Consider the following 57,671-nt stretch of genomic DNA (forward strand, 5'->3'; position numbering starts at 1 on the left):
ACAGCAGGAATAGCTCCTGAAAAATAAAAAATCAAATTTTGAAATTCCAAATTCCAAGAGTTCTATGTTTAAAACAAAATTATCATTTTTTTTGAAACGAAATACTTTATCTTTGTCGCTATTAAAAATAAATTTATGAGTTTACGTCAGTATTTAACAAGCCGAGTTTTTTTCTTGCAATTGCTTGCTGCCGCTGCTATTATTGCGGCTATTGGTTATTTATTTATGCATTGGTTGACTTTTACGACTGATCACGGACACGAAATCGCGGTTCCGAATTTGTCTAAATTAACTGAAGAACAAGTAGAAGCAAAGCTAGATGAACTTGATTTGGACTATGTACTTTTGGATAGCGTTGATTATAGAAGTGAATTCCCAAAATATAGTGTTGTAGAACAAGATCCGCTGCCTGGAACGAAGGTAAAAGTGGGTAGAAAAATTTATATCAAGATTAATGCTTCTGGTTTTTCTTCTGTGAAAATTCCAGATTTGATCGAGAAAACGTATCGTGAGGCTGTGCCAACGCTTAAAGCTTTAGGTTTGGAGCCAGGAACGATTACGTATATTCCAAACCTTGGAAAAGATATGGTTTTGGAAATGCGTTTGAAAGGCAGAAACTTAAAAGTAGGAGACCGTGTGCTTAAAGCTTCAAAAATTGATTTGGTTTTAGGAGACGGAAAAGCAAGTTATGTAGATGAAAGTCAGGCAGCAGACAGTACTGCGGTACCTGCAGAAACCCCAAGTGATGAACAATAATATTGAAGAAAATTTAGATCTGGAAGACGAATTATTTGAGCACTACAGATTTGAAGTCCCTAAAGGTCAAGCGTTTTTACGTATTGACAAATATTTAATGTATTTGATTCCGAATGCCACGCGTAATAAAATTCAGAACGCGGCAACTAATGGAAACATTTTTGTGAATGATATTCCAGTAAAATCAAATTATAAAGTTAAGCCTTTTGATGTGATAACGGTTATGTTGTCGCATCCTCCGTTTGAAAATCATATTCTTCCTGAAGATATTCCGCTGAATATTGTTTACGAAGATGACGCTCTTTTATTGATTAATAAAGAGCCAGGGATGGTTGTGCACCCAGGTCACGGAAATTATACTGGGACTTTGGTAAATGCTTTGGCACATCATTTTGATAACCTGCCAATGAATAGCAGCGAGCGTCCAGGTTTGGTTCACCGAATTGATAAAGACACTTCTGGTCTTTTGGTTGTAGCTAAAACAGAGGCTGCAATGACGCATTTGGCGAAACAGTTTGAAGCTAAAACGACTGAACGTGAATATATTGCTTTGGTTTGGGGAAATGTTACTGCAGATAGCGGTACCATTGAAGGCAACCTAGCAAGACATTTAAAAGACCGCATGCAAATGGCTGTTTTTGCAGATCCAGAGATCGGAAAACCTGCAATTACGCATTATAAAGTTTTGGAGCGTTTTGGTTATGTAACTCTTATTTCTTGCAAGTTGGAAACGGGTAGAACGCACCAGATTCGCGCGCACATGAAACATATCGGACATCCGTTATTTAATGACGAACGTTACGGAGGTCATTTGATTTTGAAAGGAACGACTTTTACGAAATACAAACAGTTTATTGAGAATTGTTTTAAAGCTTTGCCACGTCAGGCGCTACATGCTAAAACGCTTGGTTTTGTTCATCCAAATACCGGTGAATTAATGCGTTTTGATACGGAATTGCCAGATGATTTTAAAGAATGTATTGAGAAATGGCGCAATTATGTGAAAACGCATAATACGGATGAGGAGGAATAATAATTAGATAATTTGTTAATTAGGAAATTTGTTAATTTTAGATACACAAAAAATCAAGCTCCATTTTGGAGCTTGATTTTCTTTTTAGAGGTTCTATTATAAACTATAGCCCACGGTTTCAACCGTGAGGGAACGTATTGTGATTATCGATTGCGTCCCCAAGGTTGAACCGTGGGCTATGGTTGAAAAGGTTGTGTAAATTTTGAATTTAATGATTTTATTTTATAGAGATTTAATCGTTAAATCCGTTATTTTAACTTCTCCGTTGGTTATAAAACCTAGTTTTCCTTTTTGGTTTAGATTGCTTTTTTCAAGAGAACATTCTAAAGTTGTTTTATCATCTACAGAAAAGTATAATTGGCTGTTTACGACTTTGATTTTTACCGAATACCATTTGTTGTTTTGTAGTTGCATTGGTTTTTTAAACAAAGTTTTTCCACCTCTTTTTCCGTACGAATCGTCTTTTTTATCATAAACTCCGTCGCCAATTACAATGTTTTGGTCAATTTGATATAAATAGGTTCTAATGTATTTTCCTTTATCCAAATTGAGCATTATTTCAAATAAAGATTCGTTGGTCATATTGACTTTAAAATCGATTTCATAATTCTCTGGAAGCTGTTTTTTGGATATTAAAACTCCCCAAGGCGAAAGTGAACCTTTTCCTCTGATGGTGTCATTTTTTAAAATCCATTCTTTAGAATTAATCGTCCAATCTGATTTTAGTTCTTTTGAATGCTGTAAAATATATTCTTTTTTAGAAGTGGATATCGTGCTTGAACACGAACTTAAAATCAGTAAAAAAATAAATGTAATGCTTATTTGCTTTGTCATAATTTGGTATCGTTCCGGTATTCCGTAGATATGCTTTGCGGTCTATAGATAAATTATCTAATTAACTTATTTTAATTCAATTCTGAATGGTATTTTATTTTTCCGATAGATCCCGTTTCTGAAGGTAAAAGTTCGAAGATAGAAGTAGGAGCGAGGCCTTGTTCTATTCTATGCGAAACGTAAATAATGCTCACATTTGTTTCCTGTTTTATGGTATTAATTAATTGAATCACTAAATCTACGTTTTCGTCATCTAAACCTTCAACTGGTTCGTCTAGAATTAACAATGGCGGATGTTTTAAAACGGCGCGTACAATTAATGCGACACGCTGCTGTCCGATTGAAAGATCAATAAAACGTTTTTTTCTTAAATGCGTCATCTCGATCATTTCCAGCCATTGGTTTACGATGTTTTTTTGATGCGTAGTTGGCTCCGTGTATAATCCGATAGAATCGAAGAAACCTGATAGAATCATTTGTTCTAGCGTATGACCCTTTTGAAATAAATCGGTCATAGAAGTGGTGAAGATTCCAATTTGCTTTTTGATTTCCCAAACGCTTTCTCCGGTTCCTTTTTTTCTCCCGAACAAAAATAAATTCTGTCCAAAACCTTTTGGATTATCTCCAGTAATTAAAGAAAGAATAGTACTTTTTCCAGAACCGTTTGGACCAATTAGCTGCCAGAATTCACCTTGTTTGATTGTCCAAGAAATGTTGTTTAGAATTTTTCTTTCCTCGTAGCTTACCGAAACATCTTCGAGTTTTATTAATACACTTTCGTGAAAGGAATGCGGTTCTGCAGGTTTTGGGATTACAGCGGTATTTAAGGTTTTAAAATGATTTTCCGTTTTTATAAATGGGTACAATTCAAACGTGTTGTCTTTTATTAAAGCTTTATTCGGAACAAAATCCAATATATCAACAGTACGATTCAGTAATTGAATAATGGCGATAGAATCGGTTAATTTTTGTAATGATTCTGCCAAAACAACTCTTGAAGCCTGATCGAGATGATCAAAAGGATTGTCGAAAATAATGAAATCAGGTTTTTGCTCTATACAGTAACGTAAAAACTCTTTTTTGCGTTCTCCAGAAGAAAAAGTTCGTAATTGTCTGTTTAAAGTTGAAGATTCAACACTGTCGTATTGAAATTCTTTTTCAATGAATTTTTCAATCGCAATATCTGAAAAAAGAATTCCTTTCAGATTATTAAAAACGGCTAATTCACCTTTTGCCTGTCCGTTTAATATATTGTCTATAAAAGCTTTTTTATTTACCTGATTTGATAAAAGGATATCCCAATGTTGCATTTTTTTTATTTATGTTGAATCTTAGTTTAATTAAAAATTGAGAATTAAAAATTAAAAATATTTTGTCTGCGTTATATTTTTTGCCAGATCAATAGCATTAAAGATTTAAAATAATTTTTAATTCTCAATTTTTAATTTTTTAATTTTTTTTCACTGCTATTTCACGGTCATTTCTAGACCATTCGCTCCACGATCCCACATATAATTTCGGAATTGGAAGTCCGGCGTAATCCATTGCTAATAAGGTATGGCAAGCTGTAACACCAGATCCGCAATGAACAATTGTATTTTCTGGTTTTATATCTCCAATTACGGTTTTGAATTTTTGAGCCAATTCCTCTGCGGATTTAAATAATCCGTTTTCGTCTAAATTTTCGGTAAAAGGAACATTGATGGCACCAGGAATATGTCCTGCGATGAGATCCAGCGGTTCTGTCAAGCCATCATAACGGTTTTTATCACGAACATCGATTACGACATTTTGATCACTTTTACGCGCTTTTTCGACTTCTTCAATATCTGCTAAAAGAAGTTGCCATTCCTGCGAAGGATAGGCTATTTCTTCAAAAGTTTGAATTCCAGAATTGGTTGGAAAACCAGCTTGAATTGCAGCTTGATAACCGCCGTTTAAAACTTGAATTTTCTCATGCCCAATGGCGCGCATCATCCACCAGAATCGTGCAGCGAAATTAGACCCGTTTTTATCATCGTAAACCACAACATGATCTGAAGGAGAAATTCCTAAAGCAGAAAGTGTTTTGGCAAATTCTTCAGGAGAAGGCAAAGGATGTCTTCCGCCATTGACAGGATTTTCTGGAATTTTGGCTAAATCACGGTTTAAATCAACAAAGCGAGCATCTTTTAAATGTTCTTTTTGATAGGTTTCAAAAGCATTTGCACCAGCTCGAGCATCAATTAAAATGATTTCAGATGAATCTTGAAGTCTTAACAATCCCTCAACGTTTATAATAGATGAAAATGTAGTAAGCATATTATTTTTTATAGTTTATTTTCAGTAATTAATCGGCAAATGTTTGACTGTAAAAAAGCGAAAAAGTATTATTTGTTTTGTCGTATTTCAGACATTCCCAATTGTTGTATGCAGAACTTGTTGAAATGCAAATTGTGTTTTCTAAATTTGTTTTGGAAGCTTTCTTTGAAAAACATCCTTCCTCCAATAAAAAGTTTTCATCTTTTGAGATATCAGTAATCATAACTGGTATAAATTCTAGAAAATATTCTGGATTTATGGTAATAGCATCTTCATTTGTAACTAAATGGTCAACCGCAAATCGATAATCAAGTGTTCCAAAAGAATAGCCGTTACAATTTGCATCTTCTAAATCATTTTTAACTTTAAGATCTTTATAAAGCTCAGCATATGTATTTGTGGCTGCATTGAAAAACAATATTTTAGTTCTGTTATCTTTCACATCATAAACTATAAAAATATAATCTTCGCTATTTTTTTGAAATATATTGCCTTTTGCAAAAGAGATTAGCTCATAGTTAGTGTTGGTTTTGAAAAATTGATTCTGTTTCTCATTTAGTTTTGCTGTGATTTTAGCGCTAATATTCGAGAAAAGATTATTCGCAGAAAGCTTTTTTAAGCTTTCTCTTGTATTTAAAATTCTATCTGTAAATTGAGGATCGTCATAAACTGAGATTTGATAATGAGTTGCATCGGCAGTTTTGTCCGTTTTCTTTACTTCGGTGCTTTCGTGTATTATTTTTTTTTGACTGCTAGATTTCACTTGCTCTTTGGAGTTGCAGGAAAATAAAGCTAGTGTAATGAGAACGAAAATAATTTTGTCTTTCATGAAAAAAGTAATGTGTTTATTTTGCGTAAATGTTTATTTTTTCTTTGAATTTCCAAGCCAAAGCAAGGCGTTCAAAATTAACTGACTTTGTGTTTTGTTTTCAAATGTGTACGATAAGGTTTTGTTGGTTCCGCCTTCATAATCAATGTCATTGTGCCCCATATTTACATACAGCATTTTATATTTTTTATTGGTCCAAACAACAGGATAATACCCGCTGTGCCAAATTTCATGAGCTTTTGGACCCGTTCCTAAAGGAAAACTGGATTCGTCAATAGCCAGTAAAATCTCAATATCTGGATTTTTGGTTAAATCATTTGACCATCTGTACCATTCGTTTGGAGCAGAAGTAAAAGTTTTAGGCAGATTTTTGGTTACTGGATGCTGATTTTCTACTCTTAAAACTGCCGAAGTTGGTCGCCAAGTATTGCTTCCGTATTCGCCAGAGCCTAAGAAAGTATTGTGATACCAGTTCCAATCTTGCGGATAGCTCGAATCATTTAAAGCAAATGCTGAAAAATGGAATCCGATGAAACCGCCACCATTTTCCATGTATTTCTTGAAAGCTTCGCGCTGTTCTTTTTTCTCAGGACGGGTGTCTAAAAACAAAACAACCTGATATTTTGCCAAAAATTGTGCGTTTAAATTGTCCCAATTGCTGGTAGAATCGTATTGAAAATGATTTTCTTCTGCTACTTTTGGAAAGTATTTATTGGCTTCATGCACAAAACTGATATGCGCCTGATCATTTTTTGCGGTATAAAAAGCAATAACTTTAAATTTTGGATTTTCTTTTTTCTTCTGCGAAAAGCCAAAAAGAGAAAATAGTAAAATGAAAACTAAAATGCTTCTTTTAAAAAGGGTTTGGTGGTTTTGGTTAGAAATAGTCATGAATACTCGAGAATTAGCTAGGAATTTTTTCGATTAAAATTTCATGCTCCGATTTATCAAAATAAGTGCAAGTCATTTCGACAATATCAACTCTCCATTTTGCAATTCCGCATTGTGCGCAATGATTGCAGAAAGTCATATAATCGGTTTCTCCGTGCTGATGTTTTACCAAAAGTTCGATAAAAAGTTCTTTGTTTGGAAAATCAGCTACTTTAATTTCAGCATATTTTTCTTCTGCTTCTGCAGTAAAATTATTTAAACCGTAATAAACAACACTTCCGTTATGTACATAAGTATCGTATCCTTTTACTCCTAAAATGATTAAATCTTGAATGTAATTTGGAAAATCTGCTCCGCTTTTTACTTTTGAATGCGCTTCTTTTATTTGTTCGATTGTAAACATATTTATTTTAGATTTTAGATTGTTGATTTTTTTATAGCCACGAATTCACGAATTATTGAAATAAAATTCCTGAATTGCTTGGCCAGTCGCTGTCGCTCGAGTCGTGCTATCAATATTACTTCAAAAATACGATTAATGATTTTATAAATGAATCAAAAGATTCGATATGTGGCAAATGTCCTGTGTTTGGAATTTCTACCAGTTTTGAGTTTGGAATTGCTTTCTGTGTTTTTTTGCCCAATTCAGCGTAATTTCCCATTGTTTTTCTCACTTCTTCAGAGACCAAAGGTTTTCCTAAAGCTGTTTTATCTCTTGTTCCGATAATTAATAGCGTCGGGCATTTGATGTTTTGAAATTCATACAAAACAGGCTGTGTAAAAATCATATCGTACAAAAGAGCAGAATTCCAGGCAACACGGTCGTAATCTGGTGCGGTTGTCCATCCAGCGCCAAGTTCTGCCCATTTTTGATAATCGGCATTCCACTTTCCGTCATAATAATTCGCCATTTGGTATTTCTTGATGGCTTCGTAATTCTGTTTTAATTCCGATTCGTACCACCAGTCAACAGGTTTGTAAGGAACCACTAATTTCCAGTCTTCTAAACCAATCGGATTTTCTAAAACCAGTTTTTCAGTTGTTTCAGGATACATTAAGGCAAAGCATGTAGCTAGCATTCCGCCCATAGAATGTCCTAAAACAGTCGTTTTGCTAATTCCTAAATGATCTAAAAGCTTTTTGGTATTTTCTGCAAGCTGCTGAAAAGTGTATTGAAAATTATCTGGTTTTGTCGATTTTCCAAAACCAATCTGATCGGGAACAATGACACGGAAACCTTCTTTTGCTAAAGCTTTAATAGTCGTTTCCCAATAAGCGCCATTGAAATTTTTTCCGTGAAGTAAGACAATATTTTTCTGATTGTAGTTTTCTGGAATAATATCCATATAGGTCATTTTCAAGTATTGTCGCTGGGCGCTCAATTCGATAAAATGAACTGGAAATGGGTATTCGTAGTTACTTAAGTTAATATCCAATTCTTTTATATTTCCCTGCTGTCCAAAGCTTAAGCAAGGAATTAGTATAAATAATAGTTTCAGAATTTTCATTTTAGTGGCATTTGTTTTTATGATTTATAAAGTTAAACCGAACCACTTTTAAAACAAAGCCTAAAATCTTAAAGTTATCAGAAAAAAAGCGATTGAAAACATTTCATTGCTTTTAGTGTTAATAATCGATGATTTATTGAAATTTTATCGATTAAATGATAGTGATTGTGAAAATAATGCATTTTGACGAGTAATGTAGCACTTGAAAGAACTTCTTTTATTAACACGAAAAATGGCTGTAATTTAGTGCTAGAATGTTGTAAGCCTTAAAAAAATAGTATCATGAAAACACTACTTTTGCTCCTGCTCACTGTCCCCACATTTGCCCAAGAACTCAATACTTTTGATTTCGCCGTTATAAACTCAACCTTAATTTCTCCAAATATCGATCTCGACAAAGGCCGGAGTGTTGTTGCGGCAAACAAAGATCAATATTCGGCTTATTTTCAGTATGCTCTTACGATGTGTGAAGACGACATAATTTTTGGCGCTGGAATCGATAAGTCTGAAATTGACCGAACTTATGTTGGTTATATCGGAAAAATTTGCGAGAAATTCAGAGCCACAATTGGCATAGGTTATGTAGATTCTAGAAGCGGTTATGAGGGAACTTTTACAGGTTTTAGCATCTCATGGCATTTCTCTGAAAACACTTATCTTGGCGGAAATCTAGAAAACTTGCATTCGTCAATAATTGATTATGAAACCGACGAAAGTTTTGATTATTACAAAAAACTGGTTCCCAAAGTTTTTGGGAGTTATGAAATAATCCCAAATGTGATCGCTTTTGGACAGCTGAGTTCGAGAGTAAATGACATTGCGTTAAAATATCAGGTTCACCGATTTTCAGCTGGAGGATTTTATTCTGGACATTCAGTAGGCGGTATCTTCGGAACTGTAAATGTCGGGCGATTTGCCATTTCCTGCAGTACAACTTTCGAAAAAGTAAATTTTGGATTAAAGTTTCAATAAGAAAATCAACTGAACTTTTGTTTAGAAAAAAATCCCAAAAACAAGATTTATATGTTTTTGGGATTTTTTATAAAGTTGAAAAGAATGTTGTTTTATAATCCAACAAAATCATCGCTTTTTGGAAAAATGCTCAAAGCTTGAATTGCGATTTCTGGAGTTGGAGAAGCTAGCTTTCTTAATTTAGTGTCCATCCAAGCACCGTCAACCGTAATTGTTGCGCAAAGTGTATCGTCTTCTCTTCTAAACTCATGAACGATAGACCAGCGAGAAGCATCGGCTTTCATTTTTGAAGTTTTGGTATGAATGAATATTTTATCTGAAAGTTTTAATTCTTTTCTGAAAACGCATTCTTCTCTAAACAAAACAGGGCCAAAACCTTGTGTCTGCATTACTTTTAAAGTTAAACCTAATTCTTCTAGAATTTCGATACGATGCTGTGCACCAAAATCGTAATAGGCACTGTGACGAACGTGAAAATTAGGATCAAGGTCAGACCAGCGAAATGATATTTCTTTTGTAAATGAAGCCATTTTTAATATTGTATTTTATTGAAAAACCGAAATTACGAATAAAAAATATACGATTAGCATAAAACTACTATGCGTGCATAATTTTTTTGTTTTCCGAAATACAAATAGATTGGCGAATAAACTATTTCGAAAGCAATTTTTTAATTTCGTTTGCGATGTTGTCTAAGTTTCCTTCCGCATTTCCTACGGCGACATATTTTATAACTCCGTTTTGATCGATTAAAAAGTTCTTAGGAATTGCATTTTTAGCATATTGATTCCATATAATTTCATTTTGATCAATTCCGAAATTAAAATCTAAACCGTCTTTTTTTAATTTCGTTACTTTTTTAGCAACTTGAGCTTCAGTTTCTCCGCTTGAAATAGCTAAAAACACAAAATTATCATTTTTAAAAGGCTCTAAAATTTTTGATGGAATATCGTAAAACTCCTGTAAGCATGGCGCGCACCAAGTTGCCCAGAAATTTACCAAAACTACTTTTCCTTTTAAATCAGAAAGTTTTACTTCTTTTCCGTCTACAAGTTTTAAAGTAAAGTCTTTTGCTTTATCATTTACATTTAAGAGAAATTGCTCTTCTTTTGGTTGAGGTTTTTGCTCTATTGCAATAGCAGTATTTTTCTTGTCGTTTTCGATTTTTTCCTGCTCCGTAAAAACTTCAATGACCATTATAAATTCTCTATCGCCAATTTTATCGCCAAATTTTTGAGCCAATTTATCGCGTTCTTCTTGGCTAACGCCTTTGTTCATTGATTTGACATAACCTTCATTGCCATATTTCATAACTTGATCCATTGTGGCAATTTCGTTGTTGATGATAATAACGGTTTCAGGTTTTTTTGCGACTGCGTTTTGGGCATAAAAAAGTTGCGTTGCGAATAGAATCGCAAGAGAAATGATTTTTTTCATGTGATTGATTTTTGATTGTTTAATGATTGATGATGATTGTAAAGATATGTAATTAAGTTTTCATAGTTTCATTTTAGATAATTCAACTTCCAGTTTATCAAAGTTTTCTTCATTTTTATCCACAACATAAGGTTTCAATTTCTGGCATTCTTCTTCAGTTTCAAAAAGCATTTTAAAAACCACTTTGGTCTGATTTTCGGCGACGATTTCAAAAGTGGTTGAGATTTGAAAAAGCGGTTTTGAATGACGTTTCCAAGCAATAAGATTTGGTTTTTCTATTTTGATGAATTCAACATCATTTTCATAATTTCCTTTTTCGGTACCGTGCATCGTAAAAGTCCATTTTCCGCCTTCGCGAAAGTCAAACTCGTGAAAAGTATTGGTAAAACCTTTTGGTCCCCACCAATTTTTTAAATGTTCGGGCGTGCTCCAGGCTTTAAAAACAAGTTCTTGTGGGAAATTTAAAACCCGAGTAGTTACAATTTCTGAATCTGGTGTTATGGTAAGAATAGCTGAAGTCATTTCTCTATAGTTTTAATTGAATTTCAACGAAATGAGTAAAGTTACATTCTTTTTCGGTTAGTTGGAATTATCTTTTATTTGCTTTTTTTCTTCTATCTCATTTATTTTTTTTACGATAAAAGGCAATGTTAATCCTTGCCCGATTAAGGTAAGAAGCACTACTGCAACAGAAATAAATATTATGGCATTTCTGAGCGGAAAAGGAGTTCCGTCTTCGAGAAATCTCGGTAGTCCGATCGCGATAGCTAAAGATACAATGCCTCGCATTCCAGACCAGCTTATAATTAGACTATTTCCAAAATCAAGAAGAGCATGTTCGCTTACTCTTCTTTTTCCTTTTTTAGTACTTTGAAAGGCTTTTTGCAAATTGATTTTTTGCAGATAGACTCTGGCCATTCTGATTAAAAGCGCAACAATGGTAATTATAAGTGCGTAACCAATATAAGGAAGAATCATGTCGTTGTCGATATCTTTGAGAATGTAGCGAAAGTTGAGTCCAATTAATATAAAGATTAATCCGTTTAATAGAAAAACGATAACATCCCAAAGTCCTTTTGATTGGTTTTTAAGGCTTTCTGGGAATATTTTTTTGCTGAATCGAGAAATCGCCAATCCTAATATTACCACAGCAATTACTCCAGAAACATGTAGATGTTCGGCGATAAGATAAGTTACAAAAGGCATTAAAAGCATAAAACTAATGGTGACTTCGGGTTTGTTTTTTACTCGAGCTAAAATAAAAGATAGAATTTTTGACATTACAAATCCGACAAGGAATCCGCCACCAAGCAATAACACAAATTCTAAAGCCGCTTTCCAGATTATAAAAGCTGCGCCCATTACAGCAGCAACCGCAAATCGATAGGCAACTAGTGCAGATGCATCGTTAATAAGACTTTCTCCTTCGAGAATGGTTATTGTTTTATGAGATATTTTGAGCCCTTTGGTTATGCTAATGGCAGCGACAGCATCGGTTGCTGAAAGTATGGATCCTAAAACGAAAGCTAACGGCCAAGTCATTTCAGGAATTAAATAATAGGCCGCTACCGCTATCCCAACCGTTGTTAGGAAAACAAGCCAAATGGCCAATGTAGTGATGGTATGAAGGTTTGTTTTGAAATCTTTGGACGAAATATTAAATGAGGCATCATATAATAACGGAGGTAGAAATAATAAGAAAATAATTTCGGGATTTATTTCGATTTCTGCCATAGTTGGTATAAAACCAATTTCGACACCAACAATAACCAAAAGAATAGGATAGGGGAGTTTTAGCTTGTCTGCAAATGCGGATAAGCCTATTACAACAGTTAGAATAAAAATGATGATGCTGTAGTTTTCCATTATTTCGACTTTTATTATATGAAAAGCTTTTGATTTGTTTGTATTTGCTAATGTTTCTTGGGTTGTTTACTATTTATCAAACATTTTGTCCGTTGCGTGTTGTATTATAAAGTATTTCGTAAGGGACCCATCGTCTTTTTTCATTTCTAAGATGTCAAGAAAATATCCGTTTTTATCTCTACCAGAACCCATTGTCCCAATTGAGCCACCTAAAATATATCTTATCAAAGTTTGTCCATCTATTGGACTAAGCACAAAACAGGGACGTTCTGTAGTCCCATCTCCGCTCCACATTATTGAATTGATAATTTTTATTGTTTTTTCTTTGTGGATTAAAACATCTGTTTTATTTAGTTTCATGTAAGCAAATCCTTTTTCCATAAGCGCAGTAAAGTCTACAGGATTTGTTTTTAAGAGTTTATCACATTTAATTACAGCTTTCTCATATTGTTTGTCGGAAATAAGAGCTAAAATTTCTCTTTCCTTATAAATTGTTTCATATGGCTTGTAATTTTTGTTATCTGTAAAACCAATTTGTAAGGCAACAATATCTTTGTTTGTCAAAGTGCTGTCATTGGCATTAAATCTTTCTAATAACTTAGGGTAAAAGTACTCGCTACTTTTGTCTTTACTTTTTTTTAGTAAATCTTTAAAGTCGTTGTGATAGTCAAAGTCCTGCCCAAAAGAAGAATTTGTTATAATCAATGAAAAAAAAGCCATTAGAATTCTCAAAAGCCCTTTATAATTTATTGGCATAATTTCTTAAGTTTCGTTATCTAAAGTTGTTGTCCAAATACAAACATTCACTTTTATCTCAGCTCGTCCTTCGATGGAGCAAAGTTTGTGTTTGTTTTAAAATCAAATATATGTTTATTTATTATTACTAAATTATATGGACTTTAATTTGTTGGGTATTTTCGTAATAAAGTGATTTTTTAATGTTCTTATGAAAATGATTACCCTAGCCCTGATGGGAGCGGCATCCTTTTTCCTGCTCCTTTAGCAGGGAAAAGATATAGCGTACAGCAGGAATCAGCTCCTAAAATGACAGCTAAAGTACTGATATGCCATACCTGACAGGTCTTAAAAATGTCATGTTGTCAGATGGTTTTGAGGGCTCAGACAGTAAAACTGACAAATTCTATTGGTTTTTTATATTGGCACAAAGATTGACTTATGCCACCTGAGTTATTAAATTTAAATCAAAATTAAATATATAAAAAATGGGTAAAATAATCGGAATTGACTTAGGTACGACGAACTCTTGTGTTTCTGTAATGGAAGGTAACGAAGCAGTTGTTATCCCTAACGCAGAAGGAAAAAGAACTACACCATCTATCATCGCTTTTGTTGAAGGTGGAGAAATTAAAGTAGGTGATCCTGCAAAAAGACAAGCAGTAACTAACCCTACAAAAACGATTGCTTCTATTAAACGTTTTATGGGACACACTTTTGCTGAAACTCAAGAAGAAGCAAAAAGAGTTCCTTACAGTGTTGTAAAAGGTGACAACAATACTCCACGTGTGGATATTGACGGTCGTTTATACACTGCTCAAGAATTGTCTGCTATGACACTTCAAAAAATGAAAAAAACTGCTGAAGACTATTTAGGTCAAACAGTAACTGAGGCAGTTATTACAGTTCCTGCTTACTTTAACGATGCTCAGCGTCAAGCTACAAAAGAAGCTGGTGAAATCGCTGGTCTTAAAGTTATGCGTATCATCAACGAGCCAACTGCTGCTGCACTTGCTTACGGATTAGATAAAAAAGGAAATGATCAAAAAATTGCTGTTTACGATTTAGGTGGAGGTACTTTTGATATCTCTGTTCTTGAATTAGGAGACGGTGTATTTGAAGTATTATCTACAAACGGTGATACTCACTTAGGTGGTGATGATTTTGACCAAGTTATTATTGACTGGTTAGCTGACGAATTCAAAACTGAAGAAGGTATTGATTTACGTTTAGACCCAATGTCATTACAGCGTTTGAAAGAAGCTGCTGAGAAAGCTAAGATTGAATTATCTTCTTCTGCAGAAACTGAAATCAACTTGCCTTACGTAACTGCTACTGCTTCTGGACCAAAACACTTAGTGAAAAAATTATCTAGAGCTAAATTTGAGCAATTATCTGATGCATTAGTAAAACGTTCTATGGAGCCAGTTGCTAAAGCATTAAAAGATGCAGGTTTATCTACATCTGATATCGACGAAGTTATCCTTGTAGGAGGTTCTACTCGTATGCCAAGAATCGCTGACGAAGTAGAGAAATTCTTCGGTAAAAAAGCTTCTAAAGGTGTTAACCCTGATGAGGTTGTGGCTATTGGAGCTGCTATTCAAGGTGGAGTTTTATCTGGAGATGTAAAAGATGTATTGTTACTTGACGTAACTCCTCTTTCTTTAGGTATCGAAACTATGGGTGGTGTATTGACTAAATTAATCGAGTCTAACACAACTATCCCAACTAAAAAATCTCAAGTATTCTCTACTGCTGCAGATTCTCAACCATCTGTTGAAATCCACGTATTACAAGGAGAAAGAGCAATGGCTGCTGATAACAAAACTATCGGTCGTTTCCACTTAGATGGTATTCCACCAGCACCAAGAGGAGTTCCTCAAATCGAAGTAACTTTCGATATTGATGCTAACGGTATCATCAAAGTTTCTGCAACTGATAAAGGAACTGGAAAATCTCACGATATCCGTATCGAAGCTTCTTCTGGTTTAACAGCTGAAGAAATCGAAAAAATGAAAAAAGATGCTGAAGCTAATGCTGATGCAGATAGAATCGCTAAAGAAAGAGCTGAGAAATTGAACGAAGCTGACAGTACTATCTTCCAAACTGAATCTCAATTGAAAGAGTTAGGAGATAAATTGACAGACGATCAAAAAACAGCTATCGAATATGCTTTAACTGAATTGAGAATGGCTCACCAATCTCAAGATCTTGAGGCAATCCAAAAAGGATTAGACAATGTAAATGCAGCTTGGAAAACAGCTACAGAAGCAATGTACGCTCAAGGTGGTGAAGGACAGCAAGCTGCTCCACAACAAGAGCAGTCTTCTGGAGATAACGTGGAAGACGTTGAATTCGAAGAAGTTAAGTAATTCTTTAGTGCTAAGCAATTAGTACAAAAGTATTAAGATAGAAAACCGAGTCAGAAATGACTCGGTTTTTTTGTGCTAATTTTTTATATCAATTAGACCTAATACTATTTAATTTTTTGAAATGAGGTTTTCCGTATATTTTTTAAAGTTTTTACTATTTATTTTGTCGCAACTAAAATCAAAAATAAAACCTATGAAAAAACTATTAAGTATTGGATTATTATCATTATCAGTATTGTTTGCAAGTTGCAGTAGTGATGAAAGTGAAGAAAACAGCTTGGATGGCTCAGTTACAGCTACTGTAAATGGAAATGCATGGAAAGCTACAAAAATTACCAGCGTTACTTTAATAAAAGTTTCAGGTGGCGGTCAGCGTTTTGATATAAATGTTGAAGATAAGTCGCAAATGATTCTATTAGCCTGCGAAAGTGAATTAACAGCAAAAGATGCTATGCCGCTCAAAGAATATACTTTTACAGATGAGGATAATGATGTTGATACTCCAATAGTAAATAGTGATGCATTATTTCTAAATTATTATTTAGTAGACGGAAATTCTTATGGTGAGCATTTTCCTAAAACAGGAAAAATAACAATTACAGCTATGGATCCTGAGAAGAAAACAGTTTCTGGTACATTTAGTTTTAAAGCGGAGAAAGTGGGCGCTTTGCAAACTAAAATTGTAACCCCAGAAGTTTTCGAAGTTACAAACGGAGTTTTTAAAAATTTGCCTTATACTGTTTATGCACAATAAATAACAGAAAAATTTTACAGTAAACCGAGTCAGAAATGACTCGGTTTTTTTATGCCAATTAAATTTTAATGTAGAGACGCACCGCAGTGTGTCTAACGTCAGTTTTTTCACAAACTGACAATTGTCATTTCTTGTTCAAATTCTTTTTCGTAATATTACTATTGTAAATTTCCATGAATGAGAAAGATCAAATATAAGAAAGGGCGCAAGCTGCAACCCATTACTTTAGAGTATACTGGCACGCACAAAGATCACGAAACTGAGATGCAACTTTTTGTCTATAATGACGAAGATATTGTCGAATACGATAAGTTTACAGTTTTGGCTTTAAATTCTTGTTTTGATTATACTAAAAACAATTGGCTAAACATTCATGGACTTCATGATATCAATCTTCTTAAAACGATCGGCGCACATTTCAAATTAGATGATTTTCTTCTTGCCGATATTTTAAACACCACCAAAAGGACTAAATTAGAAGAACAGCATGATGTTTTGTTCTTCAATATAAAATCACTTCTTCCTTCTGAGTATTCAGATAATATTAGTGTAGAACAATTAAGTTTTATTTTGAAAGACGGAATCTTAATTTCCTTTCAAGAAAAACGAAGCGATTTCTTTACGCACATTCGGGAGCGTTTGCGTACGCATGCAGGAATTGTCAGAACCAAAAAGGTAGATTATCTTCTGTATTTGCTTTTGGATGCTGTAATGGAAAATTTCTACATTACGTTGGAAGATGAAGAAGATAAAGTAGAAGAATTGATTAATTTGACTAAACAGGGAGCAAAGCCTGTTATTTTAGAAAAAATTGAAAATCACCGAGATAATCTAAATTTTCTAAAACGTTCCATTGTGCCACTTCGAGACTCGCTTTATTATTTGAAAACGAAAAAAGATGACGACGAAGATAATGGGCTAATTCAGAAAGAAACATTCAATTTCTTTATCAGACTGCATCAAAAAAGTTTGGAGCTTTTGGATCAGATCGAATCAGATATGAGCGCATTAGAAAGCGCTTCCAACTTTTATTTTTCGGAGCAAAGCCGGAAAATGAACGAAATCATGAAAACGCTGACTATCATTTCGGCAATATTTATTCCGCTCACCTTTATTGTGGGAGTATACGGAATGAACTTTGAGAACATGCCAGAACTCAAAACGCAAAATGGCTATTTTGTGGTCATGGGTGTCATGTTTTTGCTGGTAATAGGACTAATCATCTATTTTAAAAAACGACGCTGGTTTTAGCACTGTTTCGCAGTTTTAGAATTTGATTTTTGTAAATTTGTTATTTAGAATAAATATAAATAATTATGAGTAAAGCAATATATATAGCCACTAGTGATCACAATAGCGGTAAATCGATTATTACGCTCGGTTTAATGAGTATCTTAATTGGTAAAACAGCCAAAGTAGGGTATTTTAGGCCTATTATCGAAGACTTTGTTGATGGTGAGGTAGACAATCATATTGAGACGGTTTTATCGTATTTTAACTTGGATATTAAGTTTGAAGATGCCTATGCAATCACCAAAAGCAGACTGATCAAGAAAAAGAACAAAGGTAAAATAGGAGAGGTTCTCGATTTAATTATCGAAAAATATAAAAAACTAGAAGAACGCTTCGATTTTGTTTTGGTTGAAGGAACAAGTTTTACGGGAGAAGGAACTTCGATCGAATTAGATTTGAACGTTTTAATTGCTAAAAACCTTGGAATTCCGACCATAATTGTAGGTTCAGGAGTTGGTAAAACCTTAGAAGAACTTTTAGACAGTTTGTATTTGGTTTACGATTCTTTCAAAGTAAAAGAGGTTGAAGTTTTATCGGTTTTTGCCAATAAAGTACAGCCAGAAAATATTGAGCTGGTTACAAATAGCTTGCAAAAAAGTCTGCCATCCAATGTATTGATCAATACAATTCCGCTTATTTCGAGTCTGAACAATCCGACCATGCAAGAAATTGTAAACGAATTGAATGCAAAAGTTTTGTTTGGAGAGAATTACCTAAATAATGAAATTGGACATTACAGCGTAGGAGCAATGCAATTGCATAATTATTTGGTGCATTTGCATGACAATGCTTTAGTAATTACTCCAGGAGACCGTTCTGACATTATTTTAGGAGCTTTACAAGCTAATGAATCGGCTAATTATCCAACCATTTCAGGAATTATCCTGACGGGAAATATTGTTCCAGAAGAAAGTATTTTAAAGCTTATCGAAGGACTTTCAGCCATTGTGCCAATTATTGCTGTTGATGGCGGAACGTATCACATTACAAATAAAATTGGCTCTATCAAATCGGAGATTTATGCTAATAATACCCATAAAATTGAAACCTCGATAACAACCTTCGAAAAATACGTGGATAATGATGCCTTATCAGAAAGATTAATCACTTTCCAAGCAGAAGGTATGACGCCAAAAATGTTTCAATACAATATGGTTAAAAGGGCTAAACAGCATAGAAAACATATTGTTCTTCCAGAAGGAAATGATGATCGAATTATCACGGCGGCATCAAGATTGCTTGATATGGATGTGGTGGACATCTCAATCATTGGAGACAAAAAACAAATTGAAAGTAAAGTTTTAGAATTGGGAATTACTCTTGATTTTTCTAAAGTAAATATCATTAATCCAAAAGAATCTGAACTTTATGAGGATTATGCCAATACGTATTATGAGCTTAGAAAAGCGAAAAACGTAAGTATCACAATGGCAAGAGATTTAATGGAAGATGTTTCCTATTTCGGAACGATGATGGTGTACAAAGGGCACGCAGACGGAATGGTTTCTGGCGCGGCGCACACGACTCAGCATACCATTTTACCAGCATTACAATTCATTAAAACGAAACCAAATTCATCTGTAGTTTCTTCGGTATTTTTCATGTGTTTAGAAGACAGAGTTTCTGTTTTTGGAGATTGCGCTATTAATCCGAACCCTACGGCAGAACAGTTGGCAGAAATTGCAATTTCTTCTGCAGAATCGAGTTTAGCATTCGGAATTGAACCAAAAATTGCGATGCTTTCGTATTCTTCTGGTTCATCTGGAAAAGGTGATGAAGTAGATAAAGTAAGAACAGCAACTGCAATTGTAAAAGAAAAAAGACCAGACTTAAAAATCGAAGGACCAATTCAATATGATGCGGCAGTTGATTTAAGCGTCGGAAAAAGCAAAATGCCAGATTCAGAAGTCGCGGGACAAGCAAGCGTACTTATTTTTCCTGATTTAAATACAGGAAATAATACGTATAAAGCCGTTCAAAGAGAAACTGGAGCTTTGGCAATTGGGCCAATGCTACAAGGCTTAAACAAGCCAGTAAACGACTTAAGCCGTGGCTGTACAGTTGACGATATTATCAATACAGTTGTAATTACGGCTATCCAAGCTCAGGGAATGTAGTTAATTATGAATTATAAATTATGAATTTGTTTGCTGTGAAATTGCTTTATTTCATTTTGAATTCGTAATATAAAATAAAAAAAGTTTGAGTTTTTGAGGAAACTCAGCACCTTAGAAACTTAGCATCTTAGAACCTTTTAATAAAAAAATGAAAATACTAATTATAAACTCAGGAAGTTCTTCAATTAAATATCAATTAATGGTAATGCCAGAAAACGAAGTAATTTGTTCTGGAATGATTGACCGAATTGGTTTAGAAACTTCAAATATTACTTTTAAAACCGCTAATGCTTCATACGAAGAATTGCTTCCAATTCCGAGTCATAAAGTAGGCTTACAGAAAGTAGCCACTATGCTTTTGGATAACGAAAGAGGAGTAATTAAATCGACTTCAGAAATTACTGCTGTTGGACATCGTGTAGTGCATGGAGGAAGCGATTTTAGCGATACGGTAAAAATCGATGATAAAGTAAAAGAAAAAATCAAACAGCTTTTTGAACTTGCGCCTTTGCATAATCCTGCCAATTTAGAAGGAATTAATGTGGCTGAGGAAATTTTTAGTTCTGCAGAACAAATTGCCGTTTTTGATACCGCTTTTCACCAGACAATGCCAGAGGTAGCGTATAAATATGCTATTCCGAATTATCTTTTGACTGAAAATAAAGTGCGTGTTTACGGTTTTCACGGAACGAGCCACAAATATGTTTCTGAAAAAGCAATTAATTATTTAAAGGACAATTCTAAAATAATTACCATTCACTTAGGAAATGGCTGCAGTATGGCTGCCGTTAAAGATGGAAAATGTATTGATACCTCGATGGGGTTTTCGCCTTCAAATGGCTTAATTATGGGAACTCGTGCTGGTGATATTGATCAGTCTGTTATTTTTTATATGATTAAAAATTTAGGATATACTCCAGATGAAGTAAATGCAGTTTTATTGAAGCAAAGCGGTATGCTTGGTCTTACAGGTTACAGCGACTTGCGCGATATTGAAGCAGAGGCCGAAAAAGGAAATAAAGACTGTCAGCTTGCATTACAAATGAATGCCTACAGAATTAGAAAAACCATTGGTGCTTATGCGGCTGCGTTAAACGGATTGGATGCCATTATTTTTACTGCCGGAATTGGAGAGAATTCTTCTTTTATGCGTAAACTGATTTGTACCGATTTGAATTATTTCGGAATTGAAATTGACGTGGAAAAAAATCAAATCCGTTCTAAAGAATTAAGAGAAATCAATACAGAAAAATCTATTGTAAAGGTTTTGGTTGTTCCGACAGATGAGGAATATGAAATTGCAAATCAGGTTTATCATTTATTAGAAGTTTAATTTCTAAAATAATATTTTCAAACCAATGGCAAAAATCATTGCATTAGTGTTATTCTCGATATTTCTTTTTCTTTCGTTAGTTCATTTTTATTGGGCTTTTGGAGGAAAATGGGGCGCAGAAGGAGTTTATCCAACTCCAGATGCAGAGACTCCGCCTAAGAATCCTGGAATAGTGCCAACATTGATTGTTGCCATTGGTTTATTTGCTTTTGCTGTTTTTTATTTAATAAAAGTCAGAATCATTTTACTTGAACTACCTCTTTGGCTTCAAAATTATGGTCTTTGGGTTTTAACTTCAATATTTGCTATAAGGGCAATTGGAGATTTTAAATATCTTGGTTTTTCAAAAAAATAAAAAACACTAGATTCGGACAAAATGATACTAAATATTTTGCTCCATTGTGTTTGGTAATCAGTATTCTAACATGTTTAGTTATACTATTAAACTAAATGCCTTCTCGTTTTTTACAGTAGAAAATTAAATATTTGTGAGTATCTTTGGGTTTAAAAACGAATATCTTGAAATCGATACTTTTTAAATCAGTTTTCTTCTTTTTCATCGCTTTACAACTTCAAGCACAAGAATTACTTCCATTTGTCGAAAATTACAGCAAATCAGATTATCAGGGAGATAATCAGATCTGGAATGTAGCTCAGGGAAATGATAATGCCATGTATTTTGCCAATAACCATTATTTGCTTCGCTACGACGGAGTAAAATGGGAAAAATATACGCTTCCGAACAAAACCATCATTCGCTCTATTCTAATTGAAGGCGATAAAATCTATTCTGGTTCTTATAAAGAATTTGGCTATTGGTACAGAAAAGACGGAACGATGCATTACGTTTCTATTACCAAAAATCTAAGATTATTTGACGAAAAAGACAACGAAGAAATCTGGAAAATATTCCGATTTAATGGTTCTCTTTATTTCCAGTCTTTTAATGATGTTTTTATTTACAACGGAAAAACAATTAAGAAAATTAAATTTCCTTTTCTTATATCGTATTGTTTCGGTGTAGATAAAGATTTATATGTTGCTTCTGTTAGAGACGGAATTTTTAAAATGAATAGTAAATATATTGCCAATCCAAAAGGATGGAATGTTTTAAAAAATACGGTTGTTCATGCTATAGAAAAGTATCAAAACAAGACTTACATTTTCACACAGAAAAAAGGAGTTTTTATTGTAGAAAAAAATGGATTAAAAAGTTGGGATAATCCAATAAACGAAACTTTAAAATCAGCTACGGTCAATGTGGCAAAATTCATCAAGAACGAAAAACTGATTATTGGAACTGGAAATCGCGGAATTTTCATTTTAGACTTAAAAAATAATTCATTTAAAAATATCGAACGTGATAATGTTTTAATGAATAATTCAGTCCTAAGTATAGGTTTGGATAAAGAAAACGATTTGTGGGTTGGTCTGGATAATGGTATTGCACATGTTGAGGTTAATTCTCCAATTTCATTCTTTTATGATAATTCTGGACTTTTAGGTTCTGTTTATGCTGTGGCTTCTATCAATAAAGGTTACTTAATTGCGTCAAATCATGGAATTTTTGAATACAGCGCTGGAAAATTTAATATGATGCCTAATACGCAAGGGCAGGGCTGGAATATTTCTTCCATTGACGGAAAATATATTATTGGTCATAACGATGGTACTTTTTCGTATGAAAATAATACTTTAAATAAAATAAATGGTGTCAGCGGTGGCTGGAATATGGCAAAAAGCAGTATCAATAATACTTATTTTCAGTCCACTTACAGCGGTATTTTGGTTTATGATGATCCTTCCAATATGTCTCATTATAAAATCATAAAAGATCTAGCCAAACCTATAAAATATGTTGCTCAAAACAAAAAAAATGAAATCTGGGCAGCTGATAATTATAGAGGTCTGTATCGTGTTTTGCTGGACGATAATTATAATACGCTAAAAGTTGAAAATGTTACGCAGCAGAGCAAAATAATCAATGATTTCGGAATTAAGATTTTTGAATTTAGAAAAGAAATACTTTTTCTCATTAATAATACTTGGTACACCTACAATTCTATAGCTAGTAAATTGGAAGAAAATGAATTGTTTAATGCCAATTTCAAAAACGTAACAGATGTCGTTTCTATAGACGAAGATCATTTTATGGTTTTGCAAAACGGAATCTTGTATCATATTTATGCAGAGGGAAACAAATTTGTCTGGAATATTATTCAGGAGAAATATTATAAAGGAAAATTGATTAATGAGAATCTAAGAATTTTCAAGAAGGACAATTATTATTTATTTAATCTAGATGACGGATTTATTTCGCTTAAGCTCGAATATGAAAACAAACAGAATTCAGGAGTAAAGATTGAAGCATTTAGTAATGATAATTTGATTGCGAGTGAAGAGAAAATTAAATTCAATACCGAATTAAAGATTAATGTCATTTCTGGAATTTACGGAGCGAGCAGACCAAATCTATTTTACAAACTCGATAAAGAAAAAGAATTTATTCCAATTTCTGACGGATTGATCGTTTTGAACAATTTAAGCAGCGGTTATCATACGGTAGAAATCTTCAAACACGATGGAGCAACTTATGATAAAGTTTCTTCATATAAGTTTAAAGTTGCAGAACCGTGGTATTTTTCTTTTTGGATGATTCTGCTGTATCTTCTTGTTGTTGGAGCTATTTTATTTTTCTATTATAAATGGAATAAGCTTCGTTATATGCAAAAACTAAAATTGCAAGGTGAAGAATTAAAGCATCAAAGAGAAATTCTCGAAATGGAGCTGAAGAAAGAAAACGAACTTAACATCCAAGAATACGAAAAACATATTTTAGAATTAGAACTGCAGGCAAAATCATCAGAAGTTGCAGGCAAATCGTTATCAATCGCAAAACAAACCGAAATGATTGATAAAATTCAAGGTATTCTGGAAACCGAAAAAGATTTTAGCAAACTTAAAAACGAAATTAGAAAAGCAATTAAGATTAATGAAGTGAATAAACACGAATGGGAAACATTTGAAACTAATTTGAATCAAATTCACAACGAGTTTATCATTAATCTTTCTAAAAAATATCCACACCTAACTCCAAAGGATATTAAACTGTGTGTTTATCTTAAAATGAACCTTTCTTCTAAAGAAATTGCTCCTATGATGAATATCTCTTTTAGAGGCGTAGAATTGCATAGATATCGCCTTAGAAAGAAGCTAAACCTTACTCAGGACGAAAACCTGTCAAAGTTTTTATTAAGTCTGTAAGATTTGATTTTATTTTTTACAGATTTTATATTTTTCGATATCATTTATTATATAATTGAAATACATCATTACTACATCATAACGATATGTTAAAGGATTTTTGTTAACATTTATTGAGTTGATAATCATTATAATAAAGTTAAATTTTAACACAATGATGTAGCTATGCTGTAGTGGTAATTGATGTACTACAACGTTGTAATTGCTTAATTTGGCTCTACTAACTTAAACGATTACGTACTGTATGAAAAATTTTATTTTTAGCTTTTTAGCACTCTTGCTGCTGCCTACATATATGATGGGGCAAGCGCAAGCAATCAAAGGAAAAGTAGTTGACAGTAATGGAATGGGAGTTCCAGGAGCAATAATCGCTTCAGCTGACGCTAGGGCAACTGCAGACGCAGATTTCGACGGAAACTTTACTATTAACGCAAAACCTGGAGACATCTTAAAAGTTTCTATGTTAGGTTTTGATTCGGTTTCTGTGCCGGCTACTGCCGCACCAATGACTATTACTTTAAAAGAATCAGGCGACACTGCCTTAAAAGAAGTAGTTGTAATTGGGTACGGTACAAGAAAGAAAATTGATAATACTTCGGCGGTAAGCTCAATTAAGTCCGAAGAAATTACCAAAATGAAGGTGTTAAATGCTTCGCAAGCTATTCAAGGTAAAGCAGCGGGTGTTCAGGTTTCTACTTCAGACGCACCAGGAAGTACACCATCAGTTGTGATCAGGGGAGCAGGTACAGCATTAGGAGGAAGAAATCCTTTATATGTTGTAGACGGTATGCCTACTGAAAACATTAACAACATTAACACTAATGATATTACATCTTATGAAGTTTTAAAAGATGCTTCTGCATTAGCTATTTATGGTACTAGAGGTGCAAATGGTGTAATTATGATTACAACCAAAGGCGGTAAAGGAAAACTTACTGTAGATGTTGAAAGTTTTGCAGGAGTTCGAACTCCATTAAAAACTGTAAAAATGGCAAATAGTGACGAGTATATTCGTTATAGTAATGCCGCTTACAATGCAGATTTCCCACAAGGTAGATTCTCTGCTAATCAGCCTTATAACACAGATTGGCTAGATGCAATTACAAGAACTGGATCTTATACTCAGAACAATATTTCGGTTTCTGGATCTTCTGAAAATGTAAAATACTTTTTTAGTGTTGGAAATTATGAAGAAAAAGGAATTTTGAATGGATCTGATTATGGCCGTACTACTTTTAGAAATAACAATGAGTTCAAACTTTCAGAAAAAGTAAAATTGACTCAAAATTTCAGTGTAAGTAGTATTAAAAATACACCAATGCCTTTGAGTGCATTTACTAATGCTTACAGACAGTCTCCATTAGTTCCTGTGCGTTATGCAGATGGAAAATATGGTGTGCCATTTGTTTCAAATGGAGTAGTATCAAACACTGGAGCATCATTTAATAATGTTGGAAATCCAGTAGCTCAATTAGATTATACAGATGAGCAGCAACAAAGTGTTATTTTACAAGGAGGTTTAAAATTAGATTGGGATATTATTAAGTCATTAAAATTTACATCTCAATTTAATGGAGAATTTTATACTTACAAACAGTACAATTATGTAGATAACTTAGCTCTTTGGTTATCAGCAGATCCTACTCGTATCGCATCAGGGTACCCTTCAGATTTGAATAAAAATACTTTGACAAGAGGTAGAGACCAATATTTTAACTGGAATTTATCTAACTATTTTACTTATAATAAAGTTTTTGCAGAAATTCATGATGTTGAGGTTACTGCTGGTATCGAAGCTAACGTACAAGGTACAAGAGAGAAATTAACGATTGATAGAAAAAATGTAAATCCAAATTCTAACTATTGGTCATTAAAAGATGTAAATACAGTAAGTACTGTAACAGGTTATAAAGATGAAGCACTAAACCAAAGAAGATTGGCATCTTATTTCGCTCGTTTCCAATATAAATTAATGGATAAATACTTGCTTACAGGTACAGTAAGACGTGACGGTTCTTCTCAATTTGCTGAAGACAAACGTTGGGGAACATTCCCATCAGTTGGTTTAGGATGGGTAATTTCAAAAGAAAGTTTCTTAAGCAATGTTGAGACAATAAATTTATTAAAACTTAGAGGATCTTGGGGTAGATTAGGAAATCAAAATGTACCTCTTAATACTCAATTATTAACTTCAGGATTAGATTATTCAGGTTTAGGATCTGGTACTACAGTTAATTCTCAAGTAGACCCTAATTTATCTTGGGAAATCGTAGAAGAACTTTCTGGAGGTTTTGATTTTGAATTATTGGACAGCAGATTAAAAGGATCTTTTGATGTGTACGATAAAAACACAACAAATACAATTTTAAATGTTAAGCCTTATTCATCTTCAGGAATTACAGTTGCTACACCAGCACACGTTGGAGAAGTATCTAACAAAGGTTATGAAATCGCATTACGTTGGGATGATAAAATCAATGATAATTTAAGCTACTGGGTAGGAGGGAATTTCTCTCATAATAAAAATGAACTTACTAGCCTTAAAAATGTTCAGTTAAATCCAATTATTGGAGGAAGTTTAGGAAATGGTCAAAACACTAAACTGCTTGATAATACATCTGTAGGTCAGCCATTAGGTAGTTTCTACATGTATGAGTATGCAGGTGTTGATCCAACAAATGGTCAAATGCTATACTACAAAGCAGATGGTTCTAAAGTTGCTCAAGCAGGATTAGACGAACTAAAAGACAAAAAATATGTAGGTTCTCTTTTACCAACTTCTACTTACGGAGTTACTTTAGGATTGAACTACAAAAACATAGATTTCTCTGTTGATGGTTACGGAACAGGAGGAGCAAAAGTTTACAATGGAAAAAAAGCACAAAGATTTGGAGGAGAAAATGTAGAAGCTTCTATGGCTAATGGTTTTTGGACACCTACAAATACAACATCTTCAATTCCAGCACCATCAAACTTGACTCCTTATGCGTCAACGTACTATTTGGAATCTGCTGATTTCTTTAGAATCAATAACATTACTTTAGGATATAAACTTCCATTAAGTGAAAACAGCTTTATTAGCTATTGCAGATTATATGTAAATGCAATTAACCCATTTATTACGCAAAAATTCTCTGGATTTTCACCAGATGTTGTGTCTGATGGTAAGTTAGTTGAAGGTACTCAAGGTGTTGAGTTAGATGCTTACCCATCGTTGAGATCATTTGTTATTGGTGCAAATTTAAAATTTTAATATTATGAAAAGATTATATATATCAATGTTTGTACTTTCTGGGCTATTATTATCAGGATGTTCAGATGACTTTTTGAATGTAGAGCCAACAGAAGCTATTCCTGCTGATCCAGCTTTGGTAAATAGCGATGAAGGTGCTAAAGGTTTTGTAACCGCAATTTACAATCAATTTTTAGGATGGGAAATGTCTTCTTTTGGATGGAATGCCGTTTCAAGTATTATCTCAGATGATGCAGATAAAGGTTCAGATCCTGGAGATGCAGGTGGAGATAAAGATATTATCGATGCTTTAACATACAATGCTTCAACTGCTTCATTTCAATCTACTTGGAATGCTAATTATGCAGGAATTAACAGATGTAATCAGGCATTGGCAATGTTTCCTAAATTAGATCAGGTAACACCAGCTTTAAAAGACAGATTAATCGGTGAATCTAAGTTCCTTAGAGCTTTTATGTATTTTACTTTAGTAAAAGGATACGGAGGAGTTCCTATTGTGGATCATTTAGCTACGGTTCCAATTTCTGAGGAAGATAGAAAAATGCAATTGACTCGTAAATCAGTAGCAGAAGTTTATGCTTTTATCGAACAAGACTTAAATGATGCTATCGCTGCTTTGCCTTTAAAATCAGCATATACTGGAGTAGATGTTGTAAGAGTTTCTAAAGGTTCAGCATATGCTTTATTAGCAAAAGTGAATTTATACCAGAAAAAATGGCAGGCAGTTATAGACAACTGTGATAAAGTAACAGGTTATTCTTTAGTTTCTGATTATTCTCTTCAGTTTAAAAAAGAAGGCGAATTTGGTCCGGAATCAATTTTCGAAATTAATGGAGTAGGTTCTACTTCTAGTCCTGGATTTGGAATTGGAAACTACACTGTATCTCAAGCACCTCGTGGAGCTGGAGGATGGGGTTGGGGATTCAACACACCAACTAAAGGTTTAGCAGATGCTTATGAAGAAGGAGATGTTAGAAAAAATGCTACAATTATTTTCAGAGGTTCAGTTTTATATGATGGTAGAGAAGTTCCAGAAACAGTAGCAAATCCGAGATACAATTATAAAGCATATTCATCATCTTTTTACAATCAAGAATTTACAGATACAAATCTTAGATATTTGAGATATGCTGAAGTTATATTAATGAAAGCAGAAGCTTTGAATGAATTAGGACAAACTTCAGAGGCTATTCCTTTAGTAAACCAAATTCGTCACAGAGCAGGTTTAGGAGATACTCCTTTTACTTCTCAAACAGATGTTAGAAAAGCAATTTATAAAGAAAGAAGATTAGAGTTTGCTTTTGAGCATGACAGATGGTTTGATATCGTTAGAACAGGACAAGCACAAGCTGCTATGGCTGCAGATGGTAAAACATTTATTGTTGGAAAACATGAATTATGGCCTATACCAACTACATTCATAAGAGAAGCAAATGGGCTTTCTGAACAAAACCCAGGCGGTTATTAATCAAAAATCTTAAAAATCACTTCCCTTCAGATTTTCTGGAGGGAGTGATTATTTACTAAAACCTTAAACTTTTATAATGATTAGAATTTCAGTTTTATTTTTAGCTTTTGCTTTTTTTAGCTGTGGAAAGAATGCTGATAAGGCGAAAGAAAATGTGGAGGAAAATACTTCTGGCGTTGCTGCATTAACAGATGAACAGCTTTTAGATGCTGTTCAAAAACAAACTTTTAAATACTTCTGGGATTATGCAGAACCAAATTCTGGATTAGCCAGAGAACGTTACCATCCAGATGGGGTTTATCCTGAAAACGATTCTAATATCGTAACAACAGGCGGCTCAGGTTTTGGATTAATGGCACTTGTTTCTGGAATGTCACAAGGTTATATTACAAAAGAACAAGGAGTAGAAAGACTTAACAAAATTGCAGATTTTTTAGGCAAAGCAGATCGTTTTCACGGAGCATGGTCACATTGGATTGACGGAAATACAGGAAAGGTAAAACCTTTTGGAACCAAGGATAATGGAGGAGATTTAGTCGAAACCTCATTTTTGGTTGCGGGAATGATTACCGTTCGTGAATATCTTAAAGATGGTTCTGAAAAAGAAAAAGCAATTGCTCAAAAATTTGACGAACTTTGGAAAGGAGTTGACTGGCAATGGTATACCAACAACAAAAATGTTTTATACTGGCACTGGTCTCCTAATTATGCTTGGCAGATGGATTTTGCTCTGCAAGGATATAACGAATGTCTTATTACTTATGTAATGGCTGCATCTTCTCCAACCCATACAATCGATGCAAAAGCGTATCATGAAGGATGGGCTAGAAGTGGAGGTATAGTTTCTTCAAAAACAAAATATAATCTCCCACTTATTTTAAAACACAATGGGGCAGAAGAATTTGGAGGTCCGTTATTCTGGGCGCATTATTCTTATGTAGGTTTAGATCCAGACCAATTGAGTGATAAATATGCTAACTATTGGGATTTAAATGTTAATCAGACTAAAATCAATTACCAGTATTGTGTTGAAAATCCAAAGAAAATTGCTGGTTATGGCCCTGAATATTGGGGATTAACAGCATCATATTCAAGAAATCCTGACGGTTCTATTGGGTACAATGCACACATGCCAAGTAACGATCAAGGTGTGATTTCACCAACAGCTGCTATAAGTTCGATTGTCTATACGCCAAAAGAATCGATGACATTTATCCGCAATTTATATGAAAATCATAAAGAAGAAACTTGGGGAAATGCAGGTTTTTATGATGCGCTTAGTTTAGGAAATAAATGGGTAGCAAAACGCTATTTAGCAATCGATCAAGGTCCTGAAGTGGTAATGATTGAGAATTACAGAACAGGATTGTTATGGAAACTGTTTATGAATGCACCCGAAGTAAAACAAGGTTTAACAAAACTTGGATTTAAATCTGGGAAATACGGAATCTAAGTTTCTATGAAAAATAAATTAGCCTTTATATTTCTGTTATTTTCTATCGTTGTTTTTGGGCAGAGTGAAACAACGGGAAAAATAAATACAGTTATAATGTCTAAATATGAGCTTGGATATGTTTTGCATCGTCCAGCGAATGTTAAAGAGAAAAAGCCGTTAATCGTTTTTATTTCGGGAGATGGAGAAAAAGGAACCGATCTGGAAAAAGTAAAAATTAATGGCCCTTTAAAATATTTAAAAACACACCAATTAGACGCTTATGTTTTGGCTCCACAATGCAAAGAAGACGAAAATTGGGATATAGAATCCATTTATCAGCTGATTGTAAAAATTCAGAAAGAAAATAAAATTGATTCAGAAAGAATATATGTTACTGGTTTGAGCTCAGGAGGTTGGGCTTCTTGGAATTTGGCTTTTGCACATCCAGATCTATTTGCCGCAAATGTACCTGTCGCTGGCTTTGTAGATTTGATTCAGTTAGAAAAAACTTGTGAAATAGCCAATATTCCAACCAGAATCTACCACGGACTTTTAGACGATGTGGTTAGTGTAAATTATGCAATCGCGATTTATAAGGAATTGAAAAAATGCAATGCAAAAGATGTAAAGCTGACCATTTTTGATGATGCGAATCACGACAGCTGGACAAGAGTTTATGATAATGCAGCAATCTACGAATGGATGTTGCAGCAGAAGAAAACGAATACAAACAAATAAATAGAATAGAATGAAAAACAAATTAGTCTTACTTTTTTTAGGATGCGCTGTTTTGGGTTATGCTCAAAAAAAGCCTGCTAAAAACACAGTAAAAATTAAACCAAAGTCTGAATTTGTGGCGGAGTTGATGTCAAAAATGACTTTAGACGAGAAATTGGGCCAGTTAAATTTGCCAACATCTGGAGATATTACAACAGGACAGGCAAACAGCTCAAATGTGGCAAAAAATATTGCTGAAGGAAAAGTGGGTGGTTTGTTTAACATTAAATCTGTTCAAAAAATTAAAGAAGTGCAGAAAATTGCGGTTGAAAAAAGCCGTTTAAAAATTCCGTTGCTTTTTGGTATGGATGTTATTCACGGTTACGAAACAACGTTCCCAATTCCGTTAGGATTATCTTGTACTTGGGATATGGGCTTAATCGAAAGAAGTGCTCAAATCGCTGCTAAAGAAGCAAGTGCAGACGGAATCAACTGGACATTCTCTCCAATGGTTGACATTTCTCGTGACCCAAGATGGGGAAGAGTTTCTGAAGGTTCTGGAGAAGATCCATATTTAGGAAGCCAAATTGCAAAAGCAATGGTAAACGGTTACCAACAACGCGATCTTTCTAAAAACAATTCAATTCTAGCGTGTGTGAAGCACTTCGCTTTATACGGAGCTCCAGAAGGAGGGCGTGACTACAACACAGTAGACATGAGCCACATTAGAATGTTTAATGACTATTTTCCTCCTTACAAAGCAGCAGTTGATGCAGGTGTAGGTTCTGTAATGGCCTCTTTCAACGAAGTTGACGGAATTCCAGCAACAGGAAACAAATGGTTAATGACAGATGTTTTAAGAAAACAATGGGGTTTTAAAGGATTTGTGGTAACAGATTTTACAGGTATTCCTGAAATGATTCCTCACGGAATGGGTGATCTTCAAGACGTTTCGGCTTTAGCTTTAAATGCTGGTGTTGAGATGGATATGGTTGGAGAAGGTTTCTTAGGTACTTTGAAAAAATCTTTAGACGAAGGAAGAGTAAAAATCGAAACAATCGACAATGCTGTGAAACTTATCTTAGAAGCGAAATACGATTTAGGATTATTCCAAGATCCATACAAATACTGTGATGAAAAAAGAGCTAAAACGGAGATTTTCACAACAGACAGCAGAAAAGAAGCACGTTCAATTGCAGCTCAATCCTTAGTTTTATTGAAAAATCAAAACCAATTATTGCCACTTAAAAAATCTGGAACTATTGGTTTAATCGGACCATTGGCAGATGCAAAAGAAAACATGCCGGGAACTTGGTCTGTGGCTACAAAAATGGAAAATGCCGTTTCATTATTGAGAGGTATTAAAGAAGTTGCAGGGGCTGGAACGAAAGTTTTATATGCTAAAGGAAGTAATTTAGATTACGATGAAACTTTTGAAACAAACGCAACAATGTTTGGAAAAACATTACACCGTGATGCTCGTACAAAAGAGGAATTATTGGCAGAAGCTTTAAAAGTTGCTGAACAATCAGATGTAATTGTGGCAGCTTTAGGAGAATCTGCAGAAATGAGCGGAGAATCTAGCAGCCGTACGAATTTAGAAATTCCACAAGCACAAAAAGATTTATTGAATGCTTTATTGAAAACAGGAAAACCTGTTGTATTAGTTTTATTCGACGGACGTCCGCTAGTAATTACTGACGAAGAAAAAACAGTTCCTGCTATTTTAAATGCATGGTTTGCTGGTACAGAAGCAGGTTACGCTATTGCTGATGTATTATTTGGAGATGTAAATCCTTCAGGAAAATTAACTTCAACTTTCCCAAGAAGTGTTGGACAATTACCAATTTATTATGCACATAAAAACACTGGAAGACCGCTTGAAAATAAAGAAGGAAAATTCGAAAAATTCAGATCAAATTATATTGACGAAAGAAACGAGCCTTTATTCCCATTCGGATTCGGTTTAAGTTACACCACTTTTGATTATTCAAACTTGAAAATTTCTTCAGATAAAATGAATGCATCTGGAAAATTGAAAGTAACAGTTGATGTAGCCAACACTGGAAATTTTGACGGAAAAGAAACAGTTCAATTATACATTAGAGATTTAGTTGGTTCAGTAACAAGACCAGTGAGAGAGCTAAAAGGTTTCCAAAAAATAGCACTTAAAAAAGGTGAAAAACAAACCGTAAGTTTTGACATTACTGTTGAAGATTTAAAATTCTACAACTCTGATTTACAATTTGTAGCAGAGCCAGGGCAGTTTGATATTTTCGTTGGAGGAAATTCAAATGCCGATAAGAAAGTTAGTTTTGAGTTAACTAAATAGTTGGTTTATTTGATTAGTGAAAAGCCCTTCATTTGGAGGGCTTTTTTTCTAAAATGGATGACCTTTTTGTAATTTTTTAACTACGATTATTATGAATACGTTGAAAATATTTACCGCTGTATGTCTGATTGTTTTTTCATACAGTAATGCACAAAAAAATGCTATCGTAGCACATCGCGGAGCTTGGAAAAAGAATAATCTGCCAGAAAACTCGATTGCGGCTTTAAGACATGCAATCGATCTTAAATTGCCGGGTTCAGAATTTGATGTTTGGAGAACTGCAGACGATTCGCTTGTTATTAATCACGATGCACATTATAACAAACTGCTTATTGAAGAAACAAATTATGCAGATTTGATAAAATTTAAACTTTCTAACGGAGAGAAACTTCCAACCCTTCATGAATATATTTCAGAAGGAATGCGAAACAACAAACACACACTTTTGGTTTGCGAAATCAAACCTTCAGAAATCAGTAAAGAAAGAGGACAAAAAACGGGTGTAGCAGCAGTCGAAACCATTAAAAAATTAAAAGCCAATAAAAATACCTGCTACATCAGTTTTGATTATGATATTCTAAAGAAAATCAGATCCATAGATTCTAAAACTTCCTTGCAATATTTGGAAGGAAACAAATCTCCAAAAGAAGTTAAAGCAGATAAAATTAATGGAGTTGATTATCATTATTCTGTCTTTCAAAAGCATCCAGAATGGATAAAAGAAGCAAAAGACAACAAAGTTATTTTAAACGCTTGGACGGTTAATGATGCCAAAGATATGGATTGGATTATTGAACATAAATTCAACTACATTACCACAAACGAACCCGAACTTTTGAAGGAAAGAAAAGAGCTTAAAAAGTAATTTTTTTCAAAACTTAACTAAAGAAATCTAACCATGAAGAATATATTTAAACAAATTAAGCCATTTGTAATGTTTTCGATGCTTTTCGGAAGCAGTCTTATGGCGCAAAATTCTGGTAAAACAGAATGGTTTGATCCTAGCAGACCAGCAACAACTTATTGTAATCCGATCAATATCGGATACAATTTTACGACTCACAATCACAACGGAATTCCAGAATCGCGCCGTTCAAGTGCCGATCCGGTTATTATAACTTACAAAGGCGAATACTATTTATTTGCTACCAATCAGGCAGGTTTCTTTTGGAGTAAAGATATGTCAGATTGGAATTTCGTTTACGGAAGTTTCCAAAGACAGCCAGGCGACGACGATCAGTGCGCTCCAGCGGCTTGGGTTGTAAACGATACTTTATTTTATGTGGGTTCGACTTGGAAAAGAGATCATCCGATTTGGAAAACAGCAGATCCAAAATCAGGAAGATGGACACGTCATGTAGATAAAGCAATGCTGCCAACTTGGGATCCAGCAATTTTTCAAGACGACGATAAAAAAGTATATATGTACTACGGTTCAAGCGGAAAATTGCCATTAGTAGGAGTTGAGGTTGATTATAAAACTTGGCTTCCAAAAGGAAATCAAGCCGATTACGCAACATTGTACAAAGCGACTGAAGTAGAAGATATTCAGCGTCCTTACGGGCAGATCAAAGAAGTTGCTATTCTTGATCCTTCAGCTCACGGATGGGAACGTTTTGGACCAAACAATGATATGGAGCCTGCACCGTGGGGCAACTTCATTGAAGGGGCTTGGATGACCAAACACAACGGAAAATACTACATGCAATATGGCGCGCCAGCAACCGAATTTAAAGGTTATGCAAACGGTGTTCACGTTGGAGATAATCCGCTAGGACCCTTTACGTACCAAAAACACAATCCGATGTCGTATAAACCAGGCGGATTTGTAATTGGAGCTGGACACGGAAATACTTTTGCAGATAATTATGGCAATTATTGGAACACAGGAACGTGTAAAATCTCTATAAAAGACCGTTTTGAGCGTCGCATTGATATGTTTCCTGCAGGATTTGACAAAGATGATGTCATGTATTCAATTACTGCTTACGGTGATTTTCCTATCGTATTGCCAACTAGCGAGCGCGATCAGACCAAAGGCGCTTCATCTGGATGGATGCTGCTTTCGTACAAAAAGCCTGTAACAGTTTCTTCTTCTGAAGAATGTATGGAAGTAGAAACGCATAGAATGGATCATGGCGGTAAAAAAGTGTATGAGAAATTCTGTTATGGCTCCGAAAATCTTACAGACGAAAACATTCAAACCTATTGGTCTGCCAAAACTGCTAATCCAGGAGAATGGCTTCAAATGGATTTAGGAAGATCAATGGAAATCAATGCTCTTCAGATCAATTACGCAGATCATAAAGCTACACAGTTTAATAAAGCAATGGATATTTATTATCAGTACAAAATATTTATGTCTGATGATGCCCAAAACTGGACGTTGGTTGTAGATAAATCTAAAAACGATAAAGATGCGCCTCACGATTATGTAGAGCTTTCAAAACCATTTAAAGCACGTTACATTAAAATGGAAAACATTCATAATGCGTCTGGATTATTTGCGATTTCAGATTTCAGAGTTTTCGGAAACGGATTGGCAGCAAAACCAAAAGCAGTTGCTTCTTTTAAAGTAGACAGAAATAAAACTGATTCTAGAAATGCTATGATTTCGTGGAAAAAACAAGCGGATGCAATTGGTTATAATATTTATTACGGAATTGCTCCAGACAAATTGTACAACAGCATTATGGTTTATGGCGATAATACTTATGACTTTAGAGGTTTAGATAAAGGCACAAAGTATTATTTTACAATAGAACCTTTTAATGAAAACGGAATCGGAACAAAAAATAAGATTATAGAAGTAAAATAATCTTTATTTATTGAATATATAAAAGCTCTAATTGCAAATTGAAGAATTTGCAATTAGAGCTTTTTTTTGAGAAAAGGTTGAAGAAAAAGCGCTCTAACTGTCAGGAATTTTGTTCCTTTGTGAACGTGCCCAAAGCACTATAAACTCCAAAATTACTATCAAAACTATGAAAAAAACGATTCTTTTAACTGCTTTAGTTTTAAACGGATTGACATCTTTTGCACAGTCAAATGATGAAAAAAACATCAAATTATTTTACAAAAAAGCTTTAACCGAAGCAAAATGTTACACTTGGCTAGAATATTTGTCTAATGACATCGGTGCTCGTTTATCTGGATCTAAAGGAGCAGAACAAGCAGTGGATTATACTAAAAGACAATTGGAAGGTTTAGGACTTGACAAAGTTTACCTGCAAGAAGTTATGGTTCCTCATTGGATTAGAGGAGAAAAAGAGACAGCTTATATTCTTGACGGAAAAGTGAAAACCAATGTGCCTATTTGCGCATTGGGAGGTTCTGTTGCAACACCAAAAACAGGACTTACAGCAGAAATTATAGAAGTTCAAGGAATTAAAGAATTAGCTGAATTAGGAGCAGATAAAGTAAAAGGAAAAATTGTTTTCTACAACAGACCAATGAATCCTGAAAATATTGAAACTTTTACTTCTTACGGAGCTTGCGTTGACCAAAGATATGCAGGAGCAAAAGAAGCGGCAAAATTAGGAGCTGTAGGAACAATTGTTCGTTCTATGAATTTACGTTTAGACGATTTTCCACATACAGGTGCGCAAAGTTACGGTGACTTGCCAAAAGAACAATATATTCCAACAGCAGCAATCAGTACAAATGGCGCAGAATTGTTGAGCAAATCTTTAAAAGTAAATCCAGCTTTAAAATTTTATTTCAAACAATCTTGTGAGACTTTGCCAGATGCTTTGTCTTATAACGTAATTGGCGAATTGACAGGAAGTGTAACTCCAGAAAACATTATGGTTGTTGGCGGACATTTAGATTCTTGGGATTTAGCAGACGGTTCTCACGATGATGGAGCAGGAGTAGTGCAAAGTATGGAAGTAATCCGTATTTTGAAAAACTTAAACTACAAACCTAAAAATACCATTCGTGTTGTTTTGTTTATGAACGAAGAGAATGGCGGAAGAGGCGGTGCTAAATATGAAGAAGTTTCAAAACAAAAGAAAGAGAATCACATTTTTGCACTAGAAAGCGATTCAGGCGGATTTTCTCCAAGAGGATTTTCAATTGAAGCTGACGATGCTAATTTGAAAAAAATACAAGGTTACAAAGACCTTTTTGAGCCTTATTTAGTGCACAGTTTTACAATCGGTCACGCAGGTTCAGATATTAGCCATTTGACGTCTCAAGCTATTGTTAAAGCTGGTTTAAAACCAGATTCTCAGCGTTATTTCGATTATCACCACGCAGCAAACGATACTTTTGATGCTATTAATAAAAGAGAGTTAGAGCTTGGTGCAGCAACAATGACTACATTAATGTATTTATTAGACCAAAACGGAATCGAAATCAAAAAAGCGAATTAAAATTCTAACGATAAACAACGAAAAGCCATAAGTTTTACTTGTGGCTTTTTTGTTTGAATTCCGTAGGAATGATTCATTTTTGTAGCGACGTCCCGATAGCTATCGGGATTAATCCGTCTGAGGTGGGTGAATGTGCCAATTATGATTTCATCACAATCAAATAATAAAAAAATAGAATTGGAATATTAGAAAGTAAGATTAGAATTTTCATTCCAATATCTTTTCGGTGTTGAGGTAAATGAATAAACTTTTCCATTAAATGAAAAAACATGATTGTGTTGACAACAATGCCTGCCAAAGCAAATGGCCAAGCAATAACCAAAACCATGGCATTTCCATGTGAAAGAATGTAGAGCATAAATAAAAGTGTGCTGATGATAAAGGTTCCAACAGCTAATTCAATAGACTGTTTTTCTTCAAAAGGATTATGAATTGTTTTCATGATTTTTAAATTTTAAAAGTTTGCTGAATAGTTAGAATAGGCATCCAAAGCATTTTTGAAAAATCCATATAATGAAAAGAATGCGCTTGTTTTCCTCTTTTAAATTGCTGAATAAAGTAGCTCATTCGTTTCGGATAGAAAACAGTGCCAGTTAAAATGACCATAAACAAATACAAGCTTGTCTTTCCATTTCCAAGTAAATAATACTGCATTCCGATTTCTTCATAAACGGTTACGCCTGTGTTAGTCAAAACATGGATAATGTCGTGATCCTCCAGTTTTTCCTGAAGATCAAAATGATTTTTGTATAGAAAATTTCCCAGCCCAAATCCTAAAGTTCCCTCTGGATAATCCATTAAACTATCTTTGTCAATATTCCAAGGTTCATTTTTCTTGAAATATTTCTGATAGGGTTTTTTAGAGCATTCATACAGTTTTTCAATTAAATAGTCTCTCATATGTTAGTTTTAAAAGTTCTTTGAATTTCAAAGTTAAATAATAAATAAAAAAGCTAGAAATGATAAAGCAATCTAGCTTTTAAAATATATTAATAAGTATCTACTACGGTTTTCAAAATATCAGAATCGGCAATATCAGAAGGAGCAACCACTTTTTCTTCTAATGGTATATTGTTACCATAACGCTCTTTCAATATTTTCTGAACTCTCGGATCTGTTAAATTGAAATCTTTCAGCTCACGAAGCTTAGATAACTCAATTCCTGCCGCATTTTTATAGATTTTCCAGATCAATTCAGAGCAGTAAATTCTGTTATCCGTCCATTCAAAATAAGCATCATATTCTTTACCATCAAACTGCTGACTGTAGTCTTTCATTTTCTGCAAAACTTCAGGTTTTAAAACGCTTTCATCTTTCAATCGTTTCACCACATATTTGCTATCTCTTCCATGTTTAATCCAATCTTCAAGAGGTGTTAGTTTGACAGGCTGAACGGCTTCAAAAACAAACCATTTTCCGTTAATATCATAAATAATTCCACAATGAGAAAACTTCGAATTAGTTGCAATACGAACCGCTTCACATTGTTTAGATTCTGAAGTCTGAAAAATAAGATCGCCATCTTTAAACTTACTTGCTACCGTTTTTTCTGTTTTAGATCTACCAGTAAATGGATTATTAGGAAAAACTTTTATCGCAACAAATAGCGCACAGCCAAAACTCAAGATAAAAGTGATGATGGGAAATAGATATTTTTTGCTTTTCATAAAGTATAATTTAAAGTACTTTGAGTTACAAAGTAAATAATAAAAAAAATAGCTGCCAAATAAAATGACAGCTATTTTTATAAATATATTTTACGAAATATTAGATTCTAAAAATACCCCCAACAGCAATAATACGTTGGAAATAAGTAAAGTGTTGAGAAGCTTTATCCTCAGGACTTGTTGTAGTTTTAATATCCTGCATGTTAATGTAACCACCTTTTAACTCTCCTTGAAGATAGAAGTGTTTAAAAAAGGTAATGTTTAAACCTGCTTTTGCAGAAACACCGTAACCAGAAACGTGAAAATCATCATGACGTTCTTTACCTAAAAGCGTAGTGTTTGTTTTTGGATACAAAATACCAGCTCCTAATCCTTCAGTTAAATTAATTTGAACTTTATCAATATTTGGCAGTCCAAACCATTTTGAAATGTCATCAAATCTTGCCACTTCGGTATGAACGTAGTTTAAACCGTCAGTGTGCTCATACATTAAAAAAGCAGGACCATCTAAATTAATGTCACCTTTACCGTAACCGCCTTCCCTAGCACCACCTTGAGACATGTCTACAGGTCTGTTATTGTATTCCCCATTGTAGATTGACCCAGGATCATTTTCAGGCAAATTGATATTTCCGTTTACGTTTGCAATTTGATTCTGTGACATTACGTACTTCATGTGGTCTACACCAATTGAAACACTGTAATGATCACTGAAAAAGTAACCAAATCTCAAATTTGTTTGAGGAATAGTCATGTTAGCAGGATTTATATAGTCCACGTGCCAACCTTTTGGTTTGTCATGAGCTTGCATATTCTCAACTGTAAAGTTGTAATCTTTACCTCTAAAGTTTACATCAGATTTTGAGTAGCTTTCTCTATTTCCTCCCCACATTACAAAGAATTTTCCTTTATTGTGAGCAGCGTATTTTTGTACTGGTATTTCTTCCTGAGCAAATGTGTTTAGAGAAACACAAGCCAGTAAGAAAAATAAAATTTTTGTTTTCAAAGAACTTAGTATTATAATTTTTAGAATGCGTTAACTGTTTTTCTGATAGCAACTAACTTGTTCATTAAACCTTCAAAATAGTCTAAATGAAGCATATTAGCACCATCACTTTTTGCGTTAGCAGGATCAAAATGAGTTTCAATAAAAATCCCATCAACACCAACTGCAATTCCCGCCTTAGCAACGGTTTCGATCATGTCAGGTCTTCCTCCTGTAACTCCAGCAGTTTGATTCGGCTGTTGTAAAGAGTGCGTTACATCTAGAACCGTAGAAGCATATTGTTGCATAGTAGGAATTCCTCTAAAATCAACAATCATATCTTGGTAGCCAAACATAGTACCGCGATCTGTAACCATTACATTTTCGTTATTGCAATCTAATACCTTCTGAACAGCATGTTTCATACTCTCCGGACTCATAAATTGCCCTTTTTTCAAGTTTACTACTTTTCCTGTGTTGGCAGCTGCTACAACAAGATCAGTTTGGCGAACTAAAAATGCAGGAATTTGTAAAACGTCAACGTACTGTGCTGCCATGTCAGCATCTTCGTTTGTATGGATATCTGTAACTGTCGGAACATGAAAAGTTTCTGAAACTTTTCTTAAGATTTTTAAAGCTTTTTCGTCACCAATTCCAGAGAAACTATCAATTCTAGATCGGTTTGCTTTTTTAAAAGACCCTTTAAAAACATAAGGAATTTGAAGTTTGTCGGTAATACCAACTAATTTTTCAGCAATTCTCAATGCCATTTCTTCTCCTTCAATAGCGCAAGGCCCAGCAAGTAAAAAGAAATTTCCGCTTTCAGTATGCTTAATTTGTGGAATATTGTGTATGTTCATCATATGAATTTTTGGTAGTGCAAAGGTAGGTATGATTTATGAGTTTCAGATGAAGATTTAAGATTATTTTATGAAGCTATTCCTGCTATACGCTTCAATCTTTTTATCGTAATCCTTTTTTTCTTGGTCGTTGCAGGAGCTTACGTTGGTCGCTCTGCAACGACCAGAAAAAATAGGCTTTCTCAAAAAAGGATTTCCGCTCCTATCAGGGCTAGGAGTTTAGTGGAATTAAGAAAAATTAAGTTAATTGTTTTCTTTTAATCAAAATTAGCGTTCCAATTTCTTGTCTCTAAATCTCTTAATAAAAAATTGTACGACAATAGTCAGCAAAAGTAATAGTGCAGCCAAGAGATTTGCCGCTACAATAGGAAGCATAATCAAACCGCATCTGGTTTGAAATTCAGGATTAGCATTTATATTTTCTGATGCGATATAAACCGAAAGAAAAGATAACGGAATTTGAAGCAAAACAGTTGTGATGCTAATAGGAACGAATTTTAGGTTTGTCGTTTTATTAATCGCTTTAGTGCCCCAGATTATCTGAATCAATAAAGGAATTAGAAGTAATACAAAAGGAGATATTCCGTACATCGTAAATTTCATCGATTTTATTGTTTTAATCTCAATCCCATCGGAACCATTAAAATTCCTTTTTCATAAATATTCAAATACAGCTTCACAGGCTTTTTCTGTCCATCCCATTTTAATTCGTATACGTTCAAAAATCCGGCGCCCATATTGCTTCTTTTAGTTGGAAAAGGACAGCAGGTTTCTAATCTTTCGTAGGTTATTTTTTCACCATTTGGACCAGCCAATGCGTTTAAGAAACGTGTTTCATTTAAAGCCTCATTGTTCGTATTTTGAAAAAATATATTAATAGGATAATCTGGATCGTAACCGTACTTTTTATCTTTAGCAAATTGTGTTATAGCAAAAGTATTATCCTTCTTCAAAATCAAATCTGGTGCATTGTCATCCACATTTTTTAAAGTCGATTTTGTGCTTACGCAAGAAGAAACACTGATTAATAAAACAAATAAAAGAGCTATTTTTTTCATGGTTGTGGTTATTGCAAAAGTTAAACGGTTTGCTGTATTTTTTTCGGATTTAGTCTTAAAACACCAACTACAATCAGATATTGTGCCAGAAGATACGTTAGCATAATAAAAAAGGAACTTTTAGGAATTGGAGCATAAAATTTATTTACGGCCAAAATGCTGTCAGAAGCGATAAAGAAAATGGCGCCTAAAAACACAAGCTGATTGCCTGGTTTTTCCCAAACTAAAAATCCGTTAAAAGCAAATAAAAGCATAATTGAAATTACCGAAGCATAAATAGAAACAGGAATTTCAAGATCTCCCAAATAAGGCATTAAAACGGCTACCATTCCAATTAAATAGACAGCAATTAAGATGCTCCCCAATATAAAAACAGGTTTGTTTTGCTTTTTTCTGATTCTTTTCTGCCTATTAAAAAGAATGCAATAGATGACATGTGCCGTTAGAAAAAATACGAGTCCTAGAATAAAATAAATTTCGCCAAGATCTGTAAAAAGCAGAATAACATCTCCAAGCCATGAAAGTGCGAGCGCCGCCAATAAAATATTCTGACTTGGAAATTTTCTATAAAAATAAGCTCCAAATCCGATAATAGGTATCAGAATCGGTTTAAGAAAGAGATCAAAACGCTCGTAACCGCAAAGCAGAAGTATCAGGTAAACTATACTAAATGCGACATAGATTTTAAAAAAAGAGGAGTTTCTCATAATAGGGGTTATGAATTGATATATTGGTTTTGGTTGGTTTTAAATTCAAAATTGACAAAATAAAGTGTCATTAAAAAAGAGATGATCAGGTAGGTAAAAATAATATAATTACCAATTGGAATTACACGATTTAAACCAAACCAATCACCATAATAGCCTACAATGCAAATTACGATCGCTAATCGTATGCCTTCCCATAAAGGCGCAAACCTACTTTTGTCCATTAACTCTGTATAGCTATATATGGTTGCGAAAATAAAAAAGCCGTAGACAAAAATATTCGGAAGACCAATTTTTGCAATATTCTCAAACAGATAACTTACAAATAACAATGTTATTAAGACTTGGACAACAGACCAGTATATTAATCTTTGAGAATTTTGCGTGCCGTATTTTTCAAAATTAAAAACATCTTCAATTTTGTTGACAGGATACTTTTCCTCAAAATTTTCAGGACGCCAGCCTGTTGGTTTGAACCAAATGGTGAGTTTATCTTTCCATTTTGGTGCGCGCCACGCATCTTTTATCAATAAACTCAAATGCTGGAAATTTATTTTAATAGGGTTCCAAGTATTTGCAGGCCTTGTAATTCCGAAAACAGGAGGTACATGATCCAATTCTTCTTGGAAAGTGCCAAAAAGCTTGTCCCAAAAAATAAAAATCTGAGAATGATTCTTGTCTAAATATTCTGGATTTATAGCGTGATGCACTCGATGATGCGAAGGAGTTACCAGTATATGTTCAACAAATCCCATTTTTTTGATATGTTTCGTATGGTACCAAAACTGCAAAAATAAGTGAATAGGAAGTGTAATGGCAATTACCGAAGCAGGAACACCTAATAAAGCTGCTGGAATCAATAAAAACGTAAAAAGATTAACCAGACTTGCAATAGGTTGGCGCAATGCACAGGCCAAGTTAAATTCTTCGCTGCTGTGGTGTATGGCATGTTTGTTCCAAAGAAAATTAATCTGATGTGCCAGACGATGGCTCCAGTAGCCGTAAAAATCAATTACAAAAAAAGCGATGAAATAGGAGAGTACACTTGGTTCTAAATGCTGCAAAGCGATTTTGGAAACTAGCCATTCGTAAGAAAGAAAAGTTACGCTAAGTCCCAAAACATCTTTAACCGAATTGGTAATGCCAGAACTTATGCTGGATACGCTGTCTATTAATGGAGCGGTGTCGTTCTTTTTATAAATGCCATAAATTTTTTCAATAATAATCAAGGCTAAAAAAACCGGCATTGCAATAATTAATATTTTTCCGTATTCTTCCATAAAAAAAGCATTCTATTTTTTCCAAATATAGAATAAAATAGAATGCTTTTTAAATTATTTGCAATTAAACGATTTCGGCGCTAAGACCCGCTTCTAAAAGTTGTGTGCATTGAGGTTTAAGTTTTTCAATCGGGCCTGTTTTTACAGTGCATTTCCCGTTGTAATGTACAATCAAAGAACATTGCTCGGCTTGCTCAGCGGTGTGGCTGCAAACACGCATAAGAGTATCAATTACGTGATCAAAAGTATTTACATCATCATTGTATACAATGATCTCGTTATTAAAAGCAATGGCTTCTTTTTCGCGAACTCTTTCTCTTACTTTTTCTTTAGTACTCATATTATATGGTTTTTGTACTGAATTGATTATCAGTATCTAATTTACGTATTTTAAAGATACCCAGTTGTTTCTCTGAAGCTTTTTAACATAAGTTAAACCTTTCTCAACGCATGAAGCATCGATAAACGGAATGTCTTCTTCATAGAAACCGCTAAAAAGAATTATCCCTTTCGGATTTAAAGCATCAGCATACGCCTGCATATCATTCAATAAAATATTTCTGTTGATGTTAGCAATAATCAAATCGTATTTTTTCCCTGCCAACAAAGCCGCATCGCCCTCATAAACGCTGATATGTTTGCAATTATTGCGTTCCGCATTTTCAATTGAGTTCAAATAACACCAGTTGTCAATATCAATAGCGTCGATTGGTTCTGCGCCTTTCATCTCAGCCAAAATAGCTAAAATTGCCGTTCCGCAGCCCATATCAAGGGTTTTTAAGCCTTTTACGTCCATTTCTAATAAATGCTGAATCATCATGTGAGTGGTTTCATGATGGCCAGTACCGAAACTCATTTTTGGTTCAATTACAATATCAAACTCAGCATCCGTTTTTGGGTGAAAAGGAGCTCGAACATGGCATTTTCCGTCAACATCAATTGGTTCAAAGTTTTTTTCCCATTCTTCGTTCCAGTTGATCTGATCGATTTCTTCAATTGTATATTCAATTTTAAACTCCTCAGACTGTAAAATATAAATATCATCTAGAATATTCTCATCCCATAAATCTTTCTTCACAAAAGCTGAAATTCCGTTTTCTGTTTCTGTAAAACTTTCAAACGCTTTTTCGCCCAATTCCGCCACTAAAATTTCTGACCCAAGTTCTTTTGGCTCAATCGTAAAATGATATCCTAAATATATATTCGACATAAATAATTTTTTTGCAAAGATAAGAATAGAAAGTAAAAGTCTTTAGTTTTTTAAACCATATAAGTGATATAAGTAAATATAAATTCTCTTTGCTGTAAGAGCTATTTTGTTTATAGAACATATAAAAAAAGGCATAAAAAAAGCGTTCGAAGAACGCTTTTTTTATGGTAAAATCTAAAATCTAAAATCTAAAATCTAAAATCTAAAATCTAAAATCTAAAATCTAAAATCTAAAATCTAAAATCTAAAAATTAGATAGCCGTAACGATAGCTAAGAAATCGTCAGCTTTTAAAGCAGCGCCTCCAATTAAACCACCGTCTACGTCTGGTTTACCGAAAATTTCTTTAGCGTTTTCTGGTTTAACAGAACCACCGTATAAAATAGAAACTTCATCTGCGATATCAGCTCCAAAAGCTTTGCGGATAGTTTCTCTGATGAATTCGTGCATTTCTTGTGCTTGTTCTGGTGAAGCAGTTTCTCCAGTTCCGATAGCCCAAACTGGCTCGTATGCTAAAACAATTTTAGACCAAGATTCTTTTGCGATATGGAAAACTCCATCGCGCAATTGGTTTTCAACAATGTTGAAGTGATTATCAGACTGACGGTCTTTTAATTCTTCTCCAAAACAGAAAATAACTGTCATATCGTGTTTTAATGCAGTATCAACTTTATTTGCAATTAAAGCATCTGATTCGTGGAAAATAGCTCTACGCTCTGAGTGACCTAAAATTACTGTGTTTACACCAATGCTTGTTAACATGTCTGCAGAAATTTCTCCTGTAAATGCACCGCCTTCAGCTTGGTGAACGTTTTGAGCAGAAACTCCGATAGTTGTATTTTTTAATTTTGCAGCAGCAGCTTGTAAGTTTACAAAAGTTGGCGCTACAATTACTTGTGCATTTGTTTTTGCTGGAATTTTAGCAATTAATTCATTTAATAATTCTTCAGTTTGCGCTGCGTTTTTATGCATTTTCCAGTTTCCTGCAACAATCGATTTTCTCATTTTGGTAGTTTTATATTATTTTTTTGTTTTTTGTTTAAATTTTTAATTTCAACGAAATCTATTCAAAATTAAAATTGATTTTTGTCATTATCATTGAAGTTGTCATTGAAATTGATTTTTGACATTGACATTTTGATATTGAAAATTATTTTAATCCTTTTAAAGTTGCGTCGATTTTATCAAAATCAGTTTCAATCGCACGATATAAAACGATTTTTCCAGTTTTATCTACAACAATATATCTCGGAATCCAGTCTAAGTCTATCGCTTTTCCGAAAAGACCTTTCATTCCATCATTCATCATATAATGATCGCCTGTTTTCAATTCGTGTTTTTCGATTCCAGCTTTCCACTTTTCTGCCGTTTTATCAGCAGAAATAAATAAGTAAGAAACATCAGGATTGTTGGCTTGTAATTCTTTTAATTTTGGCATTGCTTTTACACAGTCACCACACCAAGAAGCCCAAACTTCGATAACCAAAGTTTTTCCTTTATATTTTTTTAAAATGTTTTTGAATGCAACTTGACTTCCATCAGAGGCTAATAATTTCTCAGATAAAGCTTCTTTAGAAAAAGCTGTTTTCTGAGCTTGCGAGCAAGAAAAAGTAATAAATGCAATTACTGCAAGGACTAATTGTTTCATATTTTAATTAAATTATATTTTTAGTAAGGTACTGAATTCACAAAGTTAAACAAACAAATGGAATGCCAATTGTAGATTAACAAAATTTGAACAGTCGATTATTTTGTAACAAATCGGCAGTTTTTGGTTGAAAAATCGGTATTGAAATCGTAATAGTTGAGGTGGAAAATGGTGTTTTTTTCTAGCGGAAGTATTTTAGAGATAAAAAAAAGATTAAAATTTTATTTTTAGATTAAAATTTTAATCAAAAAAACGTCAGACAGTAATGAAAAAAGTCTTCAATAATTTAAATTTCACTGAAGACTTTTTTGTGTTTTTTGAATGCTTAATTCAGTTCATAGTTTCCATTTGCCCATTTTTTACTTGAAACAATCCAAGCGTCGAGAGACTTATACAAAAATCCATGTTTAAGGCCTGTATTCAATTCAATTTGTTTGAAATGATTGATCTTTAGTTTTGAAAGTCCAAATTTAAATGGACTTTGCTGTTTGTTTTGTAAATGTAAGATTATATTTCAAATTTAAAAATTAAGGAATTGACTTCTTTTTGTTTGTCTGATTCCATGATTTTTAAATTATTTAATTTTTTATTAATTCTAACTTTAGAATTGATGTTAGTCTTTTTTTTAATTGATTTTGCAGTCATTTTTTTATTTTAAAGCTTCTTTAACTTGATTTTCTAAATCTAGAATTCCTTCATAATTTTGAAATTCTAACTCTTTTTGCGTCTTTTTTAATTCAGCTAGCAATACTAATATTAAATCGTAACCCTCAATTTCATAGCCAAACATATTTTGGTCAAAATTTAATCCAACAAGTAATCCGTCATTATCCATACCGACACACCAGTTTTCAATAAAATCATTTAATTGTATTTCTACTGGTTTATAATCTTCCCATCCATTTTTTGAACAAACTTTAGCTCTAATTTCTTCAGACCAAAAACAGATTATTTCAATTGGGTTTCCTTCTTCATCTTCAAGTTCGTTGGAAGCTGAGGTGGCAAACCCCATTTCATTTTTTAATCCATATACAATATTTGTTTCACAAACTTTTTTTATGAACTTTTCGTAATTTAATCTTACATCTATATGATTTTTAAACATTGCTTTTTGTCTTGTAGGTTAGTAAAAAAAAAAACTCCAATTCAAATGTAATTGAATTGGAGTTTTAAAGTTTTATATTTTGTGAGAAATTTTACAATTTCAAATCATCAGCATCATTATAATGCACTTTTTGAGCTATAGTTCCGTCGTGAACCACAACAATACTTGGATTGGCTCTTTCAACTGTTTTTAAAGCGGTTCCGTCACAGAAATAGAAATCAATATCTAACGCATAATTCTTTTTAGCTTTAGCAATTTCTTCAGCTCCAGAAGCCGTCATTCCAATTACTTTGTAACCTTTTGCTTTTGCATCTGCGGTAACTTTTGCCAATTTTTTCATTCCTTCAGGATTCGATAAATTCAAATCGTAAGTTACGTAGATTAACAATTTTGGTTCTTTTAATAATTCTTCTTTATAGTCAGAATCGTCTTTTGTCATCGTGAAATCGTGAATAGGAGGAATGTAGCCTTCAGTGATTACTTTGTCTTTACGATCAACGAAAGTTGCCCCTTCAGGAATATTCATTAAATCTTTTTCTGTAAATTCTTTATCTACACCATTTACTTTGTAGATAAAAATCATTTCTACAACCGATTTTGGAGCCCCTTCTGGAATTTCCATTCCTTTCTCGATGTTAGTTCCCACTTTGTACGGACGGAAATCTTTAATCGGATTATGGTTGATAACCCAAACAGCCATAAATACGCATAAAACTATGCTTATTAAAACAATAATGTTAGTTACAATTTTTGAAAATAAAGGTTTTACTAATTTTTTATTGATGAATAAAATCAAGATAAAGAAAAGTAAAACAACATCTTTGGTGAAAGACTGCCAAGGTGTTAAATGTAAGGCATCTCCAAAACAGCCGCAATCTTTTACTACGTCAAAATAAGCAGAATAGAAAGTAAGGAATGTAAAGAAAACAATCAGTAATAATAAAGCCCAAATAGTTAGTTTTGATTTATAGCCAACCAAAAGCATTACACCCAAAACAACTTCTAAAATCACTAGAAAAATGGCTAATCCTAAAGCCAAAGGCTCTAAAAACGGCATATTGAAAACAGGTTCACTAAAATATTCTGCGAGTTTATAAGAGAAACCAACTGGATCGTTTAGTTTTATTAATCCGGAAATGATAAATAATACACCGACAAATAAGCGGGAGAATTGAGTAATGATGTTTTTCATAAATATTGGAGTTAATAGAAATTCCAAAAATCAAATTCCAATATTAAGTTAGGATTGGAATTTGGAATTTAAATATTGGAATTTATTTATTGATGGGGTTTAGAATTAGGGCAAAAACAGAATAATTAATCATATCCTGATAATTGGCATCGATACCTTCAGAAACGATTGTTTTTCCTTTATTGTCTTCAATTTGCTTAACGCGAAGGATTTTCTGCAAGATCAAATCGGTTAAAGAACTAACGCGCATATCACGCCACGCTTCGCCGTAATCATGATTTTTGGCTTCCATTAAATCTTTGGTCAATTTTACTTTAGCATCGTATAATTCAGCTGCTTTTTCAACGTCGAGATCTGGCTGATCTGCAACTCCAAGTTCTAACTGAATTAAAGCCATGATCGAATAATTGATAATTCCGATAAATTCGCCTTTTTCATCTTCATCAACTTTACGGATTTCGTTTTCCTGTAAACTTCTGATTCTTTGCGCTTTTATAAAAATCTGATCGGTAAGCGATGGCAGTCTTAAAATTCTCCATGCGCTTCCGTAATCTGTCATTTTATTGATAAACAAGGTTCGGCAAACCGAAATTACATTATCAAATTCTTGAGAAGTATTCTTCATTTATTGCTGTATATTTGCTAAAATTTCTTCAAAAATAGGGATTATATTAAATAGTTTCAAGTTTCGGGTTTTCTTTGTTTCAAGTTTTTTCCAAACAAATTGTTAACGCTGTAACTGGAAACAATTTCAAATAGTTTCAAGCTTCAGGTTTCAAGTTCTTGAACTTGCGTAATCTGTGATAACTTTAAACATATAAAACTTGAAACTTGAAACAAATTAAAACTTGAAACAAAATGTTTATTAACTGTAAAGGCCGTTTGATCGATTTAGAAACCCCTAAAGTAATGGGAATTCTGAACGTGACACCAAATTCTTTCTTTGACGGCGGAAAATATAAAAACGAATCTGAGATTCTTTCGCAAGTAGAAAAAATGCTTTCTGAATGTGCTGATTTTATTGATATCGGAGCTTATTCAAGTAAACCAAGTGCTGAATTTGTAACTGAACAAGAAGAAATTGACCGAATTGTTCCAGCAATTGAATTGATTCTGAAGCATTTTCCAGAAACATTATTGTCGATTGATACTTTTAGGGCTGAAGTTGCGAAAGCAAGTATAGAAAGCGGTGCGGCGATTATAAATGATATTGCTGCGGGTGAACTGGACGAAAAAATGTTTGAGGTTATTGCCAAATACAACGTTCCGTATATCATGATGCACATGCGAGGCAATCCGCAGACGATGCAGAGCTTGACACAATATGATGATATGATAAAAGAAATGCTTTTTTATTTTTCTGAAAAAGTAGCAAAAGCAAGAAGTCTCGGAATCAACGATTTAATTCTTGATCCAGGTTTCGGTTTCGCCAAAACAACCGATCAGAATTACGAAGTCATGCAGAAAATGGAACTTTTTAATGTTTTAGAATTACCCGTTTTAGCAGGAATTTCAAGAAAATCAATGATTTATAAAGCTCTTGACATTACGCCACAAGAAGCTTTAAACGGAACAACATTTCTAAATACAATTGCGTTAACAAAAGGTGCAAAGATTCTTCGTGTTCATGATGTAAAAGAAGCGGTGGAATGTGTTACTTTGTTTGGTAAAATGAGTTATTAAACTTCTAGTATGTCATTGCGAGGAACGAAGCAACCTCATTAGCAAAATAAAACTGTGTGTCATCGCAGTGTGTTTGCTTCGTTCCTCGCAATTATATACTTTGTGTAGATTTTTTGTGTAAAAAAAAATATTAATTATGAAATACTTCAGTTTACTTGTAATTTGCCTATTATTCTCCTGCGGAAAAAAACAAGACGTTTTATTGCCAAAATCAAACTTGACCGTTGTAAAAGACGTTCAGGATCATTCTCCAATTTATATTTTCTTTAAAAAAGAAGGAAATGATACAATTGCCGATTTGAATCGAAAAAGTGCTATCATTTCGACAAACTGGATTTTTAATATCGATAAACGTTTGCCTTTGAAATTGGTAATGCCGCATGTAATTAAAATGCAGGAAAAGAAAAGAGCCGATAGCGCGCACAAAAACGAAAATGCTGAAAACTATTATTCGTATGCCGATTCTGTAGGAAAGAATTTAGCTTTTTTTCCTTTCACGAAAGTGTATTATAAAATGGAAAAGCCTACAGCAGGAAGTTTTGTTGTTTACTTTAAAAAAGGAGACGGGCAGGTTTTTATCGGAAATAAGAAAGTCTTAATATCACAAATATTACCCTATTTTTTTAGTTTAAAGTTTGAAAAAGTACCAGATTTGGTATTCTTATTCGATAAGGAAATGAGTTATCAGGAATATATGAAGTATAAAATTGTACTTCATAAATATGTGACTTTCAACCTTGATAAACTTCCAGTAGAATTTGTTTATTAGTCTTTAGTCCCTAGTACTTAGTGGTTAGCTCTTAGTTTTCTAGGGACTAAGGACTAAGTAACTAAGTGCTAAAAAACTATTGGTGATGATAAGGCTCATTTCGTAAAATCGTAAATCCGCGGTACAATTGTTCGATAAAGAACAAACGAACCATTTGATGTGAAAACGTCATTAGCGAAAGCGAAACTTTTCCTTGCGCTTTTTTATAAACAGTTTCGGAAAATCCGTAAGGTCCGCCGATTACAAAAACAAGAGTTTTAACCCCAGAATTCATTTTTTTCTGTAATTCTTCTGAAAAGCCAACGCTTGAGAATGTCTTTCCATTTTCGTCCAATAAAATAAGCTGATCGGTTGCGGAAAGTTTAGAAAGAATTAATTCGCCTTCTTTTTCTTTTTGCTGACTTTCAGATAAGTTTTTTACGTTTTTAATGTCTGGAATAATCTCCAAGTCAAATTTGATGTAAAAAGACAAACGCTTGGTATAATCGTCAATCAAAGTTTGAAGCGATTTATTGTCTGTTTTACCTATAGCGATAAGTTTGATATTCATTGTGTTTTTTTTTTAGCCACGGATTCACATTTTTTTAGCCACAAATTTCACAAATTAACACAAATTAAATCTGCCTAATCTGCAAAATCTGCGGGAGAATTTTTTAGCCACAGATTAAAAGGGATTTAAAAGGATTTTTTTTGTCACGAATTCCGCAAATTAATTTACTCAAAAAGTGGAATAAAAATTAGTGCAAATTTGTGAAATTCGTGGCAACTTTTAAAAATCCTTTAATCTGTATAATCTGTGGCAAAAAAAACTATTTATTATTCTCAAAAACCGTTTCAAAATGTTCTACAATTGGAAATGGTTCGTAATAATGATGTAAAATCTTTTTCCACTCCAAATACGCTTCCGAGGTTCTAAAACCAATTGTATGATCTTCTAGTGTATTCCAATCGACTAACAAAAGATATTTGTTTTCTACTTCCAAACATTTTTCCAAACGATGCCCTAAATATCCATCAATTGATGAAATATACTGGCTTGCTTTTGCAAAATCAGCTTCAAATTGAGAAGCTAATTCTGGTTTAACGAAAAGAAATGCGGCTTCTAAAATCATATTTGTTGGTTAAATTTATCTGCTAAATCCGCTAAATCTGCGGGAGAATTTTTAAGTTCTCGCAGATTTAGCAGATCGAGCAGATTTTATTTTTGTTTAAAAAATCAGCGATTATCAGCTTAAATCTGTATAATCTGCGTGAAACATTTTTGCACTTTAATTTTTAGAAAATTTAGCTTCAAAGTTTTTAAAACGATTATCCAATTCCTTTAGTAATTGCTTTTTTACCGAATCACCTTGAATAAAGCTGAAATTAATACTGTTGTAAACGTATTTTTTAATCGTTTCGTAATTTACGTCAGCATATCTTTTTGCTAGTAAAACATATTGCTCTGTCATGTTAGTTCTTAAAATTCCCGCATCGTCTGTGCTGATTACGACTGGAACATTGAATTCTTTGTAAAGCGTAAACGGATGTCTGTTTTCTTTTACTTTCAAAATGAATTCGTTGCTCGCTAAATTAATCTCAATCGGAATATTGTTTTTAGCCATATATTTCAGCAAATCGTATGAATTTGCTTCGTAAGCAATATCAACTCCGTGACCAATTCTGTTCGCACGTGCTACATAAATAGCGTCGTTAATATGCCAGGTCAATTCTTCTGGTTGAACCAATCCTAAAGTCAGTTCACCGGCATGGAGCGTATATTTTACATCAGGAAATTTAGAGTGACAGTACTTAAACATCACCATGTGCAGCCAATAATCTTTCATCGAATTTTCGCCATGTTCTGGAGAAACAATGTTAACTCCAGCAGTTAGTTTACTTTCGCTTGACGAAATAAAAGCAATCGTCAGGTTTTTAAACAAATCGACTGGTTCCATAAAACGAAGCACAAAGTTTTGGTAACGCATGGTGAATTTTTCGTCATCCATTTTCAAATCTTTATGCAGTTTTGCTAAGAAATTGTTGTTGAAATCTTCTGCATATTTTTTCGCATCTTTTTTCTGAAGCGCTTTATACAAATCGTCTAAAAGTTTCAAGACCGTTTTTTCGTCTTTCTGGTTTGCTGCTTCGCGTAGTTTTATATTGAAATCGCCTAAATCAGAAACATTCATATCGCACGGAATTGTCGATAATTGTGTTTCAATGTAACTTACATTTTCTGCAATAGCACGTTTTTTTAATTCCAATATTCCTTCTGCAAAATGGCCTTGAATTGTAGGTTCAAATTTCATGAAAGAATCAAAGAATAAATCGTCTGAAGGGACAGAACCATTGTAATCTTTAATAGACCAAGTTTGCATGATTTGCTGCTGATAATAGTCTAATTTACCTTGATTTTTTAGAGAAGAAAATTTTTCCCAAGTTCCATTTGAAGGTTTTGTTTTAGAAACTCCCAACGTTTCCAGATTTAAATAAAAGTCTTCTGCAATAGCTCTTTCTAAAAGTGGTTCTGCATAGACGGATCCTGAAAAATGGTGGTGTAAATCGCCTCCTTTTGGCATTTGCTGAAAGAAAGCAGTAAGGAGCGCTTCATTATTTCTGATTTTTTCTAAATAACCCCCAGCCGATTGAGAAAAGCCGATTTGAGCTATAAAAATGCAGAAAAGTGTAATTATTCTTGTCATACTCTAAGATTAAATTACGCGCAAATATACGATTTTTCTCTGAGGTTCAAAGTTACAAAGTTGCAAAGGGGCAAAGTTTATGATAAATGATTTTAGTGAATATAATTTTATCGTCGTTCTAATATTCATAGACGCACTGCAGTGCGCCTCTACAAGAAACCTTTGTCGCTTTGTTACTTTGAATCTTATTCCTTAATTAAGAAAGTACAAGGATTTAAAAGAAATAAAAACCACAAATTTCGCAAATTTTCACAAATTAATTTATTCATATCTAATTTGTGAAAATTTGCGAAATTTGCGGTTAAAAAAAATTGCTTGCTTTGCGTGAATTTAGGGAACCTTGTCTTTGCGAGCGATCGAAAAAACTTAGCACCTTAGCATCTCAGAACCTCAGAACCTTAGAAGCTTAGATTAAGAAAGCACGTCTCGAATTTCCTCCACCTTATCAAAAACGCTTTTCGCGAAAGGACAAAGCGGAATAATTTTTACATTATTTGCTCTGGCATAATCTACCGCTGCCATAACTAATTTTTTGCCGACACCTTTGCCGTTAAATTCTGGGCTAACTTCGGTGTGGTCAATAATAAATTTATCGTTTCCGGCCCAAGTATAAGTCATTTGTCCAGCTTGTTTGCCATCTTCTAAAGCTTCAAAATAGCCTTTTTTAGTATCGTTTATCTGTTGAATTTCCATAATTATATTAATGTCGTTTTAATTTCGATTGAATGCGTCAATGTTTTATGAATCGGACAGCTGTTGGCAATTGTTTCCAGTCTTTGTCTTTGGGTTTCGTCAACATCTCCAATCACTTCTATTTTTCTTGTAAATACCGATACGCTTCGTTCTGAATCTCTTTCAAAATCAATTTTTACATTAATTTCCTCGACGTTCCATTGTTTACGGTTAATGTACATTCGCAACGTAATTACGGTACAAGAAGCTAAAGAAGCTGCCAAAAGTTCAGTCGGATTTAAACCTAAATTTTTCCCGCCCAATTCTTGCGGTTCATCAGAAATTAGAATATTATCGCTAGCTGATTTAATTTCCGTTCGATACAAACGCGTATCTATTTTTGCTGAAACTGTATCCATAATTATTTAATTCTTGGTTCTGGTAAAGGAACGAATTCTGTTTCTCCTGGAACTTTTGGAAAAGTTTGGTTTGTCCAGTCGATTTTTGCTTTTTCGATTAATTCTTTATCAGAAGAAACAAAGTTCCAAAAGATAAAATGCTCTTCAGGAAATGGCTGTCCTCCAAAAATATAAACAGTAGAGTTTTCGGCCATTTCAAATTCGCAAAGCGTGCTGTCGTTGGTAATCAGAATTTGTCTCGGATCGTAAACATGTTCACCATTTTTAATGCTTCCTTCTAAGATATATAAACCGCTTTCGCCAAATAAATCCTTTCCAATATTGATTTTTTTGGCTTCTTTACTCTTGATTTCAATAAAATAAAGTGGACTATAAACAGGAACAGGAGATTTTTTTCCGAATGCTTCACCAGCAATCAATTTATATGAAACGCCGTCTTCTTCCCAAGCTGGAATATCTTCTGCTTCGACGTGTGTAAAATTAGGATCCATTTGTTCTAATTCCTTCGGAAGCGCCACCCAAATCTGCAATCCGTGCAGCATTTTATCTGAATGTCTTAAATATTCAGGAGTTCTTTCAGAATGCACTATTCCTTTTCCTGCTGTCATCCAGTTTACTGCGCCAGGTTTTATTTCGAGTTCAGTTCCTAAACTGTCGCGGTGCATAATACTTCCTTCAAACAAAAAAGTAAGCGTTGAAAGTCCGATATGCGGATGCGGCGGAACATCCATATTTTCGTGGTCACTCAAATGTGCTGGTCCCATGTGGTCGATAAAAACAAATGGCCCAACGGCTCTTTTTTCGCGGAAAGGCAATAATCTGCCTACCATAAAATTGCCAATGTTGGCAGCGCGTTCTTCGATAATTAAACTGATATTTGACATGTGGTATTATTTGATTTGAAAACAAAATTACAGCACCGATACTTGTCTGTAACTTAATTTAGATTAAGAAAAGTTGTTTTTGATTTATAAAAATAACGAAAATCGCTGACTATGTTTTAATTTAGAAAGACAAGATTTTTAAAATTAGGTATTTAAGGTGATTGAGTTACTTGATTTCTTCGATTTTAGTATATAAGAATACTTTTCCGGGTTTTGGATTTCCTTTAGTAGAAAAGTTTCTTGGAATTCCAAGATCCTTTTTGAAATATCCTTTTACACGTAATTTTAGAGGCAAAGTTTTTCCATCCCAAATTTTATTGGCATCCAATATTTTGTTATTTGCCCTTTCCAAATAAATGTTTTTTGTGTTTTTTTGATTTTCTATTTTCCATTGAGCACAAGGACAGTCTATGGCGGAGTAAGAAAGAATTAAAACTTCTTCTTTTTTAGTCTGAAAACTAAGAATAGATGTTAGAAAAACTAAACAAAAACTAATCTTGATAATTGATTTCTTTATTTCCATAAACAGATTCATTAAGAGATATTATTTAATCAACTCAAACTCCAAAACTTCACTTTCTGTTCCATTAATAATAATCGACAAATGATGAATTCCAGTATGAAAAACACGAGTTGTAATTAATTTAAAAGACTGGTTTCTTTCAATTTTGGTTAATTGGTTCGGATGATAGATTTTCTCACTGATTTTAAATACTTTTTTCGCCAAATGCCCTTTTGCTTTTTTGTAATGAACAGCATATTCTAAACGAACCGTTTTTGCTTCTTCATTCTTATTATTTAAGTAAAAATGAAACTGTAGATAATCTCCAATTTTTACTTTTGGCGTTTTAATTTCAAAAGAAGAAAGTTCAATATTCGTGCTTTCCAGACCATAATGGCTTAAAATTTCAGGATGTCCTTGTTTCAATAAAGTTCGGCAGCCATGTTTAATGATTGCGTCGGTTTCTTTGGT

56 protein-coding genes (1 of these 56 only partly in view) are annotated in these 57,671 nt (G+C 33.7%); 20 read left to right on the forward strand and 36 right to left on the reverse strand.

The window, feature by feature from the left end; translation table 11 throughout:
• Positions 1-135: 135 nt before the first annotated feature.
• Both Q9Q97_RS12675 and Q9Q97_RS12680 read left to right on the forward strand, forming a co-directional pair.
• On the forward strand, positions 136-756 hold the full coding sequence (locus Q9Q97_RS12675; RefSeq protein ID WP_306157539.1) for a PASTA domain-containing protein: 621 nt from the start codon (positions 136-138) through the stop codon (positions 754-756).
• Positions 746-1,789: an RluA family pseudouridine synthase gene (locus tag Q9Q97_RS12680; RefSeq protein WP_125719693.1), complete on the forward strand. Its 1,044-nt coding sequence runs from the start codon at positions 746-748 to the stop codon at positions 1,787-1,789. Before Q9Q97_RS12675 ends, Q9Q97_RS12680 begins: the two co-directional genes overlap by 11 nt.
• 222 nt (positions 1,790-2,011) lie before the next feature.
• Here Q9Q97_RS12680 and Q9Q97_RS12685 read toward each other — a convergent pair whose 3' ends face one another.
• The 7 genes from Q9Q97_RS12685 to Q9Q97_RS12715 form a co-directional block, all read right to left on the reverse strand.
• Complete coding sequence (locus tag Q9Q97_RS12685; RefSeq protein ID WP_306157541.1) at positions 2,012-2,623, reverse strand: family 16 glycoside hydrolase; 612 nt, start codon at positions 2,621-2,623, stop codon at positions 2,012-2,014.
• Positions 2,624-2,694: 71 nt separating this feature from the next.
• Positions 2,695-3,933, reverse strand: coding sequence for an ATP-binding cassette domain-containing protein (locus Q9Q97_RS12690; RefSeq protein ID WP_306157543.1), 1,239 nt, complete (start codon positions 3,931-3,933; stop codon positions 2,695-2,697).
• Between the two features lie 139 nt (positions 3,934-4,072).
• A complete protein-coding gene (locus tag Q9Q97_RS12695) occupies positions 4,073-4,924 on the reverse strand; it encodes a sulfurtransferase (protein ID WP_306157545.1) in 852 nt (283 codons plus the stop codon).
• A 28-nt stretch (positions 4,925-4,952) separates the two neighbouring features.
• Positions 4,953-5,753: a hypothetical protein gene (locus tag Q9Q97_RS12700; RefSeq protein WP_306157547.1), complete on the reverse strand. Its 801-nt coding sequence runs from the start codon at positions 5,751-5,753 to the stop codon at positions 4,953-4,955.
• 33 nt (positions 5,754-5,786) lie between these two features.
• Positions 5,787-6,644 carry a ThuA domain-containing protein gene (locus Q9Q97_RS12705; RefSeq protein WP_306157549.1) on the reverse strand — a complete coding sequence of 286 codons (858 nt, stop codon included), beginning with the start codon at positions 6,642-6,644 and terminating at the stop codon, positions 5,787-5,789.
• 13 nt (positions 6,645-6,657) lie between these two features.
• Positions 6,658-7,047 (reverse strand): DUF1398 domain-containing protein, encoded by a 390-nt coding sequence (locus Q9Q97_RS12710; RefSeq protein ID WP_306157551.1) that lies wholly within the window; start codon positions 7,045-7,047, stop codon positions 6,658-6,660.
• A gap of 115 nt (positions 7,048-7,162) precedes the next feature.
• Positions 7,163-8,152, reverse strand: coding sequence for an alpha/beta fold hydrolase (locus tag Q9Q97_RS12715; RefSeq protein WP_306157553.1), 990 nt, complete (start codon positions 8,150-8,152; stop codon positions 7,163-7,165).
• Positions 8,153-8,434: 282 nt separating this feature from the next.
• On the opposite strand from Q9Q97_RS12715, the gene Q9Q97_RS12720 reads away from it, so the two are divergent.
• Entirely contained in the window at positions 8,435-9,124 is a 690-nt protein-coding gene (locus Q9Q97_RS12720) for a hypothetical protein (RefSeq protein ID WP_306157555.1), read from the forward strand.
• A gap of 92 nt (positions 9,125-9,216) precedes the next feature.
• Here the strand turns inward: Q9Q97_RS12720 and Q9Q97_RS12725 are convergent, their stop codons facing one another.
• The 5 genes from Q9Q97_RS12725 to Q9Q97_RS12745 form a co-directional block, all read right to left on the reverse strand.
• Positions 9,217-9,654, reverse strand: coding sequence for a thioesterase family protein (locus Q9Q97_RS12725; protein WP_290969754.1), 438 nt, complete (start codon positions 9,652-9,654; stop codon positions 9,217-9,219).
• 121 nt (positions 9,655-9,775) lie between these two features.
• Positions 9,776-10,561, reverse strand: a complete 786-nt coding sequence (locus Q9Q97_RS12730; RefSeq protein WP_306157558.1) for a TlpA disulfide reductase family protein — start codon at positions 10,559-10,561, stop codon at positions 9,776-9,778.
• Positions 10,562-10,621: 60 nt separating this feature from the next.
• The gene (locus Q9Q97_RS12735; RefSeq protein ID WP_306157560.1) at positions 10,622-11,083 is read right to left on the reverse strand and encodes an SRPBCC family protein; all 462 of its coding nucleotides are present in this window, start codon (positions 11,081-11,083) and stop codon (positions 10,622-10,624) included.
• A gap of 57 nt (positions 11,084-11,140) precedes the next feature.
• Complete coding sequence (locus tag Q9Q97_RS12740; protein ID WP_306157562.1) at positions 11,141-12,427, reverse strand: Na+/H+ antiporter; 1,287 nt, start codon at positions 12,425-12,427, stop codon at positions 11,141-11,143.
• A gap of 69 nt (positions 12,428-12,496) precedes the next feature.
• Positions 12,497-13,183: a DUF4919 domain-containing protein gene (locus Q9Q97_RS12745; protein WP_306157564.1), complete on the reverse strand. Its 687-nt coding sequence runs from the start codon at positions 13,181-13,183 to the stop codon at positions 12,497-12,499.
• A gap of 467 nt (positions 13,184-13,650) precedes the next feature.
• Here Q9Q97_RS12745 and dnaK point away from each other — a divergent pair, with 467 nt between their 5' ends.
• The 15 genes from dnaK (at position 13,651) to Q9Q97_RS12820 (ending at position 37,876) form a co-directional block, all read left to right on the forward strand.
• Positions 13,651-15,534 carry a molecular chaperone DnaK gene (gene dnaK, locus Q9Q97_RS12750; protein ID WP_306157566.1) on the forward strand — a complete coding sequence of 628 codons (1,884 nt, stop codon included), beginning with the start codon at positions 13,651-13,653 and terminating at the stop codon, positions 15,532-15,534.
• Between the two features lie 193 nt (positions 15,535-15,727).
• Positions 15,728-16,288 carry a DUF6252 family protein gene (locus Q9Q97_RS12755; protein WP_306157568.1) on the forward strand — a complete coding sequence of 187 codons (561 nt, stop codon included), beginning with the start codon at positions 15,728-15,730 and terminating at the stop codon, positions 16,286-16,288.
• A 177-nt stretch (positions 16,289-16,465) separates the two neighbouring features.
• Positions 16,466-17,539: a magnesium/cobalt transporter CorA gene (gene corA / locus Q9Q97_RS12760; protein ID WP_306157570.1), complete on the forward strand. Its 1,074-nt coding sequence runs from the start codon at positions 16,466-16,468 to the stop codon at positions 17,537-17,539.
• A 65-nt stretch (positions 17,540-17,604) separates the two neighbouring features.
• Positions 17,605-19,698 (forward strand): phosphate acetyltransferase, encoded by a 2,094-nt coding sequence (pta, locus tag Q9Q97_RS12765; protein WP_306157572.1) that lies wholly within the window; start codon positions 17,605-17,607, stop codon positions 19,696-19,698.
• A gap of 148 nt (positions 19,699-19,846) precedes the next feature.
• Positions 19,847-21,031 carry an acetate/propionate family kinase gene (locus Q9Q97_RS12770; protein WP_306157573.1) on the forward strand — a complete coding sequence of 395 codons (1,185 nt, stop codon included), beginning with the start codon at positions 19,847-19,849 and terminating at the stop codon, positions 21,029-21,031.
• Positions 21,032-21,056: 25 nt separating this feature from the next.
• Positions 21,057-21,386 carry a DUF3995 domain-containing protein gene (locus Q9Q97_RS12775; RefSeq protein WP_306157575.1) on the forward strand — a complete coding sequence of 110 codons (330 nt, stop codon included), beginning with the start codon at positions 21,057-21,059 and terminating at the stop codon, positions 21,384-21,386.
• 164 nt (positions 21,387-21,550) lie between these two features.
• The gene (locus tag Q9Q97_RS12780; protein WP_306157577.1) at positions 21,551-24,295 is read left to right on the forward strand and encodes a LuxR C-terminal-related transcriptional regulator; all 2,745 of its coding nucleotides are present in this window, start codon (positions 21,551-21,553) and stop codon (positions 24,293-24,295) included.
• 244 nt (positions 24,296-24,539) lie between these two features.
• Entirely contained in the window at positions 24,540-27,548 is a 3,009-nt protein-coding gene (locus Q9Q97_RS12785) for a SusC/RagA family TonB-linked outer membrane protein (RefSeq protein ID WP_306157579.1), read from the forward strand.
• 4 nt (positions 27,549-27,552) lie between these two features.
• Positions 27,553-29,016: a RagB/SusD family nutrient uptake outer membrane protein gene (locus tag Q9Q97_RS12790; protein ID WP_306157581.1), complete on the forward strand. Its 1,464-nt coding sequence runs from the start codon at positions 27,553-27,555 to the stop codon at positions 29,014-29,016.
• 76 nt (positions 29,017-29,092) lie between these two features.
• The gene (locus Q9Q97_RS12795) at positions 29,093-30,469 is read left to right on the forward strand and encodes a glucoamylase family protein (protein ID WP_306157582.1); all 1,377 of its coding nucleotides are present in this window, start codon (positions 29,093-29,095) and stop codon (positions 30,467-30,469) included.
• Between the two features lie 6 nt (positions 30,470-30,475).
• Positions 30,476-31,189, forward strand: a complete 714-nt coding sequence (locus Q9Q97_RS12800; protein WP_306157584.1) for a prolyl oligopeptidase family serine peptidase — start codon at positions 30,476-30,478, stop codon at positions 31,187-31,189.
• A 10-nt stretch (positions 31,190-31,199) separates the two neighbouring features.
• On the forward strand, positions 31,200-33,500 hold the full coding sequence (gene bglX / locus Q9Q97_RS12805; protein ID WP_306157585.1) for a beta-glucosidase BglX: 2,301 nt from the start codon (positions 31,200-31,202) through the stop codon (positions 33,498-33,500).
• Between the two features lie 91 nt (positions 33,501-33,591).
• Complete coding sequence (locus Q9Q97_RS12810) at positions 33,592-34,365, forward strand: glycerophosphodiester phosphodiesterase family protein (protein WP_306157587.1); 774 nt, start codon at positions 33,592-33,594, stop codon at positions 34,363-34,365.
• A gap of 33 nt (positions 34,366-34,398) precedes the next feature.
• On the forward strand, positions 34,399-36,318 hold the full coding sequence (locus Q9Q97_RS12815; protein ID WP_306157589.1) for a discoidin domain-containing protein: 1,920 nt from the start codon (positions 34,399-34,401) through the stop codon (positions 36,316-36,318).
• A gap of 166 nt (positions 36,319-36,484) precedes the next feature.
• A complete protein-coding gene (locus Q9Q97_RS12820; protein WP_306157591.1) occupies positions 36,485-37,876 on the forward strand; it encodes a M20/M25/M40 family metallo-hydrolase in 1,392 nt (463 codons plus the stop codon).
• 139 nt (positions 37,877-38,015) lie between these two features.
• Here the strand turns inward: Q9Q97_RS12820 and Q9Q97_RS12825 are convergent, their stop codons facing one another.
• The 16 genes from Q9Q97_RS12825 to Q9Q97_RS12905 all read right to left on the reverse strand — a co-directional run bounded on the left by Q9Q97_RS12825 (position 38,016) and on the right by Q9Q97_RS12905 (position 50,212).
• Positions 38,016-38,318, reverse strand: coding sequence for a hypothetical protein (locus Q9Q97_RS12825; RefSeq protein ID WP_306157593.1), 303 nt, complete (start codon positions 38,316-38,318; stop codon positions 38,016-38,018).
• A gap of 5 nt (positions 38,319-38,323) precedes the next feature.
• Entirely contained in the window at positions 38,324-38,776 is a 453-nt protein-coding gene (locus Q9Q97_RS12830; RefSeq protein ID WP_306157595.1) for a hypothetical protein, read from the reverse strand.
• Between the two features lie 89 nt (positions 38,777-38,865).
• Positions 38,866-39,543, reverse strand: coding sequence for a YiiX family permuted papain-like enzyme (locus Q9Q97_RS12835; RefSeq protein WP_306157597.1), 678 nt, complete (start codon positions 39,541-39,543; stop codon positions 38,866-38,868).
• 100 nt (positions 39,544-39,643) lie between these two features.
• A complete protein-coding gene (locus Q9Q97_RS12840) occupies positions 39,644-40,549 on the reverse strand; it encodes a hypothetical protein (protein WP_306157599.1) in 906 nt (301 codons plus the stop codon).
• 20 nt (positions 40,550-40,569) lie between these two features.
• Positions 40,570-41,388: a 3-deoxy-8-phosphooctulonate synthase gene (gene kdsA, locus Q9Q97_RS12845; protein ID WP_306157928.1), complete on the reverse strand. Its 819-nt coding sequence runs from the start codon at positions 41,386-41,388 to the stop codon at positions 40,570-40,572.
• Between the two features lie 267 nt (positions 41,389-41,655).
• On the reverse strand, positions 41,656-41,991 hold the full coding sequence (locus Q9Q97_RS12850; RefSeq protein ID WP_306157601.1) for a hypothetical protein: 336 nt from the start codon (positions 41,989-41,991) through the stop codon (positions 41,656-41,658).
• A gap of 5 nt (positions 41,992-41,996) precedes the next feature.
• Positions 41,997-42,446 carry a 2-dehydro-3-deoxyphosphooctonate aldolase gene (locus Q9Q97_RS12855; protein WP_306157603.1) on the reverse strand — a complete coding sequence of 150 codons (450 nt, stop codon included), beginning with the start codon at positions 42,444-42,446 and terminating at the stop codon, positions 41,997-41,999.
• Between the two features lie 20 nt (positions 42,447-42,466).
• On the reverse strand, positions 42,467-43,153 hold the full coding sequence (locus Q9Q97_RS12860; protein WP_306157605.1) for a lysoplasmalogenase: 687 nt from the start codon (positions 43,151-43,153) through the stop codon (positions 42,467-42,469).
• 8 nt (positions 43,154-43,161) lie between these two features.
• Positions 43,162-44,433, reverse strand: coding sequence for a sterol desaturase family protein (locus tag Q9Q97_RS12865; RefSeq protein WP_306157607.1), 1,272 nt, complete (start codon positions 44,431-44,433; stop codon positions 43,162-43,164).
• A 64-nt stretch (positions 44,434-44,497) separates the two neighbouring features.
• Positions 44,498-44,773 carry an ATP-dependent Clp protease adaptor ClpS gene (locus Q9Q97_RS12870; protein ID WP_111376979.1) on the reverse strand — a complete coding sequence of 92 codons (276 nt, stop codon included), beginning with the start codon at positions 44,771-44,773 and terminating at the stop codon, positions 44,498-44,500.
• A gap of 36 nt (positions 44,774-44,809) precedes the next feature.
• Positions 44,810-45,643 (reverse strand): 50S ribosomal protein L11 methyltransferase, encoded by an 834-nt coding sequence (prmA, locus tag Q9Q97_RS12875; protein WP_306157611.1) that lies wholly within the window; start codon positions 45,641-45,643, stop codon positions 44,810-44,812.
• Between the two features lie 251 nt (positions 45,644-45,894).
• Entirely contained in the window at positions 45,895-46,647 is a 753-nt protein-coding gene (gene tpiA, locus Q9Q97_RS12880) for a triose-phosphate isomerase (RefSeq protein ID WP_306157613.1), read from the reverse strand.
• Between the two features lie 145 nt (positions 46,648-46,792).
• Positions 46,793-47,290 (reverse strand): TlpA disulfide reductase family protein, encoded by a 498-nt coding sequence (locus Q9Q97_RS12885; protein WP_306157615.1) that lies wholly within the window; start codon positions 47,288-47,290, stop codon positions 46,793-46,795.
• A 649-nt stretch (positions 47,291-47,939) separates the two neighbouring features.
• Positions 47,940-48,395, reverse strand: coding sequence for a DUF2750 domain-containing protein (locus Q9Q97_RS12895; protein WP_306157617.1), 456 nt, complete (start codon positions 48,393-48,395; stop codon positions 47,940-47,942).
• Between the two features lie 91 nt (positions 48,396-48,486).
• The gene (locus tag Q9Q97_RS12900; protein WP_306157619.1) at positions 48,487-49,587 is read right to left on the reverse strand and encodes a BT_3928 family protein; all 1,101 of its coding nucleotides are present in this window, start codon (positions 49,585-49,587) and stop codon (positions 48,487-48,489) included.
• 82 nt (positions 49,588-49,669) lie between these two features.
• Positions 49,670-50,212 carry a DUF1599 domain-containing protein gene (locus Q9Q97_RS12905; protein ID WP_306157621.1) on the reverse strand — a complete coding sequence of 181 codons (543 nt, stop codon included), beginning with the start codon at positions 50,210-50,212 and terminating at the stop codon, positions 49,670-49,672.
• 233 nt (positions 50,213-50,445) lie between these two features.
• Between Q9Q97_RS12905 and folP the strand changes: the two genes are divergently transcribed.
• Both folP and Q9Q97_RS12915 read left to right on the forward strand, forming a co-directional pair.
• On the forward strand, positions 50,446-51,270 hold the full coding sequence (gene folP, locus Q9Q97_RS12910; RefSeq protein WP_306157623.1) for a dihydropteroate synthase: 825 nt from the start codon (positions 50,446-50,448) through the stop codon (positions 51,268-51,270).
• A 136-nt stretch (positions 51,271-51,406) separates the two neighbouring features.
• A complete protein-coding gene (locus Q9Q97_RS12915) occupies positions 51,407-52,039 on the forward strand; it encodes a hypothetical protein (RefSeq protein ID WP_306157625.1) in 633 nt (210 codons plus the stop codon).
• A 76-nt stretch (positions 52,040-52,115) separates the two neighbouring features.
• Here Q9Q97_RS12915 and rlmH read toward each other — a convergent pair whose 3' ends face one another.
• The 8 genes from rlmH to Q9Q97_RS12955 form a co-directional block, all read right to left on the reverse strand.
• The gene (gene rlmH / locus Q9Q97_RS12920) at positions 52,116-52,589 is read right to left on the reverse strand and encodes a 23S rRNA (pseudouridine(1915)-N(3))-methyltransferase RlmH (protein ID WP_035648259.1); all 474 of its coding nucleotides are present in this window, start codon (positions 52,587-52,589) and stop codon (positions 52,116-52,118) included.
• Positions 52,590-52,848: 259 nt separating this feature from the next.
• Complete coding sequence (locus Q9Q97_RS12925) at positions 52,849-53,151, reverse strand: antibiotic biosynthesis monooxygenase (protein WP_306157630.1); 303 nt, start codon at positions 53,149-53,151, stop codon at positions 52,849-52,851.
• Between the two features lie 156 nt (positions 53,152-53,307).
• On the reverse strand, positions 53,308-54,723 hold the full coding sequence (locus Q9Q97_RS12930; protein WP_306157632.1) for an adenosine deaminase: 1,416 nt from the start codon (positions 54,721-54,723) through the stop codon (positions 53,308-53,310).
• Between the two features lie 411 nt (positions 54,724-55,134).
• Positions 55,135-55,416 (reverse strand): GNAT family N-acetyltransferase, encoded by a 282-nt coding sequence (locus tag Q9Q97_RS12935; protein WP_306157634.1) that lies wholly within the window; start codon positions 55,414-55,416, stop codon positions 55,135-55,137.
• Positions 55,417-55,418: 2 nt separating this feature from the next.
• Positions 55,419-55,814: an OsmC family protein gene (locus tag Q9Q97_RS12940; protein WP_306157636.1), complete on the reverse strand. Its 396-nt coding sequence runs from the start codon at positions 55,812-55,814 to the stop codon at positions 55,419-55,421.
• Positions 55,815-55,816: 2 nt separating this feature from the next.
• Positions 55,817-56,698, reverse strand: coding sequence for a pirin family protein (locus tag Q9Q97_RS12945; protein WP_306157639.1), 882 nt, complete (start codon positions 56,696-56,698; stop codon positions 55,817-55,819).
• Positions 56,699-56,864: 166 nt separating this feature from the next.
• Positions 56,865-57,050 (reverse strand): hypothetical protein, encoded by a 186-nt coding sequence (locus Q9Q97_RS12950; RefSeq protein WP_306157641.1) that lies wholly within the window; start codon positions 57,048-57,050, stop codon positions 56,865-56,867.
• A gap of 192 nt (positions 57,051-57,242) precedes the next feature.
• Positions 57,243-57,671, reverse strand: the 3' end of a protein-coding gene (locus Q9Q97_RS12955) for a DNA alkylation repair protein (RefSeq protein ID WP_306157644.1). Its footprint extends 672 nt past the window's final position; only the last 429 of its 1,101 coding nucleotides appear in the window; its start codon lies off the right edge, out of view — the gene reads right to left on this strand; its stop codon occupies positions 57,243-57,245.

This window comes from Flavobacterium sp. DG2-3 (assembly GCF_030730925.1).
Classification (GTDB): Bacteria; Bacteroidota; Bacteroidia; order Flavobacteriales; family Flavobacteriaceae; genus Flavobacterium.

Excerpts from the sequence above, each read along its gene's own strand:
- dnaK (WP_306157566.1), top strand. The coding sequence starts at position 13,651 with ATGGGTAAAATAATCGGAATTGACTTAGGTACGACGAACTCTTGTGTT.
- Q9Q97_RS12885 (WP_306157615.1), bottom strand. The coding sequence starts at position 47,290 with ATGAAACAATTAGTCCTTGCAGTAATTGCATTTATTACTTTTTCTTGC.
- Q9Q97_RS12925 (WP_306157630.1), bottom strand. The coding sequence starts at position 53,151 with ATGATTTTAGAAGCCGCATTTCTTTTCGTTAAACCAGAATTAGCTTCT.
- Q9Q97_RS12945 (WP_306157639.1), bottom strand. The coding sequence starts at position 56,698 with ATGTCAAATATCAGTTTAATTATCGAAGAACGCGCTGCCAACATTGGC.
- corA (WP_306157570.1), top strand. The coding sequence starts at position 16,466 with ATGAGAAAGATCAAATATAAGAAAGGGCGCAAGCTGCAACCCATTACT.
- Q9Q97_RS12940 (WP_306157636.1), bottom strand. The coding sequence starts at position 55,814 with ATGGATACAGTTTCAGCAAAAATAGATACGCGTTTGTATCGAACGGAA.
- Q9Q97_RS12700 (WP_306157547.1), bottom strand. The coding sequence starts at position 5,753 with ATGAAAGACAAAATTATTTTCGTTCTCATTACACTAGCTTTATTTTCC.
- kdsA (WP_306157928.1), bottom strand. The coding sequence starts at position 41,388 with ATGAACATACACAATATTCCACAAATTAAGCATACTGAAAGCGGAAAT.
- Q9Q97_RS12775 (WP_306157575.1), top strand. The coding sequence starts at position 21,057 with ATGGCAAAAATCATTGCATTAGTGTTATTCTCGATATTTCTTTTTCTT.
- Q9Q97_RS12915 (WP_306157625.1), top strand. The coding sequence starts at position 51,407 with ATGAAATACTTCAGTTTACTTGTAATTTGCCTATTATTCTCCTGCGGA.
- Q9Q97_RS12680 (WP_125719693.1), top strand. The coding sequence starts at position 746 with ATGAACAATAATATTGAAGAAAATTTAGATCTGGAAGACGAATTATTT.
- Q9Q97_RS12755 (WP_306157568.1), top strand. The coding sequence starts at position 15,728 with ATGAAAAAACTATTAAGTATTGGATTATTATCATTATCAGTATTGTTT.
- Q9Q97_RS12790 (WP_306157581.1), top strand. The coding sequence starts at position 27,553 with ATGAAAAGATTATATATATCAATGTTTGTACTTTCTGGGCTATTATTA.
- Q9Q97_RS12850 (WP_306157601.1), bottom strand. The coding sequence starts at position 41,991 with ATGAAATTTACGATGTACGGAATATCTCCTTTTGTATTACTTCTAATT.
- Q9Q97_RS12745 (WP_306157564.1), bottom strand. The coding sequence starts at position 13,183 with ATGCCAATAAATTATAAAGGGCTTTTGAGAATTCTAATGGCTTTTTTT.
- Q9Q97_RS12865 (WP_306157607.1), bottom strand. The coding sequence starts at position 44,433 with ATGGAAGAATACGGAAAAATATTAATTATTGCAATGCCGGTTTTTTTA.
- Q9Q97_RS12795 (WP_306157582.1), top strand. The coding sequence starts at position 29,093 with ATGATTAGAATTTCAGTTTTATTTTTAGCTTTTGCTTTTTTTAGCTGT.
- Q9Q97_RS12860 (WP_306157605.1), bottom strand. The coding sequence starts at position 43,153 with ATGAGAAACTCCTCTTTTTTTAAAATCTATGTCGCATTTAGTATAGTT.
- Q9Q97_RS12720 (WP_306157555.1), top strand. The coding sequence starts at position 8,435 with ATGAAAACACTACTTTTGCTCCTGCTCACTGTCCCCACATTTGCCCAA.
- Q9Q97_RS12930 (WP_306157632.1), bottom strand. The coding sequence starts at position 54,723 with ATGACAAGAATAATTACACTTTTCTGCATTTTTATAGCTCAAATCGGC.
- Q9Q97_RS12705 (WP_306157549.1), bottom strand. The coding sequence starts at position 6,644 with ATGACTATTTCTAACCAAAACCACCAAACCCTTTTTAAAAGAAGCATT.
- Q9Q97_RS12870 (WP_111376979.1), bottom strand. The coding sequence starts at position 44,773 with ATGAGTACTAAAGAAAAAGTAAGAGAAAGAGTTCGCGAAAAAGAAGCC.
- Q9Q97_RS12900 (WP_306157619.1), bottom strand. The coding sequence starts at position 49,587 with ATGAAAAACATCATTACTCAATTCTCCCGCTTATTTGTCGGTGTATTA.
- Q9Q97_RS12675 (WP_306157539.1), top strand. The coding sequence starts at position 136 with ATGAGTTTACGTCAGTATTTAACAAGCCGAGTTTTTTTCTTGCAATTG.
- Q9Q97_RS12815 (WP_306157589.1), top strand. The coding sequence starts at position 34,399 with ATGAAGAATATATTTAAACAAATTAAGCCATTTGTAATGTTTTCGATG.
- Q9Q97_RS12690 (WP_306157543.1), bottom strand. The coding sequence starts at position 3,933 with ATGCAACATTGGGATATCCTTTTATCAAATCAGGTAAATAAAAAAGCT.
- Q9Q97_RS12800 (WP_306157584.1), top strand. The coding sequence starts at position 30,476 with ATGAAAAATAAATTAGCCTTTATATTTCTGTTATTTTCTATCGTTGTT.
- Q9Q97_RS12820 (WP_306157591.1), top strand. The coding sequence starts at position 36,485 with ATGAAAAAAACGATTCTTTTAACTGCTTTAGTTTTAAACGGATTGACA.
- rlmH (WP_035648259.1), bottom strand. The coding sequence starts at position 52,589 with ATGAATATCAAACTTATCGCTATAGGTAAAACAGACAATAAATCGCTT.
- Q9Q97_RS12935 (WP_306157634.1), bottom strand. The coding sequence starts at position 55,416 with ATGGAAATTCAACAGATAAACGATACTAAAAAAGGCTATTTTGAAGCT.
- Q9Q97_RS12810 (WP_306157587.1), top strand. The coding sequence starts at position 33,592 with ATGAATACGTTGAAAATATTTACCGCTGTATGTCTGATTGTTTTTTCA.
- prmA (WP_306157611.1), bottom strand. The coding sequence starts at position 45,643 with ATGTCGAATATATATTTAGGATATCATTTTACGATTGAGCCAAAAGAA.
- Q9Q97_RS12715 (WP_306157553.1), bottom strand. The coding sequence starts at position 8,152 with ATGAAAATTCTGAAACTATTATTTATACTAATTCCTTGCTTAAGCTTT.
- Q9Q97_RS12730 (WP_306157558.1), bottom strand. The coding sequence starts at position 10,561 with ATGAAAAAAATCATTTCTCTTGCGATTCTATTCGCAACGCAACTTTTT.
- tpiA (WP_306157613.1), bottom strand. The coding sequence starts at position 46,647 with ATGAGAAAATCGATTGTTGCAGGAAACTGGAAAATGCATAAAAACGCA.
- Q9Q97_RS12685 (WP_306157541.1), bottom strand. The coding sequence starts at position 2,623 with ATGACAAAGCAAATAAGCATTACATTTATTTTTTTACTGATTTTAAGT.
- bglX (WP_306157585.1), top strand. The coding sequence starts at position 31,200 with ATGAAAAACAAATTAGTCTTACTTTTTTTAGGATGCGCTGTTTTGGGT.
- Q9Q97_RS12825 (WP_306157593.1), bottom strand. The coding sequence starts at position 38,318 with ATGAAAACAATTCATAATCCTTTTGAAGAAAAACAGTCTATTGAATTA.
- Q9Q97_RS12740 (WP_306157562.1), bottom strand. The coding sequence starts at position 12,427 with ATGGAAAACTACAGCATCATCATTTTTATTCTAACTGTTGTAATAGGC.
- Q9Q97_RS12695 (WP_306157545.1), bottom strand. The coding sequence starts at position 4,924 with ATGCTTACTACATTTTCATCTATTATAAACGTTGAGGGATTGTTAAGA.
- Q9Q97_RS12735 (WP_306157560.1), bottom strand. The coding sequence starts at position 11,083 with ATGACTTCAGCTATTCTTACCATAACACCAGATTCAGAAATTGTAACT.
- Q9Q97_RS12895 (WP_306157617.1), bottom strand. The coding sequence starts at position 48,395 with ATGTTTAAAAATCATATAGATGTAAGATTAAATTACGAAAAGTTCATA.
- Q9Q97_RS12725 (WP_290969754.1), bottom strand. The coding sequence starts at position 9,654 with ATGGCTTCATTTACAAAAGAAATATCATTTCGCTGGTCTGACCTTGAT.
- pta (WP_306157572.1), top strand. The coding sequence starts at position 17,605 with ATGAGTAAAGCAATATATATAGCCACTAGTGATCACAATAGCGGTAAA.
- Q9Q97_RS12835 (WP_306157597.1), bottom strand. The coding sequence starts at position 39,543 with ATGAAAAGCAAAAAATATCTATTTCCCATCATCACTTTTATCTTGAGT.
- Q9Q97_RS12905 (WP_306157621.1), bottom strand. The coding sequence starts at position 50,212 with ATGAAGAATACTTCTCAAGAATTTGATAATGTAATTTCGGTTTGCCGA.
- Q9Q97_RS12785 (WP_306157579.1), top strand. The coding sequence starts at position 24,540 with ATGAAAAATTTTATTTTTAGCTTTTTAGCACTCTTGCTGCTGCCTACA.
- Q9Q97_RS12770 (WP_306157573.1), top strand. The coding sequence starts at position 19,847 with ATGAAAATACTAATTATAAACTCAGGAAGTTCTTCAATTAAATATCAA.
- folP (WP_306157623.1), top strand. The coding sequence starts at position 50,446 with ATGTTTATTAACTGTAAAGGCCGTTTGATCGATTTAGAAACCCCTAAA.
- Q9Q97_RS12710 (WP_306157551.1), bottom strand. The coding sequence starts at position 7,047 with ATGTTTACAATCGAACAAATAAAAGAAGCGCATTCAAAAGTAAAAAGC.
- Q9Q97_RS12855 (WP_306157603.1), bottom strand. The coding sequence starts at position 42,446 with ATGAAAAAAATAGCTCTTTTATTTGTTTTATTAATCAGTGTTTCTTCT.
- Q9Q97_RS12830 (WP_306157595.1), bottom strand. The coding sequence starts at position 38,776 with ATGAGAGACTATTTAATTGAAAAACTGTATGAATGCTCTAAAAAACCC.